The organism is Thauera aromatica, assembly GCF_023093595.1.
Taxonomy (GTDB): domain Bacteria; phylum Pseudomonadota; class Gammaproteobacteria; order Burkholderiales; family Rhodocyclaceae; genus Thauera; species Thauera aromatica_A.
On record NZ_JALLIK010000101.1, the window covers coordinates 1 to 56,692 of the forward strand.

A 56,692-nucleotide genomic window follows, 5' to 3' on the forward strand; every position below is an offset into this window, starting at 1 on the left:
GCTGCGCGAAGGCCTCGTGCTCGACGAGGCGCTCGTCGAGCGCATCCGGCGCACCATCCGCGAGCACACCACGCCGCGCCACGTGCCGGCGAAAGTGCTGCAGGTGGCGGATATTCCGCGCACCAAGAGCGGCAAGATCGTCGAACTGGCGGTGCGCAACGTGGTGCACGGCCGTCCGGTGAAGAACCAGGAAGCGCTCGCCAACCCCGAGGCGCTGGCGCACTTCCGCAATCGTCCAGAACTCGATGCCTGAAAATACCTCTTCCCTGTCGGTTGCAGCCGACCCTGACGGGCGCCGCGCCGTGGCCGCCGATGTTGCGATGGGCGCCAATCTGGTCGTGCTCGCGCTGTCGCTGCTGCTCGGCATCCAGCCGGTCGCCACCGACCTCTACCTGCCCGCGCTGCCGGCGATCACCGCCGAGTTCGGGGCGTCGCTGGCGCAGGCCCAGCTCACCCTGTCGGGGATGCTGCTCGCGTTCGGCCTGTCCCAGCTCGTGTGGGGGCCGGTTTCCGACCGTTTCGGTCGCCGCCCGGTGCTGCTCGTCGGGCTCGCCGGTTACACCGTCGCCGCTGCCGCCAGCGCGCTCGCCCAGTCGATGGAAGCGCTCGTCGTCTGGCGCATCATCCAGGGGGCGGCGATGGGCGCGTCGGTGATGTGCGCGCGAGCCCTGGTCCGCGATCTCTATACGCCCGAACTCGGCGCGCGGGTGATCAGCAAGGGGCTCACCGGCCTCGGCGTGATCGCCTGCCTGAACCTGCCCCTCGGCGGCTTCCTGGCCGAAGTGTTCGGCTGGCGCGTCACCTTGCTGGCGCCGGCGCTGTTCGCCGCCGCTGCGCTCGGTCTGGTCGCGCTGCGCTTCAGGGAGACGCTGGCCAGACCGAATCCGCGTGCCCTGATGCCGTCCGTCCTGTTGCGGACGTGGGGGCAGATCCTCGCCCATCCGACCTTCTGGGCGTTCACCCTGCTGTCGGCGGCGTCTTACGGCGGGCTGTTCACGATCCTGGCGATGTCGTCCTTCGTCTTCATCACCCTGATGGGAATGACGAAATTCGGCTATGGCCTGCTGATGGTGTCGATGACGTCATCCTACCTGTTCGGCACCGTGTACTGCCGCTACCTGCTGATGCGTGTCGGGGTGCGCCGTGCGGTGACGATCGGCGGCGGTTTTTCCGCGCTCGGCGGCACCTTGCTCGGCGTGCTGGCGCTGGCCGGGGTGGATACGCCGTGGGGGTTGATGCCGGCGGTGTGGCTGTTCGCCGTCGGCCATGGCATCCACCAGGCCTGCGGGCAGGCCGGTGCAGTCGGTCCTTTCCCGCAGGCGGCGGGTGCGGCATCGGCCTTGAGCGGCTTCCTGATGATGCTGGTGGCGTTTGGCATGGGCAGCTGGCTGGGACGGACGGTCGACGGCAGCGTGTTCCCGATGAGCAGCGGAGTGTGGTTCTGGGGCGTGGTGACGGCGCTGGTGGCGTGGGGGATGGTGCGGCGCGTGCGCCTCTGAGCACATCCGGGGAATGCCCCCGGGCAGCGGGCGCCACGTCGTTCACACTCCCCAGACGACCGGCTCCTTCTCGCGCAGCGCGGCTTCGAGCATGTTGAGCAGCGGCCAGGCGCGCTGGGCTAGGCCGACCGGGGCGGCCATCGCGCTGCGGCCGGCTTCGTGCCCTTCGGCGTCCTCGTCGCGCGGACGTTCGGCCTGGCGGGCGCGGTCTTCCTCGATCGCCCTCTTCAGGCGGGTGATGGCTTCGGGTAGCTGGGCCACGGTGACGATGCCGCTGCCCTCGTCTGAAGTCTTGCCCAGAATGTCGATGAGCGTCTGTGCGACGGCGCCGAACATGATGACGTCGGCGCTGGCGGCGGATTTGAACGTGACCAGCATCGGATATGTTCCTTTTTTTATAAACCCTTGACGGCGTAGATCCCGGGCGCGTTGCGCCAGTAGCCCTTGTAGTCCATGCCGCAGCCGAACAGGAAGCGGTCGGCGATGTCCAGGCCGCTGAAGTCGGCACGCATGCCGGGGTAGGCCTTGCGCTCGTGGAGCTTGTGCACCAGCACCGCGGAGAGGACTTCGCCCGCACCTTCTTCCTTCAGGTGGCCGATGATCGCGTTCAGGGTATGGCCTTCGTCGAGGATGTCGTCGAGGACCAGCACGGTGCGCCCGCGCAAGTCCTGGGTCGGGCGCACGCGCCAGTCGAGCAGGGTGCCTTGCAGCGCATGACCGTAGCGGGTGGCGTGCAGGTAGGCCACTTCGAGCGGGAAAGGCAGGCGCGGGAGGATGCGTCCGGCGAGGATCAGGCCACCGTTCATCACTACGTACACCAGCGGGTTGCTGTTGGCCAGGCGGGCAGTGATCTCCGCTGCCATGCGCTCGAGCGCGGCCTCCACTGCGGCGGCGTCGGCGAGGCAGTCGGCCTGTTCGCGGGCGCGCTTGATTTCTTCGAGATCGGGGGACATGGCAGGAGACTGCGCGGGACGGAACGCGCATTTTACTGTGAAACGGCGCCGCCGCCCTGCGCCTCGTTTCGGGTGCTTTTCAGCCTTGCCTGGCCTGGAGCAGGTGGAGCGAGGCGGCGCTGCGCAGGCGGCTGGCAAACGCGTCGCGGATGTGCGCGCGCAGCTCGCGGTCGTCCCAGGGCTTGGGGATGAACTTGTAGAGGGTTCCTTCGTTGATCGCGCGGATCAGGGTGGTGGCGTCTACGTAGTCGGAGAGCATGATGCGGGCGGTTTCCGGGTAGAGGTTCTTGACCCGGGCGAAGAACTCGATGCCGTTCATGTCGGGCATGTGCTCGTCGGAGAGGATGACCTGGACCGGGTGGCAGGCGAGCAGCTCGAGCGCGGCGCGCGCACTGCGGGCGGTGAGGATCTGGTAGCCGTTGTCTTCCAGCGCGCGGGCCAGCGCGGCGTGGATCGCCGGCTCGTCATCGACGATCAGCAAGCTGCGGGTGGCGCCCTGATCCGGGCGGACGAGGCGCGGGTCGGAACCGAGCAGGGACGCCAGCGCGTCGGCCGGCAGGGGCTTGCTGTAGTAATAGCCCTGCATTTCGTCGCACCCCTGGCGGAGCAGGAAGGCGAGCTGAGCCTCGGTTTCCACCCCTTCGGCGACCACTTTCAGCCCCATCTGGTGGGCAAGGCCGACGACCGAGCTGGCGATCGCCGCTGCGGCCGGGTTGCTCAGCGAGTCCTGGACGAAACTGCGGTCGATCTTCAACTGATCGACAGGGAACTTGCTGAGGTAGGCGAGGCTCGAGTAACCGGTGCCGAAATCGTCGATCGCCAGGTGCAGGCCGAGCCGTTTGAGCCGGGCCAGGGTGTCGTTGGCCTGGTCGGGATCCTCCATCAGCGCGCTTTCGGTCAGCTCCAGTTCGAGCAGGTCCGGGGACAGGCCGCTGCCTTCGAGTGCCGCGGCGACGGTTTCGACGAGGTCGGGCTGGCGCAGCTGGGCGGCCGACAGGTTGACGGCGACGACGATCGGGCGCATGCCGGCCTCCTGCCAGGCCTTGTTCTGGCGACAGGCTTCGCTGAGCGCCCAGGCGCCGAGTTGCTGGATCAGCCCGCTTTCCTCGGCGATCGGGATGAAGCGTGCCGGCGAGACGTATTCGTGGGTCACCGGATGGCGCCAGCGGGCCAGCGCCTCGACGGCGATCATGCGCCCGCTGCCCAGGTCGACCTTGGGCTGGTAGTGCAGCTCGAGCTCGTCGCGTGACAGCGACAGGCGCAAGGCGTTTTCCATCGACAGCCGTTCCTGGCTGTCGCGGTTGAGCGCGTCGGTGTAGATGCAGTGGGGGATGCCCTCGGCTTCGGCGTGATGCAGCGCGATCGCAGCCTTGTGCAGCAGCGTTTCGAAGTCGTTGCCGTCGGCCGGCAGCAGGCTGACGCCGGCGGCCACCGAAGGCTGCAGCTTTTCGCCCTTGACGATCACCGGCACGTGGAGGATGTCGACGATATGCTCCAGGATCGGTTGGATGTCTTCGGTCCGGCCGAGCCCGCTGAACATCAGCATGAACTCGGCGCCGCCGTGGCGGGCGACGACATCGCGTTCGGTGGCGCACTGGCTCAGGCGGCGGGAAAGCTTTTCCAGCAGTTCGTCGCCGGCGCTGCGCCCCAGACTGTCGTTGATCTGCTTGAAGCGGCCCAGGCCGAGCGATATCAGCGCGATACAGGTGCCGCTGCGCTGCGCTTCGGCGCTGGCCTGCTCGAATTTTTCCTTCAGCAGGTTGCGGTTGGGAAGGCCGGTGAGCTCGTCGTAGCTGGCAAGGAAGGCGAGGCGGTCCTCGATCCGGCGGCGGGCGCTGATGTCGTGCTGGACGCCGATGAAATGGGTGATTTCGCCTTTCTCGTCGATCACCGGCGTGATCTGCACCGAGGCCCAGTAGAGCGAGCCGTTCTTGTGGCGGTTGATCAGCTCGCCCTGCCAGACCTGGCCTTTCTGGATCGTCTCCCACATTTCGTGGTACTGGGCCTGGGCGTTCAGCCCCGAGGTCCAGAAACCCGCCTTGCGGCCGAGTGCATCGCCGTTTTCGTGCCCGGTGATGTCGACGAAACAGGTGTTGGTGTACTGGATGATCCCCTGGGGGTCGGTGATGCAGACGGCGCTGGCGCTGTGCTTGATGACGGTGTTGAGCTTGCGCAGCTCGAGCGCGTCGGCCTCGCGCCGCTCGATGTCGGCAAGCAGGGTCTGGCGCATGTGCTCGAACGCCTGCGAGAGACGGCCGAGTTCGTCTGCGCCGCCCGTTTCCATGGGCTGGGTGAGGTCGCCGGCGGAGATCCGGGTGGTGGCCTGTTCGAGCGACTGCAGCGGCTGCAGTACGCGCTTCCTGAGGGTGAACACCGCCTGCCAGAACAGCAAGGTCAGGGCACAGACGGTGAAGGCGAGCAGGCTCAGGGTGCGCTCGGCCTGCTGGTGCAGATCATTGACGTCGCGGCCGAAGTGAGCGCCCATCGCCGAGGACAGCTCGGCGATGGCGTCGATGGCCCGGGTCGCCTCTGCGTACCAGGTCTCGGCGCTGACCGGGTAAGGACGCTCGGCCACGCCCTGCTCATAGACCTCGGCGCGGATTTCGCTGTAACGCTTCAGGTTGTCCCAGTAGGCGGTTTGTGCCGCAGCCAGCCGGGGACTGTCGGGGAGGTATTGGAGCATCGCTTCGATCCGCCGGCGGGCGTGATTGGTCACGATCCTGTATTCCATAAGCATATACTGGGTGGCGCTGTCGAGCGCCACGCCCCGGGCGATCGCGGTGCTGATCAGGGCGCGCTCGCGCCCCAGCTGTTCGGCGAGAGTGAACAGCACATCGGTGATCACCGGGGCGGGGGCATAGGTGTAGATGTTGCCGGACAGGGGCAGTGTGCCGACCACGATCAGCTCCTGCAGCTCTTCGATCTGGCGCGTCATCAGTGCGATCCACTGGTCGGTACCGAGGCTGTTGGAGATGCCGCGCAGCTGGGCGTCGGTCAGGGCACGGAAATGGGCCATTTCCTCCCGGGTCTTGTCGACCCGGGCGAGCGCCGAGAACAACGGATGCTCGGGCGCGAGCAGGGCGAGCTCGGTGGTGATGGTGGTGAGCCGTTGATGGCGGATGTCGACGAGACTGCGCACGCGTTCGAGTTCGGCGAGCATCGATTGCGTGGCTTTTTCGGGGCGGGCGAGGATCGCTGCGGTGAGCCCGCGCTCCATTGCGGCGTGAGTGCTGATCTGCTGGGCCGTCACGGCCATCTGCGAGGTCAAGTGGATCCACTCGGCGGCCGCGGTCTTGCTGCGGTTGTCGTACAGCTGCCACAGGCCGGCGGCGGCGGACACCAGCGCGAAGGCGCCGAGCAGCATCAAGAACCTGCGTCTGAGAGTCATATCATCGGCTTGTCACGATAGATGGGATACCGCATTCATGCGAACGGCCCCGCTGATACTGCCTCCGATTATGCCAAAAGTATTTATCACGGAGGCATCGTGGATGCCGGAAAAGCTGTTTCGCTATGCTAACAGAAAGTAATTTGGATCGTGTCCACACTTCGGTAAAAAGTACGTTCGGCGCGCCGTCGCATCCCGTGTGCTTGCCGCGACAGGATGCCGGGTCTGGGTCCTCCTTTCAGGTCGATACGGAAACCCGGTCGCGGCCGGCGCTTTTGGCTGCGTACAAGGCCTGGTCGGCGCGGCTCAGCAGCTGTGTGGCGTCGTCACCGGTGAGTGCGGTGACGCCGATGCTGATGCGCACGGTGATGTCGCCGGCTGCCGTCCGTACCGGGTTGTCGGCCAGCGCCCGGCGCAGGCGCTCGGCGAGCGCCTCGCCGTCCTTCAGCCCGATCGCCGGCAGCACGGCGGCGAATTCCTCGCCGCCGAGGCGGCCGGCGGTGTCGCTCTGGCGCAGGCCGCTGCGGATCACCCGGGCGGCGTGTTGCAGCACGGTATCGCCGACGGGGTGGCCGTAGCTGTCGTTGATGCGCTTGAAGTGGTCGATGTCCATCATCAGCAGCACGCCGCTGCGTTCCGGGTGGCTGCGGGCGTCGTCGATCGCCGCATCCAGGCTGGCCATGAAGCTGCGCCGGTTGGGCAGGCCGGTGAGGGTGTCGGTGGTCGCGAGGCGGGCAAGCTCGGCTTCGCGCTTTTTGCGCTCGCTGATGTCGCGCACCAGCCAGACACGGCCGAGCGCGTGGGCGTCGCGCGCGATCGGAACCCATTCGATCGCCAGCGTGCGCTCGGGGCCGTCGCTGACTTCGATGGTATGGCGTTTTTCGGTGCCCTGTGCGGCGTCCGGAAGGTGGAGCCAGCGCATGTGGACCTCGCCGAGCTGGCGGCATAGCTGTGCGTGGGAGATGCCTTCGAGGCGCTCGGCCTGGACATCGAGCGCGAGCAGTTCGCACAGCTTCTGGTTGACCATCACCACCGTGCCGGCGCTGTCTTCCATCAGGACGCCGCCGGGGTAACGCTCGAGCAGGGTGACCATGCGCAGGCGCTCGGTCGCGAGCGCGGTTTCGGCTTCGCGGCGCTCGGTGATGTCGATCAGGGTCCAGACGACGTCGCTGTCGGGGTCTTCCGGGTCGCTCGGCGTGCCGTGCATGTCGAACCAGCGCACCCGGCCGCTGGCGTCGCGCAGCGGATATTCACAGCGCACCTGGCCCCCTGCGCGCAGGGTCGCGTAGTGCCGGTTCATCGTCTGCAGATCGGCCCATTCCACGTGCAGTCCGAGCTCCCTGACGTTTCGGCCCACCGGGTCGATGCCGCCGGAACCGAAGATTTCGCGGGCGCGGGCATTGACCTGGCGGATCTCCCGCGTGCTCGTAAATAAGGCGATCGCGGCCGCACTCTGGTCGAGCAGGGCGGTGCGCAGACGGGCTTCGGCGACGCGGGCGCTGACGTTTTGCAGCGTGCCCGCGACCTGTACGGGGCGGCCGTCGCGGGTGCGCGCGGCGATCCGGCAGCGGCCATGGACCCAGATCCAGTGGCCGTCGCGGTGACGCAGACGGTATTCCCCCTCGGCGCTGCCGGATGCCCCCTGCAGCAGCGCGTCGAGCGCCTGGCGGGTGTGCTGCAGGTCGGCCGGGTGGATGCGCGACTCCCAGGTGGAAATCTGGCGGGGAAGCTCATCCTCGGCGTAGCCCAGCATGGCCGCCCAGCGTTCGTCGAACTGGATTTCCCCGGTGTCGGGCTCCCAGCTCCAGGTTCCGAGGCCACCGGCCTCGAGCGACAGCTCGAGTTGATCGGCCATGGTGGCGAGACGGGCCGCTTGGCGGTGGCCGTACAGGAACATGGCGCTCACCGCCACTGCGACAAGGATCAGCAGTGCGGTGCCGAAGGCGTTTTGCGTACTGTTCTCGCGCAGCACGGCGAGCACCGGGCGGAGGGCTTCGTGCTTGTCGAGGCCGTGGATGACCGTGACCGGGTAAGTCGGGGCGCGCTGCCAGGCGAAATGGCGCAGTACGCCGTCCAGCGGGGGGCGCCATGCGAAGCTGCCGGAGCGGCTGTTGCGCTCGGTCCGGATCGGGCTCGATTCGGGAAGGGACTTTCCCAGTGCTTCATCCATCTGCTGGGAGTGGGCGAGGTAGCGCCCGTCGTCGTCGACCAGCGCGGCGACGTCCGCGGGGCCGGGAAAGATGCGACGCAGGGCGAGGGACAGGGACTCGGCGGTGATCGACACCGCGATCACTCCGGCAAACTGTCCGTCGCGCAGCAGGGGGCGGGAAAGCTGGATCGTCCATTGCCGGGTGAAACGGTCGAACAGCGGTTCGCTGATGAAGGCCCGCGTGCGATGTTCGGGGCCGTGGGCCTGGAAATAGGCGCGCCCGGCGACCGAAGGCGTCGCCGCCGCTTCGTCGGCGCCGGCGCTGGAAAACAGGACCTTGCCGCGGGGGTCGGCGATCAGCACGTGGGCCAGAGTGCCTTCGGGGAGCGCGCTGCGGGCCAGGGCCAGGTCGCCGAGGAAAGTGCGTCCGCCCGGCCCCGCCCACTGCTCGGCGAGGTGGCGGGCGATGTAGTCGGCATTGCCGATGAGGGCGTCGAACTGTACCGCCAGCGCATGGGCGGTTTCGGCGGCGCGCAGCTGGATCTGCTTTTCGGCGGCCTGCAACTGGCTGCGATGGGACGCCTGCAACTGGCTCCAGTGGATCGCCAGCGCGAGCGCCAGCGCCAGCCAGCCGAGGGCGACGATGAGGACCGCGTTTCGTGGCGTTTCGTGGCTACGGCCGGGAATGGATGCAGGGAGGAAGGGCACGGGACGCGGGGCGGGAGGGCACGGCAGGGAAGGGGCTCAGCGCTGGAAATCGTAATCGATCGTCAGCGGTGCATGGTCCGAGAAGCGCTGGTGTTTGTAGACGCTGCCGCTGCGGGCCGTGGCGGCCAGTGCCGGGGTGGCGATCTGGTAGTCCAGGCGCCAGCCGACATTTTTCGCCCAGGCCTGGCCGCGATTGGACCACCAAGTGTAGCAGGCGTCGGTGGCGTCGGGGTGGAGGCGGCGATAGACGTCCACCCAGCCCTGTTCGTCGAACAGGCGGCCGAGCCAGGCGCGCTCCTCGGGCAGGAAGCCGGAGTTCTTCTGGTTCGATTTCCAGTTCTTCAGGTCGATTTCGCGGTGGGCGATGTTCCAGTCGCCGCACACCACGACTTCGCGCCCGCTGGCGTAGAGCTTGGCCATGTGGGGCAGGAAGCGTTCCATGAAGCGGAACTTGATCTGCAGGCGCTCCTCCGAACTGGAACCCGAAGGCAGGTACAGCGACACCACCGACAGCCTGCCGAAGTCGAGCTGCAGGAAGCGGCCTTCGGCATCGATGTCGGCGATGCCCAGTCCTTCGGTCACGCGTTCCGGTTCGTGCCGGCTGTAGATCCCGACCCCGCTGTAGCCTTTCTTCTCGGCATGATGGAACCAGCCTTGCATCCCGGCCGGCGCCCGCATCGCGGCGCTGAGGTCGCCGGCCTGCGCTTTGAGCTCCTGCACGCAGACCACATCGGCCTGCTGCTGCGGCAGCCAGTCGAGAAAGCCCTTGCCGACCGCCGAGCGGATGCCGTTGAGGTTGAGGGAGATGATGCGTAACATGAGCGCTTCCGAAATGATGCTGCACTGCGGCAGACAAACCATGGATTTTAGCCGGGATTTCATCGCCCTCGCCTGTCGCAAAGGGGTGCTGCGCTTCGGCGCCTTCGTCACCAAGGCCGGGCGTGACTCGCCTTATTTCTTCAACGCCGGACTGTTCGACGACGGCGCTTCGTTCCGCGAACTGTGCGGCTACTACGCGCGCGCGATCCGCGACTCGGGGGTCGCCTGCGACATGCTGTTCGGGCCGGCCTACAAGGGCATTCCGCTGGTCGCCGGCACCGCGATCCGGCTCGCCGAGGACGGCATCGGCCTGCCCTTCGCCTTCAACCGCAAGGAAGCCAAGGACCACGGCGAGGGCGGCACCCTGATCGGCGCGCCGCTGGCGGGCCGCGTCCTGATTCTGGACGACGTGATCTCGGCCGGTACTTCGGTGCGCGAATCGGTCGAGCTGATCCGTGCCGCCGGAGCGGTGCCGGCGGGTGTGGTGATCGCGCTCGATCGCATGGAACGAGGGCAAAGTTCCTTGTCCGCGGTCGAAGAGGTGAAGCAGAATTTCGGCATTCCGGTGATCGCGGTCGCCACTCTCGAGGATCTCGTGGCCTACCTCGGGGAGGCGCCCGAGCTTGCCGCCAACCTCGAGGCTGTCATGGCGTATCGGCAACAGTATGGGATCTCCTCGCGTTGAGTCCTTTCCCGGCCGGCCCGGCGCCGGCCTGCTCCTGGTTGCCGTGTTGCTGGCGGGCGAAGCCGTGGCGCAACCGCCCGCCGCCCGCACCATCTACTGCTGCGACGTCGGCGGCCAGCCGGTATGCGGCGATATCCTGCCTGCGGCCTGCTACGGCCGCGCGTACCGGGAGTTGAACCCTTCGGGCGTCGTGCGCCGCACCGTGCCTGCACCGCTCACCGCCGACGAGCTTTCCCGTCGCGCCGAACTCGAACGCCAGCGTCGCGCCGACGAGGCCGAGCGTCAGCGCCAGCAGCGCCTGGACCAGGCGCTGCTCGAAACCTACCGCAGCCTGGACGATCTCGACCGCCGGCGCGACCGCGAACTGCGCGATGTCGAGCGCACGCTGGACGAGCTGCGCGAGCGCGAGGCGGCATTGGTCGAGCGCCAGCGCGCCCTGATCCAGGACGCGACCCGGACCGACAAGAGCGATGTCGCCGCCAGCCTGGAGCGCGACATCCGCACCCTCGACAGCGAGATCATCGCCCAGCGTGGCGTTCTCGAGGCGAAGACCAGGGAGCGCGCTGCCGTGCTCGAGCGCTTCGCCGAGGATCGCCGGCGTTATCTTGAACTCACTGCGGAAGACGGCGGGATGCCGCCGTCGCGCTGATTCGGGTACGCCGGGCACATGACGGCCGCAACCAGAGCCCGCCCGCCCTGCGGTGCCGGCGCGGCCGGCGCGCCGCAGCCATGAGCGCGGCGCTCGCACTCGACGCCGTGGCTGCCTGCATGGCCCGCGCCGAGCGCTTGCTGTTCATCACCGGCGCCGGGATCTCGGCCGATTCCGGGTTGCCGACCTACCGTGGCATCGGCGGGCTCTACCACGACCGCCTCACCGCCGATGGCCTTTGCATCGAAGAGGCCTTGTCGGGGGCGACGATGGCGGCACGCCCGGAATTGGCATGGAAATACATCGCAGAGATCGAAGCCCGCTGCCGCGGCGCGCAGCCCAACGCCGCGCACCGCCTGATCGCCGCCCTCGAACAGGAAAAATCCATGGTCTGCGTGCTGACGCAGAACGTCGATGGGTTGCACCGCGCCGCCGGTTCGCGCAACGTCATCGAGCTGCATGGCACGCTCCACCGCCTGTGCTGCACGGCCTGCCACCACCGGCGCGAGGTCGCCGATTACGCCGGCCTGCGGATTCCGCCCGAGTGTCCGCTGTGCGGCGCGACGATGCGCCCGGACGTGGTGCTGTTCGGCGAGGCCTTGCCGGTGCGGGCCCTCGCGCGCCTCGATGCCGTGCTCGGCGAAGGGGTGGAGATGGTGCTGGCGGTCGGCACTTCGGGCGCCTTTCCGTACATTGCCGCCCCGGTGCACTGGGCGCTGCAGCGCGGTCTGCCCACGGTCGAGATCAACCCCGGCGAGACCGCCCTCAGCGCCGTCGTCACCCACCGCCTGCGCCTGCGCGCGGCCGAGGCCTTGCCCGAACTCTGGCGCCGCATGCACCCGTCCGAACCGGCGGAGGATTGAGCGGGGACGGCCGCGCGGGGGACGCGCGCGCCGCTCCGGTCCGCTTTACAGCAGCACGCGCTCGATGCCGCCGCGGTTGGCCTTGGCGACGTAGTCGGGCAGCCAGTTCTCGCCCAGCAGGTGGCGTGCCAGTTCGATGACGATGTAGTCGGGTTCGATGCCCCCGGCGTCGTCGGCGAAGCGGTGCATGCCCTGCAGGCAGCTCGGGCAGGAGGTGAGGATCTTCACTTTCGCACCCGGAGCGTCCTCGCGCAGCTTCGCCGCGCCTTTCTCGATTTCCTCCTGCTTGCGGAAGCGCACCTGGGTCGAGATGTCGGGGCGGGCCACCGCCAGGGTGCCCGACTCGCCGCAGCAGCGGTCGGACAGATCGACGCGGGTGCCCATCAGCGCGTTGGCGACCTTGATCCCCGCATGCACTTTCATCGGCGTGTGGCAGGGCTCGTGGTACATGTACCTGACGCCCTGCACGCCGTCGAGCCTGACCCCCTTCTCCATCAGGTATTCGTGGATGTCGAGCAGGCGGCAGCCGGGGAAGATCTTGTCGAATTCGTACTTCTGCAGCTGGTCCATGCAGGTGCCGCAGGACACGATCACGGTCTTGATGTCGAGGTAGTTCAGGGTGTTGGCGACGCGGTGGAAGAGCACGCGGTTGTCGGTGGTGATCTTCTGCCCCTTGTCGTCCTCGCCGGCGGAGGTCTGCGGGTAGCCGCAGCACAGGTAGCCGGGCGGCAGCACGGTCTGCGCGCCGACGTGGTAGAGCATCGCCTGGGTGGCGAGCCCGACCTGGCTGAACAGACGCTCGGAGCCGCAGCCGGGGAAGTAGAACACCGCTTCCGAATCGCCGTTGGCCTTGTGCGGGTCGCGGATCACCGGGATGACCTTGTCGTCCTCGATGTCGAGCAGGGCGCGGCTGGTCTTCTTCGGCAGGTTGCCCGGCATCGGCTTGTTGATGAAGTGGATGACCTGGGCACGGATCGTCGGTGCGACCAGTGGTGGTTTGCCGAGCGTGGCCGGCGGCGCCGCGAGCTGGGGCTGGATGAGGCCGAACTTCTTGCCCAGACCGTGTGCCCAGCGTTGCGCCTTGTAGCCCCACTCGATCATGCCGGTGCGGATGGCCTTGATCGTGGCCGGGTCCTTCACCGTGAGGAAGGCCATCGCCGCGGCCTTGCCCGGGTTGAACGATTTCTTGCCTTCCTTGCGCAGCAGGTTGCGCATCTTGATCGAGACGTCGCCGAAGTCGATGTCCACCGGGCAGGGCTTCTCGCACTTGTGACAGATCGTGCAGTGGTCGGCGACATCCTCGAACTCGGCCCAGTGCGCCAGCGACACGCCGCGCCGGGTCTGTTCCTCGTAGAGGAAGGCCTCGATCAGCAGCGAGGTCGACAGGATCTTGTTGCGCGGCGAGTACAGCAGGTTGGCGCGCGGCACATGGGTCGAGCACACCGGCTTGCACTTGCCGCAGCGCAGGCAGTCCTTGATGTCGTGCGCGATCTCGCCGACCGCAGTCTGCTCCATGATCAGCGACTCGTGGCCCATCAGGTTGAAGCTGGGGGTGTAGGCGTTGGCGAGATTGCCGCCTTTCATCAGCTTGCCGCGGTTGAAGCGGCCTTCCGGGTCGACCTTTTCCTTGTAGGCCCAGAACGCGGCCATCTGCTCGTCGCTCAGGTAGTCGAGCTTGGTGATGCCGATGCCGTGCTCGCCGGAAATCACCCCGTCGAGGCTCTTGGCCAGCGCCATGATGCGATCGACGGCACGGTTGGCGCGCTGCAGCATCTCGTAATGGTCGGAGTTGACCGGAAGGTTGGTGTGCACGTTGCCGTCGCCGGCGTGCATGTGGAGGGCGACGAAGACGCGGCCGCGCAGGACTTCCTGGTGGATTTCGCCGATACGGGCGAGGATGCGGGCGAACAGCGCGCCGTCGAAAATGTGTTCGAGCCGCGGGCGGAGTTCGCCCTTCCACGACACACGGATCGAGTAGTCCTGCAGGCGGTGGAACAGCAGGGGATGTTCGGTGCGGTTGGAGAGCTCGCCGGCGTCGATGCCGTATTCGGCAAAGTGGCGTTCGGCTTCGGCGAGGGGGATGTCGAGATTGTCCAGCAGCCATTGCCAGCGCCGGCGTACCTGGGCGATCTGCTCGAGGGCCTGGGCGCGGTGGTCGGCGATCAGGGTGTCGCGATCGACGATCTCGTCCTTGAGTTCGAGCGGCAGTTCGCCCTGCAGGAAGGCGGCCAGGGTGTCGCACAGTTCGAGCTTGTTGTGGATCGACAGCTCGATGTTGATCCGCTCGATGCCGTCGCAGTATTCGCCCATGCGCGGCAGCGGGATCACGACGTCCTCGTTGATCTTGAACGCATTGGTGTGGCGCGAGATCGCCGCGGTGCGGCTGCGCTCGAGCCAGAAGCGCTTGCGCTGCTCGGGGCTGACGGCGATGAAGCCTTCCGCACCGCGGGTATTGGTCATGCGCACGACGGCGGAGGCGGCGGCCATCACCGCGTCCTCGTCGTGGCCGACGATGTCGCCGATCAGCACCATCTTCGGGCGGCCGTGGCGCTTGGCCTTGGTGGCGTAGCCGACGGCCTTGACGTAGCGTTCGTCGAGGTGCTCGAGGCCTGCGAGCTGCACCCCCGCGGCATGGCCGGCGCCGCCGGGCTTGAACCAGTCGGTGATCTCGACGATCGCCGGCACCGCCTCGCGCACCTGACCGAAGAACTCCAGGCACACGGTGCGCGCGACCGGCGGCATCTTGTGCAGCACCCAGCGCGCGGCGACGATCAACCCGTCGGTGCCTTCCTTCTGCACGCCGGGGACGCCGCCGAGGAACTTGTCGGTGACGTCCTTGCCGAGGCCGGCCTTGCGGCAGCTCGCCCCCGGCAGGGCGAGGATCTCTTCGCCGAGCGGGCGGTAGCTGAGGCCGTCGAAGCGGCGCAGGCGGAAGCGCACCGTCTCCTGCTCGTGGATCTTGCCGAAGTTGTGGTCGAGGCGCTCGACTTCGAGCCAGTCGCCGTCGGGCGTGACCATCTTCCACCACGCCAGGTTGTCGAGCGCGGTGCCCCACAGCACCGCCTTCTTGCCGCCGGCGTTCATCGCGATGTTGCCGCCGATGCACGATGCGCTGGCCGAGGTCGGGTCGACCGCGAACACGCGCCCGGCCGCGGCCGCGGCCTCGGCGACGCGCTCGGTGACGACCCCGGCGCCGGTGCGGATGGTGGCGTAGGGTGCGGGCAGCGGACCGTCGAGCCCGGGCAGGACGGTGTCTTCGACTGCGCTCATGGCGAGCAGCTTCTCGGTGTTGATCACCACCGAGTTCGCATCGAGCGGCACGGCGCCGCCGGTGTAGCCGGTGCCGCCGCCGCGCGGGATGATGGTCAGGCCGAGCGTGATGCACTCCCGCACCAGCGGCGCCATCTCCTCTTCGGTGTCGGGGTAGAGCACGGCGAAGGGGTATTCGACGCGCCAGTCGGTGGCGTCGGTGACGTGGGAGACGCGGGCGTGGCCGTCGAAGCAGATGTTGTCGCGGCGGGTGTGCTTCGCCAGGGCCTTCAGGACCGCCTTGCGCCGCCGCGCAGTGTCGTCGAACCAGCGCTCGAAGTCGGACACCGCCTCGCGCGCGTGGGCCACCAGCAAAGCGACGCGGTCGTTGCCCTGACGGCGCTTGTCGATCTCGTTGAGACGATGGTTGAGCGCGCCGATCAGCGCGTTGCGGCGCTCGTGGCTGGTGAGCAGATCGTCTTCGAGATAGGGGTTGCGGCGGACCACCCAGATGTCGCCGAGCACTTCGTAGAGCATGCGCGCGGAGCGCCCGGTGACGCGCTCGGCGCGCAGCTCGTCCAGCGCCGACCAGGTTTCGGCGCCGAGCAGGCGGATGATGATCTCGCGGTCCGAGAACGAAGTGTAGTTGTACGGGATTTCGCGCAGGCGTTGGGTCATTGGCGTGCCGGGGAAATTGCTGCTGGGGAACGAACCATTCTAGCGAACCGCAGTGCACCATGCAGCAAAAACAAAGACCTTGCGCATGCTGCGGTTTTGCCTGGAGCGGCGGGCGGGAGCGGGCGGGCTGTGCGGCCCGTTCCCGCTGAGAACCGGGATTGACGCTGGCCGGGGGCGTTCAGGATGCTGCCCACACCACGACAGCGTAGCGCAGACCCTTGCCGACCGCCATCCACAACAGGCAGGTCAGCCCGTTCAGGCGCAGCACGCCGGCCGCGACGCACAGCGCGTCGCCGATCAGCGGCACCCACGACAGCAGCAGGCTGAGGCTGCCCCAGCGCTGGACGGCGGCGAGCTGCGGCGGTATTTCCTTGCGCGGCACGATGCGGCCGAGGAGGTAGGTGCTCATCCCGCCGGCGGTGTTGGCCACCGTGGCGACAAGCAGCGCCTGGAGCGTGAGTTCGGGGCGGAGGGCGACGAGCCCGGCGAGCACCACCTCCGATCCGCCGGGCAGCAGGGTGGCGGCGAGAAAGGCCGCCAGCGCCAGCCCGCCGAGCGCGGCCAGCTCAGTGCCGTGCATGGCGAGGACCGCAGCTGGCGGGCGCAGCGCTAGCGGCAGGGGGCGAGGCGTCCCGCTCGCCTGCAGACGAATCCGGAATTGACATGCAGATATGACGATAGCAAAATAAATTTACGCATTTTGCGTAAATTGGATATCGAGGAGGCTGTCTCATGAAAACCATTCTGTCCGCTGTCGCCGCAAGTCTTGCGTTGTCCGCGCTGCTGCCCGCGCAGGCCTGGGCCAATCCCCAGCACGAGCGCATGAAGCGTTGCAATGCGGAGGCGAAAACACAGGCACTGAAGGGCGAGGAGCGCAAGGCGTTCATGAGCACCTGCCTGAAAGGAAAACATGAGGGAGGCGCGGTGCAGGCCGCAGCCGGTGCGGCCCAGCCGGCGCCCGCCGGGCAAGCGCCGGACGCGGCGAAAACCGCTGGCGCTGCGGCCTCGGCGGCGCCGGTGGCTGCCGCCGCTGCGGAGAAGGCAAAGGCGGCCGATGACCAGGCCAGGGCGACGGCGTGCAACCAGTCGGCAACCGAGCAATCGCTCAAGGGCGCCAAGCGCAAGGCTTTCGTCAGCGAGTGCCTGAAAGGCTGACGCCCCGCGCTCTGCACCGGTGCCCGCGGCAGGGCCGCGGCGCCGGCACGGTGTTCAGCGCGCGTCGCCGGGGCCCTGCAGGCGGACCACGCTGGCGCGCGCCTGCGGCAGCTCGGGCGGATCGAAGACGGTGTCGCCTTCGGCCACCGCCGTCTGCTGGGTCAGGCTGACGAAATCGAACAGGCGCGAGTCGGCCAGGTGCGAGGGCACGACGTTCTGCAGCGCGGTGGCGAGCGACTCGATGCGGCCCGGGAATTCGCGCGCCCAGCCCTGCAGCATGGCCTTGATCTGCTTGCGCTGGGCGTGTTCCAGTGAACCGCACAGGTTGCACGGGATGATCGGGTAATCCATCGCCCGGGCGAAACGGGCGATGTCGGCCTCGGTGCAGTAGGCGAGCGGACGGATCACGACGTGGTTGCCGTCGTCGCTGACCAGCTTCGGTGGCATGGCCTTGATCTTGCCGCCGAAGAACAGGTTCAGGAACAGGGTTTCGAGCATGTCGTCGCGGTGATGGCCGAGGGCGATGCGGGTGGCGCCGATCTCCTTCGCGGTGCGGTAGATGATGCCGCGGCGCAGGCGCGAGCACAGCGAGCAGGTGGTCTTGCCCTCGGGGATCTTGTCCTTGACGATCGAGTAGGTGTCCTCGGTGACGATGCGGTAGTCGACGCCGATGGATTGGAAGTACTGCGGCAGGACGTGGTCGGGAAAGCCGGGCTGCTTCTGGTCGAGGTTCATCGCCACGATGCGGAAGTCGACCGGCGCGCGCTCGCGCAGTGCGAGCAGGCACGACAGCAGGGTGTAGGAGTCCTTGCCACCGGAGATGCACACCATCACGGTGTCGCCGTCGCCGATCATGTTGTAGTCGCCGATCGCTTCGCCGACGCTGCGCTCGAGCTTCTTCTTGAGGCGCAGGAACGTGTTCGAATGGCGGGCTTCGACTCCGCTTGCGGCGGAATGCGATTCGGCAGGAGCGGTGGCAGCGGTCACGATGGGGTTCCGATCGACGGGAAAAGGCGCGGAATTATACCCTCGGGGCGAAATTCAGGTCCCCTGCTGCGCAAGCTGCGACTCGGGCGGAGGTTCCTTCAAAGATGGGCGCTGCGCCCGCCATCGACGGCGATGATCTGTCCGGTGATGTAGGGCGCGTCGAAAAGCAGGAAGCGCACCGTGCGCGCGATGTCGGTGGCGCTGCCGATGCGCTTGAGCAAGGTGTGGTCGACGATGTACTGGCGTTCGGTGGTCGAGAACTGGCCGTCTTCGGGCCACTCGATCGGCCCCGGAGAAACGCCGTTGACCCGCACCGCGGGCGCCAACTCGACGGCCAGGGCGCGGGTGAGTCCGGCCAGCCCGGCCTTGGCCGCGCTGTACAGGGGGTACTGCGGCAGCGGACGCTCGGCGTGGATGTCGACGAGGTTGACGATGGCGCCGGCGCTGGCCTGCAGTGCCGGGGCCAGGGCCTGCGACAGGAACAGCGGGCCCATCAGGTTGGAGCCGATGAGCTCGTCCCAGGCGGCGCGGTCGATGCTGCCGACGGGGGTGGGGAAGAAACTCGACGCGTTGTTGACCAGGCCATCGAGGCGGCCGCCGAGGGCCAGCACGCGGGAGGCCAGTTCCTCGGCGGCGCCGAAGCGGGCGAGGTCGGCGCCGACGGTGAAGGCGGAGTCCGGGCGCCGGGCGTTGAAGTCGGCGGCGAGGGCGGCGGCGGCATCGGCGCTGTGGCGGTAGTGGAGAGCGACACGGGCACCTGCGGCATGGAGCTCGCGGGCGATGCCGGCGCCGACGCGGCGCGCTGCGCCGGTGACGAGAATGGTCGGGGTGGAGGAAGGAGAAGGAGGCGTCATCGTGTGCGGTGTCCTGGGGAGGCGAAGCGTAGCGCGGCGGACAAGAGAGGGGGGCGGGCGCTGCCGCGGACGGCTGCATGGGTGGGGCCCGGCGCCAGGGCGGGGCGGGAAGTGGCCGCAGCGAAATCGCCAGCATGGACGATCGGGCCTGCCCTTACAATCGCGGCTTCGTGTCGCACCGGACCCTTCTCCTCATGTCTTCCCTGCCCGAACCGTCTGCCGATGCGCTCGCCCAGAGCGCCCGCCTGCTCGAATCCGTCGCTGCCGAAATCGAGGCCGCGGGCGGCTGGATTCCGTTCTCGCGCTACATGGAGCTGGCCCTGTATGCGCCGGGCCTGGGTTATTACAGCGGCGGCGCGCGAAAGTTCGGCCCCGGCGGGGATTTCATTACCGCGCCCGAGCTGACGCCGCTGTTCGGTCAGGCGCTGGCGGCGCAACTCGAGCAGGTGATGCGGGCGAGCGCGGCGCAGGTGATCGAAGTCGGCGCCGGCACCGGCCTGCTCGCCGCCGACCTGCTGCTCGAACTCGAGCGCCGCGGCTGCCTGCCGGAACAGTACGGCATCCTCGAGCTGTCGGGCGAGTTGCGCGCCCGCCAGGCCGACACCCTGGCGCAGAAGGCGCCGCGGCTGGCGGCCCGGGTGCATTGGCTGGATGCGCTGCCGGAGCGCTTTTCCGGTGCGGTGGTGGCGAATGAGGTGCTCGACGTGATGCCGGTGCACCTGCTGGTGTCGCGCGCCGACGGGCTGTTCGAGCGCGGAGTCGCTCTCGCCGCGGAGGGCGCGGGCGCTTCCCGGCTGTGCTGGGCCGACGTGCCCGCCGCCGGTGCGGTGCGCGCGGCCGCACTGGCGCTGGCGCTGCCGGCACCGGCGGGCGGCGAATACGTCACCGAGCTCAACCTCGCCGGCCGCGCCTGGGTCGCGGCGTGGGCCGAGCGCCTGCAGGCGGGCGCGATGTTGCTGATCGACTATGGCTATCCGCGCGCCGAGTATTACCTGCCGTCGCGCGCCAGCGGCACCCTGCTGTGCTACTACCGTCACCATGCGCACGGCGATCCTTTTCTGTGGCCGGGGCTCAACGACATCACCGCCTTCGTCGATTTCACCGCGGTGGCCGAGGCCGGGTTCGAGGCCGGCCTCGACGTGCAGGGCTACACCACCCAGGCCCGGTTCCTGTTCAACTGCGGCGTGCTGCAGTGCCTGGAGCGTCGCGGGCCGCGCGAAGGGGCGGATTACATCCGCGCCGCGCGCGCGGTGCAGCGCCTGACCGCGCCGCAGGAAATGGGCGAGCTGTTCAAGGTACTGGCGCTGGGCCGTGGTCTGGACGGCCCCCTGCTGGGGTTCGCGAGCGGGGACCGGATGCATGCGCTGTAAGGCCTTGCCGGCTGCCGGCCGCCGCCGCCGGCAGCCTCCGCCGCCGGGGACGCATTTTCTCCGACCGGGAAGATTCAGGCGTTGAGCAGCGCCATGGCGGGCCGCCGAACAGGGGCGCTGCTCGAATGGCCCTCCGGCAGCGCCTGCTCTTCGAGCCGGGCCTGGTCGAAGCGGAATACGCTCATCGAGCGCACCAGTTCCTGCGCCTGCTCGTTGAGGCTCGACGCCGCCGCGGCCATTTCTTCGACCAGCGCGGCATTCTGCTGGGTGGATTGATCCATCTGGGTGATGGCCTGCCCGACATGGGTCACGCCGATGCTTTGCTCGGCGCTGGCGGAGCTGATCTCGCCCATGATGTCGGTGACGCGGTGGATACTGGCAACGACCTCCTTCATCGTGTCGCCGGCGCGGTCGACCAGCGCGCTGCCCTGTTCGGTGCGCGCGACGCTGGACGTGATCAGCTGCTTGATTTCCTTGGCGGCTTCGGCGCTGCGCTGGGCGAGGCTGCGCACTTCGCTGGCCACTACGGCGAAGCCCCGCCCCTGCTCACCCGCGCGTGCGGCCTCGACCGCGGCATTCAGCGCCAGGATGTTGGTCTGGAATGCGATGCCGTCGATGACGCCGATGATGTCGGCGATGCGGCGCGCGCTGTCGCTGATGTCCTTCATGGTGGCGACCACTTCGAAGACGAGTTCCCCGCCGCGGGCGGCGACGGTGGAAGCGTTCTGCGCGAGGGTATTGGCCTCGCCGGCATTGTCCGCGTTCTGGCGGACGGTGGTGCTGAGCTGCTCCATCGCCGCCGCGGTCTTTTCCAGCGCGCCGGCCTGCCTTTCGGTGCGCGCGGCGAGGTCGCCGTTGCCCTGAGCGATCTGTTCCGAGGCGATGGCGATGGCTTCGGCGCTGTGGCGTACGGTATGGACGATCCCGTGCAATGCGGACTGCATTCTCGCCATCGCCGCCATGATGCTGTGCGGATTGTGGCGGGAGGCCGGAATGTCGCTGCCGAGATCGCCCTCGGCGACGGCGCTGGCAATGTCCACGACGACGCCGGGCTCGCCCCCGAGCTGGCGGGTGATGGAGCGCGCAGCCAGCACGCCGACGACTCCGGCCGCGGCCGCCAGCGCCAGGAGGAATGCGATCAGCAGGTAGAGCTGGGTGCTCAGGCTCGAGGCTCGGGTTTCGAGCAGGGCTTCGAGCACGCCCATGGCTTCGTTGTTGAGCGCGACGAGGGCGTCGATCGCCTGGGTGAAGTGCGCGAAATAGGGTGCGGGAGGAGCGGTGAGTTGCGCTGCCCCGATGATGTCCGTGCCGGCCAGCTTCAATACCTGGCGGGTCAGCTCGGATGCTTCGCGGACCCGGGTGCCGAGGCGGTTCTTGATCAGGGGGTTCGCATGCGAGGCCTTGTCGAGGGCGAGCGTCATGCGCTCGAGTTCGCCGCGGGCGCGCGCCACATACACCGCCAGCTGCTGAAGGTCTGCGGTGCTGGCCGTCCCCGTCGTCAGCAGTGCGGCACCGGTGGCGCGTGCCTTGCCCAGCTCTTCGGTGAGGGTGGGCAGGGCGTACATCATCGCCAGGATCAGTTGCGAGCTGTCGATTTCGGGGTCGCGCGACAGGCCGTAGGCATCGGACAACAGGTCCGTGGTCTGGAACAGCTCGTCGATCAGGGCGGTGTGCGCGGTGAAGCTTTGTGCCGGGTCGATGTCGCCGCCGGCAATCCGGGTGGTCAGGCTTTTCCAGCTTTGCCGGGCCCGGGCCCAGGTGGCCTCGATCGCCGGGTTGCCGAGATCCGCGCTGATCAAGGGAGACAGGGCATCGATGGCCCGAGCGACCTCGATCTGTTTGGCTCCGCGCTGGGCTTGGGCCTCGGCATTGCCGTTGAGCGCCATCGACGTCAGGCCGCGGTGCTGCTGGGTGAGCTGGATCAGCGTCAGGGCCGCTTTCGAGGGGGCGGCGCCGCTCGCTTCGAGGCGCGCCGAGCGCATGCCGTCGGCCGCAGCCTGGACGAACAACAGGGTTGGCGCCAGCGTCAGCACGAGGGCCATCGCCCCGATCAGGCCGAACCGATGGCTGACTTTCAGTCTTTCGATGAAATCCATGGTTTCCTCGTCATATGGGAAGCGTTCCATCGGGAAGAGTGGCTGTATTCGCCGCGGATCCCGGGCTTTGAACCTGAATGCTATCTGAATGGCAGAGGTGAATGATTACCCGTCGGGGATGTTAAAACAAATCTAATTTGTTCGTCCATAAATGGATTGATTTGCCAGGCCGCCGGGAAGGCGGCCGCGAATGTAGCCGCTGTGTGTGACCATGTCATGAATCGATGGGGGCTTCCCGGCCCCAACCTCCGCCAGGAGGCGAGCTTGCGGGATCTCGCCGTCCGTCCCGGGGCGGCCTGCACGGAGGTTTCCGGGGCGGGCTTACAGCCGGCGCTCGTCGAGCCAGCGGTCGATGTGGATGGCGACCTTTTCCCAGCCGCGCTCGAGCATCAGGCCGTGGCCCAGATCGGGGAAGATTTCGGCTTGGCGGCCATAGGTGACGGCGGTCATGCGCACCTGGTCGGGTGGGATCAGCGCGTCGTGGGCGGCGCCCAGGATCAGCATCGGCACCTGGTGCATGCGCATCGGATGGGGCAGGTTGAACAGCGACATGTCCCAGATCGCGCGGTGCGATTCGGGCTGGCTGAGGCGGTAGTAGCGCCGCAGGTCGGCCGGAGCCACCGGCTGGTGGAAGAGGGCTTCGCGCAGGCGGTCGAGGTCGATCTCGCTGCCCGTCATGATGCGGTTGAGGTCGGCGAGCAGGGCGGGGCGCTTGAGCATCAGGCCGAAGGCCGAGCCCATCAGGCCCTGGGGCGGCACCGAAGACATTAGCACCGCAGCGGGGGCGTCGTACTGTTCGAGGTACTTCTGCACCACCATGCCGCCCATCGAGTGCCCCACGAGGACCGGCGGTGCCGGCAGGCGGGCGGCGACTTCGGCGACGTCGCGCACGTAGTCGTCGATCGAGTAGGTGTCGAGGTGGTCGCGGCGGCGGCTGCCGCCGTGGCCGGACAGCGACAGCGCGTAGCTGGTCCAGCCGCGCGCGGCGAACCAGGGCAGGAAGTGTTCGTCCCAGCACCAGGCGGAAACGTAGGCGCCGTGCACGAACAGCAGCGGGCTGGCGTGGGTCGGCTGTTGCGGTGCCCGGCACAGCACTTCCAGCTCGCCGAAGCGGGTCGAGTTCATCGCGGGACTTCCAGGCCGCGCTGCACCGCGGGGCGCGCGGCGACGGTGTCGAACCAGCGCTTCACGTTGGGATGGCGGGCGAGGTCGATGCCCTGCCACTCGTGGCGCCGGATCCAGGGGAAAGTGGCGATGTCGGCGATCGAGTATTCGGCACCGGCGAGCCAGTCGCGCTCGGCCAGGCGGGTGTCGAGGACCTTGTACAGGCGCGCGGCCTCCTTCGAATAGCGTTCGATGGCGTAGGGCACGATGTCGGGGGCGAAGCGCAGGAAGTGGTGGGCCTGGCCCAGCATCGGTCCGATGCTGGCCATCTGGAACATCAGCCACTGCAGGGTTTCGTAGCGCGGCCGCGGTTCGGCCGGCAGCAGGCGTCCGCTCTTCTCGGCGAGATAGATCAGGATTGCGCCCGACTCGAACAGGGCGATCGGGGTACCGTCCGGGCCGTCCTCGTCGACGATCGCGGGAATCTTGTTGTTCGGGCTGATGGCGAGAAAATCGGGCGCGAATTGCTCCTCGCGGCGCAGGTCGACCTTTCGCACCGCGTACTCGAGGCCGAGCTCTTCGAGCGCGATCGAGATCTTGTAGCCGTTGGGGGTGCCCCAGGTGTGCAGAGTGATCATGTACGTATCATGTTCTGGAAGTGTCGGCGGCGGCCTGCAGCGCTGTTTTCCGGGCCGGGAGCGAAAATGTCCGGCAATCGCCGTCGCGTTCGAGGATACCACCTCGGTGCGATCATGCCGCGGGGCCGGTTTTGCCGCCGAACGGCGGGCTTGCGGGGGAGGGCGGCGCCTCGCCGCGATCCGGGGCGGAGGTGGCGTTGAGGGCGCGCACCGCGGTGACCCGGGCGGCATGGATGGCGTCGGCGATGCGGCTCTTGTCGGGACAACTGCGGGCGATCGCGCCAGCGTCGAGTGCGCGCACCGCCTGTGCGGCTGCGCGCCAGTGCGCCAGCGGCGGCCAGCTCGCGGCCCGCTCCGCGGCGGCGGCGCCGCGGCCGGCATGGTCGCAGGCGGCGGCCTGGAGCATCCGCTCAAAGCGCTCCGGACGGCGCAGGACGTCGCAGCGCTCGAGCAGCTCCACCACCGTCTGCGGGCGCAGCACGGCCACCTGGCCGAGGATGCCGTGTTCGCGCGCGACCATCTCGGCGAGTTCGCGGCACTCGGCCGGCGCCTTCAGGCGGATCGAGACTTCACGTGCGCGCCGCGCGCTGGCGGCTTCGTGGCCGTAGTGGTGCGGCAGGACGTGGGCGGGAGTGTCGCCCTTGCCGAGGTCGTGCAGCAGGCAGGCCCAGCGCACCGCCAGCGGCAGGGCGCAGGCGGCGGCCTGGTCGAGGACCTGCAACACATGCTCGCCGGTGTCGATCTCGGGGTGGTAGCGCTCCGGCTGGGGAATGCCGAACAGGCGGTCGAGCTCGGGCAGCAGGCGGGCGAGCGCGCCGCAGTCGCGCAGGCTGCGGATCATGCGCGAAGGCCGCGCTTCCATCAGGCCGCGGGCGAATTCCTGCCAGACGCGCTCGGCGACGAGGTGGTCGACTTCGCCGCGATCGACCATCCGGCGCATCAGCGCCAGCGTTTCGGGGGCCACGGTGAATGCGGTGAAGCGCGCGGCGAAGCGCGCCACGCGCAGGATGCGCAGTGGATCCTCGGCGAAGGCCGGGGAGACGTGGCGGAACACGCGCGCTTCGAGGTCGCGCACGCCGCCGTAGGGGTCGATCAGGCGGCCTTCCCCGTCGCGTGCGATGGCGTTGATGGTGAGGTCGCGGCGCAGCAGGTCTTGTTCGAGGGTGACGTCCGGTGAAGCGTGGCAGACGAAGCCGGTGTAGCCGTGGCCGGATTTGCGTTCGGTGCGGGCGAGCGCGTACTCCTCATTGGTTTCAGGATGGAGAAAAACCGGGAAATCCCGCCCCACCGGGCGGAAGCCTTGCGCGAGCATGGCCTCCGGGGTGCTGCCGACCACCACCCAGTCGCGGTCCTGGACCGGCAGCCCGAGCAGGGCGTCGCGCACGGCGCCGCCGACGACGTAAGTCTGCATCAGCCGTACAAGTCCTCTTCCGCAATCGACTCGGTTTCGGCGCGGGCCGCCGCGGCCCAGTCCTGCATGTGGGGGTTGGCGAGCAGGGTGGCGAGATAGTCGCCGGCGGCGCCCGCAGGCTTCACGCCGAAGGTCCGGAAGCGGAACGCGACCGGGGCGAAGGCAGCGTCGGCGAGGCTGAAGGCGCCGAACAGGTAAGGTCCGCCCGCGCCGAAGCGGCTGCGGCAGTCGTTCCAGATCGCGCCGACGCGGGCGATGTCGGCGTCCACCTCGGGGCTGCGGCCGAAGCCGGTGTAGTCCTTGCGGATGTTCATCGGCATGCGCCCGCGCAGATTCTGGAAGCCGGAGTGCATCTCGGCGGTGACGGCGCGGGCGACGGCGCGCGCCGTGCCGTCGGCGGGCAGCAGCGCGGGGTTCTTTTCGGCGAGGTATTCGCCGATCGCCAGCGAATCCCAGACCGCGAGGCCGTGATCGATCAGGCAGGGCACCTTGCCCGAAGGCGAATGCGACAGGATGCGCTCGCGGCTGCCGGGGATGAACAGCGGGATGCGGATCTCCTCGAAAGTGAAGCCGCCCTCGCGCGCCGCCAGCCAGGCGCGCAGGGACCAGGACGAGTAGTTCTTGTTGCCGATGATCAGCTTCATCGCAGACTCCGGGTCACGGGGGAAAAGCGGGAAGGATTCGGGGGGTTCAGCGCCGTGCATGGCCGCGGAACGGAGTGTAGTGGGCGCGCGCCGCCTTCGGGCCGAGCCAGCCCGGCACCGCCGCCTCGATCGCGGTGGGCTGCAGGCCGAAGGGCAGCGGCACGCCGTGGGCGACGTTGTCGACTTTCATCGAACGCACGTTGTCGCGGCTCATCAGCGGTTGCGGCGCAAGCTCCATCAGGCGTGCCTGCAGCATCGCCAGTCCTTCGGGCAGGGGCAGCACGAGGCGCGGCCTGGCGGTCAGCGCGGCGACGTAGTCGACGAGCTGGCGCAGGGTGTAGACGGTGGGGCCGGCGAGCTCATAGGTCTGGCCGGCGGCTTCGGGGCGGACCAGGCACTGGTACATGACTTCGGCCACGTCCTCCACGTGCACCGGCTGGAAGCGCGTGCCGGCGCCGGCCAGGGGCAGGACCGGGAAGCGGGCGACGAGCCCGGCGAACAGGTTGAGGAAGTGGTCGCCGCGGCCGAACACCACCGAGGGCCGCAGGATCGTCCAGGCGAGGTCCGCGCCGGCGGCGCGGATCGCCGTTTCTCCGGCCGCTTTCGAGCGCTGGTACTCGGAGGGGCCGTCGCTGCTGGCGCCCAGCGCGCTGATGTGCACCAGCCGCGGCACGGCAGCGGCGCGACAGGCGGTGATGATCTTCTGCGGCAGCTCGACATGGGCACGGGCGAAATCCGGGCCGTAGGGGGTGCCTGGGCGCGAGTGGAGGATGCCGACCATGCTGACCACCGCGTCGGCGCCGTCGACCAGATCGGCGAGGGTCGCGGGGTCATGGACGTCGGCCTCGACCACTTCCACCGTGGGCAGCAGCAGCAGGGCACCGGCGCGGCTGCGGCGGCGGGTCGGAACGAGCAGGTTCATTCCTGCGGCCGACAGGCGGTTGGCGATGGCGCTACCGATAAAGCCGGAACCGCCGATGAGGACGACGCGTTGGGGAATCATGGCCTGGCTCGCTCGATGAGGTTGATCGGTGGGGCCGCTGCGCGAAGCCGGCGGCGGTGGCAAGGATGCGATGTGCGTTTTCCGAAAGCTTACTCGCTGGCGAGGCCGGGGGCGACCGTGCCGAGCCGTGCCTGCAGTGACTGCGGCCTTTTTTCCAGCATCGCCGAATACACCACGGCGTTGGACAGCACTTTCTTGACGTAGTCGCGGGTTTCGTCGAAGGGGATGGTTTCGACGTAGATTGCGCCTTCGAGCGGCACGGCATCGCGCCAGCGCCGGGCGCGGCCGGGGCCGGCGTTGTAGCCGGCGCTGGCCAGCACCGGGTGGTGGTCGAGTCCTTCCATGATCAGGCGCATGTAGCCGGTGCCGAGCAGGACGTTGGTGTGCGGCTCGCTCAAGCGGCGCGGGTGGTAGTCGCGCAGGCCGATCTTGCCGGCGACCCACTTGGCGGTGGCGGGCATCACCTGCATCAGCCCCTGGGCGCCGGCACTGGAGCGGGCCGGTGCGGCAAAGCGGCTTTCCTGGCGCATCAGCCCATACACCCAGCCCAGATCGAGCCCCTGGGCGCGGACCTGGGGCTCGATCAGGTCGCGGTACGGAGTCAGGAAGCGCAGTTCGAAGTTGCTGCGCGAGTTGGCCAGTTCGGCGGTATTGATCGCGCGGTCGTAGAGCTCGTGGCGCAACGCCAGGTGGGCGGCGGCGAGGCGGAAGGCCTCGTCGCGGTCGCGCACGCCCCAGATCCATTCGCGCAGGGCTTCGGTGCGCAGATCGAGCCGGTAGAGCGCCAGCGCGCGGCGCAGGCTGGGGTCGCGTTCGGCTTCTTCCAGGCGTGCGCGCGGCAGCGGTGCGGTGGCCGGCGGCGGGGCGAAGGCGTGGCCGAGGGCTTCGCCCGCCAGCATGCCGTAGAAGTGGGCTTCGCCGGCGATGCGGCGGAACAAGGCCTCGGCCTGCCCGGCCTCGCCGGAAGCGGCGTAGGCCCGGCCGAGCCAGTAGGTCCAGTCGGCGCTGTCGCGCTCGTCGACGGGCATCTGCTCGATGGCGTCGCGCACCGCCTGCCAGTCCTGCGTGCGCAGCGCCGTCCGCACTCGCCAGGCGCGCTGCAACGGAGTGCTGTCGATAGTGCCGGCGGCGGCGAAGAGGGCGCCGGCCTCGGGTAACTGGTCGATCGCGGCATGGGTGGCGATGACCAGGTGGGCGTAGCTGCGCTCGTCGGCGCCGAGGCGGTCCTGGATGCGCAGCAGACGGGCGTGCGCCGCGCGTGCATCCTCGCGCGCCAGGCGTGCCAGTGCGGCCAGTGCCAGTTCGCGCCCGGCGCGGGTGACGGCGAAATTGGCCGGCAGGCGGTCGAGCCAGGGGGCAGGTGAGCGGATGGCCTGCTCCAGGCTGGCCGCGGCCGGTGCCGCGGCGGGAGGCAGCAGGGACAGGCTGGCGAGTGCGGTGTTCGGCGTGCGGCTGTCGATCTGGCGACGGATCCGCCACCAGACGCGCTCTTCGTCCACCTGGCCGCTTGCTGCAGCGTTGCGGAGCGGCAGTTCGCAGGCGGCGGGGGCGTCGCGCAGCGTATCCCAGCGGGCGGCGACTTCACGGGCGGCGTTGGCGTCACCGGTCAGCAGGCGCGCCGTCCACGCGGTGCAGCGCAGCTCGGCATCGGGCTGGCGGAGTTGCGGATAAAGCTGCAGGAACGCGGCCCAGTCGCTGTCGTTGGCGAGGCGGCGCAGCCAGTCGGCGCGCAGGCGTTCGGCGAGGTTGCTGTCTGGCGCGGCGGCGAGGAAGGCCTCCAATTCGGCTGTGGGCGGCGGCTCGCTGCGGGCGAGCTTGTTGACCAGCAGCCAGTAGCGCGGGTACAGATCGAGCGGGTGGGGGGTGGATACGGCGGCGAGCCGCTCCAGGGTTTCGCGGTCGCCGCTGCGTAGCGCCTCGCGGGCAGCGAGGATGCGTTGTCCGGCGTCGGCGTCGGGGGATTGTGCGTGGAGCAGGCCCGGAAACAGGGCGGCCGTGGCAAACAGGCTTGCCCAGAACGTTTTTTTCATGCCTAGTGATGCTTCTGATCGGGTACTCAACATAGCACAGCGATGACCTCCGTTCCCCTCTCCGGAATCGACAACGACGCGCGTCGCAAGCGGATGCGCGAGCATGCCCTGAAGTTGCGCCACGCCTTGCCCGCGGAGACCCGCGCCGTGCTCACCCTGCGCCTTGGCCGCCACCTCGACCGGCTGTTGGCGGATTTGCAGCCGGCCTCGCTGGGGTTTTGCTGGCCCTACCGCGCCGAGCCCGACCTGCGCGACTGGGTCCGGCGCTGGCTGGCGGCGGCCCCGGGGCGGGTGGCGGCTCTGCCGGTGGTGGTGGAACGCCACGCGCCGATGCTGTTCCGCCCGTGGACGCCGGGCGTGCCGATGCCGCTCGACCGCCATGGCATTCCCCATCCGGCCGCGGGCGAGAGCCTGGTGCCCGACGTGCTGCTGGTGCCGCTCAATGCCTTCGACGACCGCGGCTACCGCCTCGGTTACGGCGGCGGTTATTTCGACCGCACCTTGGCGGTCATATCGACCGTCGCGGTCGGTGTCGGCTTCGAACTCGGGCGGGTTCCGGACACCCTGCCGCAGGCGCACGACCGGCCGATGGACTGGCTCGCGACCGAAGCCGGGGTGATGAGGGCACGGCGTACGCCGCAGTCGTGCCGACCTTCCCTTTGAGCCGCCGGTGCGCTCAGCCGCCGGTACCGGAGAGAAACAGGCGGTAGGCCGGGTTGTCGCTTTCGGCGACGTATTCGTAGCCCAGGCGCTGGAGGAAGTCGGCGAACGCCGGCTTGTCCGCGGGGGGGACCTGCATGCCGACGAGGACGCGGCCGAAGTCCGAGCCGTGGTTGCGGTAGTGGAACAGCGAGATGTTCCAGTCCGAGCGCAGGTTGGCGAGGAACTTCATCAGCGCGCCGGGGCGTTCCGGGAAGGTGAAGCGGTACACGACTTCGTGGTCGGCCTGCGGCGAGCGTCCGCCGACCATGTAGCGCACATGGGTCTTCGCCATCTCGTCGTCGGTGAGGTCGAGCGCAGGCAGTTCGTGGCGTGCGAGCATCTCGACCAGGCGGCCGATTTCACTGCGGTTGTGTACGGTGACGCCGACGAAGATGTGGGCGAGCGCGGTGTCGGCGTAGCGATAGTTGAATTCGGTGATGTTGCGGTTGCCGATCACGCTGATGAATTTCCGGAACGAGCCCGGTTTTTCGGGAATCGTCACCGCCAGCACCGCCTCGCGCTGTTCGCCGAGCTCGGCGCGTTCGGCGATGAAGCGCAGGCGGTCGAAATTCATGTTCGCCCCCGAGGCCACCGCGACCAGGCTCTTGTCGCGCAGCTTGTGGCGGCGGGCGTATTCCTTGGCGCCGGCCACGGCGAGTGCGCCGGAAGGTTCGAGGATGGAGCGGGTGTCCTCGAAGACGTCCTTGATCGCGGCGCAGATGGCATCGTTGTCGACCAGGATCATCTCGTCCACGTATTGCTGGCAGAGGCGGAAAGTCTCGTCGCCGACGCGCTTGACCGCGGTGCCGTCGGCGAAGATGCCGACCTGCTCGAGCTCCACCGGACGCCCTTCGGCGAACGACAGCGTCATCGCGTTGGCGTCGACGGTCTCGACCCCGATGACCTTCGTCTCCGGGCGCAGGCGCTTGATGTAGGCGGCCACGCCGGCGAGCAGGCCGCCGCCGCCGACCGCGCAGAACACCGCATGGATCGGTTTCGGGTGGGCGCGCAGGATCTCCATGCCGATGGTGCCCTGGCCGGCGATCACGTCGGGGTCGTCGAAGGGGTGGACGAACGTCAGCTTCTCGTTCTTTTCCAGCTCTCTGGCATGGGCGTAGGCGTCGGAGTAGGACTCGCCGGCGAGCACCACTTCACCGCCGCGGGCCTTGACAGCGTCGATCTTGATCTGCGGTGTGGTGTCCGGCATCACGATCACCGCGCGCGCGCCCAGCTTCGCCGCCGACAGCGCCACGCCCTGGGCGTGGTTGCCGGCCGAGGCGCAGATCACTCCCCGGCGCAACGCCTGCGGCGACAGCCGGGCCATTTTGTTGTAGGCGCCACGGATCTTGAAGCTGAACACCGGCTGCATGTCCTCACGCTTGAGATAGATACGGTTGTGCGTGCGCGCCGACAGGTTGGCGGCGAGGTCAAGCGGGGTTTCGACGGCGACGTCGTACACCTGCGCGGTGAGGATGCGTTCCAGGTAGTCCGTGGGGGTGCTCATGGCCGGCTCGTGCTCTGCTGCAAAGCGTTCGAGCGTAACAGTCGATCCTCCTTCGCTGCAAGCCCGGGGGACGAGCCGGTTCCGGGGGCATGCCGCGCCGGCATGCCCGGTGGCCGCTGTGTCCCGCGCCGTTGCGCTCAGGTGTCGCTGGCGCCCGGAATGCCCCGCATGGCCCGGGCCTGGCGGTCGATGAATTCCTGGGTGGAGTCGATGCCGCGCAGCTGGAGGATGGTCGAGCGTACCGCGGCTTCGAGCAGGACCGCGAGGTTGCGGCCGGCGGCGACCGGCAGCACCACGCGCGCGACGCGCACGCCGAGGATGTCCTGCTGTTCCTGCTGCAGCGGCAGGCGGCTGGGATCGCCGGCGCCGGGCTGGCGGCGCTGGAGATGGCACACCAGGCGCAGGCGCATCTTCCGCCGGCAGGCCGTCTCGCCGAAGATGGTGCGGATGTTGAGGATGCCCAGGCCGCGCACTTCGATGAAGTCCTGCAACATTTCGGGCGCGCGCCCTTCCAGCACCGCGGGGGCGATGCGCGACAGCTCGACGATGTCGTCGGCGACCAGTCCGTGTCCGCGGGAAATCAGCTCGAGGGCGAGTTCGGACTTGCCCGCCCCCGAGTCGCCGGTGATGAGCACGCCGAGGCCGAGCACGTCCATGAACACCCCGTGCAGGGAGGTCTTCTCGGCGAGCTCGCGCGACAAGTGCAGGCGCAGCAGATCGATGACGCTGGCCGACGGCTGCGGGGTGGTAAACAGCGCTACATCGTAGGTCTGGCAGGCGCCCAGGAGGACGGTCGACGCTTCGCAGCCATCGGCGACGATGATCGCCGGCGGGCGCGCCGCGAGGATTTCCTTGATGTGGTGCGAAACCTTGTCGTAGGACTGGCGGATCGACCAGGCCAGTTCGGCGGCGCCGAGGACCTGGAGGCGGGAAGGGTGGATCAGGTTGAGGTGGCCGACCAGATCGGCCGGCCAGATGCGTTCGTCGGCGACGGAAATGCGGACGTCCAGCCGGCCGCTCACATGGGTGAGCTGCAGGCTGTGGCGGTGGACTTCATACAGCCGCGCGACGCTGGTCTGACGCATCGGCGCCCCAGTTCAGGAACATCCGGTGGATGGTGGCCGCGTCCGGGGCGCTCTGCAGGGTGTCGCGGAAATCGCGGTCGCTGAACATCTGGGCGAGCTCGGAGAGCAACTGCAGGTGGGTCTCGTTGGCCTGCTCGGGAACCAGCAGGACGAACAGCATGTTCACCGGGCGGCCGTCGGGGGCATCGAACTGCACGGGGGCGGCCAGGCGCAGGAAGGCGCCGGCGGCCTCCTTGAGCCCCTTGATGCGGCCGTGGGGAATGGCGATTCCCTGGCCCAGGCCGGTGGAGCCGAGACGTTCGCGGGTAAACAGACTGTCGAACACCGTGCTGCGGGCGATGCCCTGGTTGTTCTCGAAAAGAAGGCCAGCCTGTTCGAAGACGCGTTTCTTGCTGCTGGCTTCGAGGTCGACCACCACGTTGGACAGTGGCAGGAGTTGGGGTATGAGGCTCATTCGCAGGGAAGTTTGTGCAGTGCCCGTGCCGCGGGTGCCTGGTGAGGCAGGGGAACGGCCCGGTCCGCATGTAAACGGCGACGTGAAAACGCGCGCATTATAAACGCAGCCCGGACCTTGAACTGCAAAGAAAGCGTCAGGCTTCGGGAACCTGGTGCTTCAGCGCATCGTGGTTGTGCTCGGCCTGCTTCTGCTTGTATTTCTGCACCTGGCGGTCGAGCTTGTCGGCCATCGCGTCGATCGCCGCGTACAGGTCGGAATCGTCGCTTTCGACGAAGATGTCCTTGCCGCGCACATGCAGGGTGACTTCGGCTTTCTGCCTGAGCTTTTCCACCGAGAGGATCACCGCAACGCTGGTGACGTTGTCGAAATGGCGGATCACGCGATCCAGCTTCGAGCTCACGTAGTCACGGATGGCCGGGGTGACTTCGATATGGTGCCCGGTGATGTTGAGGTTCATGCTAGCTCCTGTTGATGTCAGATGGACTTGCGCAGACTGACCGGCGGAATATTCAGTGATTCGCGGTACTTGGCGATCGTGCGCCGTGCGACCACGATACCCTGCTGGCCTAAAACTTCTGCAATCCTGGCGTCGGATAGCGGTTTCTTGCTGTCTTCGGCATCGACCAGCTGGCGAATCAGCGCACGAATCGCCGTTGATGATGCCGCCCCACCGGTGTCGGTGGCGACGTGGCTGCCGAAGAAATACTTGAGTTCGAATACGCCGCGCGGGGTCGCCATGAATTTCTGCGTGGTGACGCGCGATACGGTGGATTCGTGCAGCTCGAGCTGGTCCGCGATCTCCCGGAGAGTGAGTGGCCGCATCGCCACGTCTCCATGATCGAAGAACTGCCGCTGCTGGTCAACGATGGCCTGGGAAACGCGCAGGATGGTGTCGAAACGCTGCTGTACGTTCTTGATCAGCCAGCGCGCTTCCTGTAACTGGGCGCCGAGTCCGCCGCCCTGGGTGCGGTTCTGCTGCAGCAGGCTGGCGTACAGGCGGTTGATGCGCAGGCGCGGCATGGCCTCCTGGTTGAGGCGCACCGTCCATTGCCCGCGAACCTTGCGCACGACGACGTCGGGCAGTATGTAGCGGGTCTCGTGTATGCCGTAGCGTGTGCCCGGATGCGGATCGAGACTGCAGATCAGGGCTTGGGCGGCGCGCAGGCCGTCGTCGTCGCAGCCGGTGAGCTTCTTCAGCCGGGCGAAATTGCGTTCGGCGAGCAGCGCCAGGTGCTTGTCGACGATCTCCAGCGCCAGTGCCCGGGTGTCGTCCTCGGGCAGGGTGCGCAGCTGCAGCGACAAGCATTCCTGCGGTGTGCGCGCGGCGATGCCGGCCGGATCGAGGTGCTGGACGTGATGCAGCGCGATCGCCAGGTCGTCGAATGCGACACCGGACTCGGGGGCGAGCAGTTCGAGGAGTTCTTCCAGCGGCTGGTGCAGGTAGCCGTCGTCGTCCAGAGCCTCGATGATCAGCCGCGCCAGCGCCCGGTCGCGGTCCGACAACGGGGACAGGGCGATCTGCTGGTCGAGGTGCTCGCGCAGCGAGATGCCGGCGGCCTGGAGATCCTGGTAGTCGGAGTCGTCGTCTTCGCTGCGGCTGTCGGCGCCCTGGCCGACGTTCGACCAGTCGATGCCTTCGTCCTCGGTGCCGTCGTGCGTGCGTGCGTCGGCCTCGCCCTCGGCGGCGGGGGACAGGGTGTCGCGCTCGGCTCCGGGTGAAGGCGGGGAGGCGTCCCCGCCTTCGTCGTCCTCGCGTTCGAGCATCGGGTTCTCGAGCAGGAAACGCTCGATTTCCTGGTTCAGCTCGATCGTCGACAGCTGCAGCAGCTTGATCGACTGCTGCAGCTGCGGGGTCAGCGTGAGGTGTTGGGAGAGCTTGAGCTGGAGGCTGGTTTTCATCGGCGGGAAGGCGCCCGGTGGGTCACAGGCGGAAATGCTCGCCGAGGTAGACCTGGCGCACCCGTTCGTTGTCGATGATGTCCGAAGGCCGGCCGCGGGCGAGGACCCGGCCTTCGCTGATGATGTAGGCGTGGTCGCAGATGCCGAGCGTCTCGCGCACGTTGTGATCGGTGATCAGCACCCCGATGCCGCGCTCCTTGAGGAAGCGGATGATTTTCTGGATGTCGATGACGGCGATCGGGTCGACCCCGGCGAAAGGCTCGTCGAGCAGGATCAGGCGCGGGTCGGTGGCCAGCGCGCGGGCGATCTCGCAGCGCCGGCGCTCGCCCCCGGACAGCGAGATCGCGGTGTTGTTGCGCAGGTGGCTGATCCCCAGCTCGTGCAGCAACTCGTCGAGGCGGGCGTCGATCTGGCGGCTGTCGCGTTCGCCCTGGAGTTCGAGCACGGCGCGGATGTTGTCGGCCACGCTGAGCTTGCGGAACACGCTCATTTCCTGCGGCAGGTAGGACAGGCCGAGGCGGGCGCGGGCATGGATCGGCAGATGGGTGAGGTCGGCGTTGTCCAGTTCGATCTGGCCGCCGTCGGCGCGTACCAGGCCGACGATCATGTAGAAGCAGGTGGTCTTGCCGGCACCGTTGGGGCCGAGCAGGCCGACGACTTCGCCGGCCCCGACTTCGAAGCCGACGTCATGGACGACGGTGCGCGCCTTGTAGCGCTTTTGCAGGCCGGTGACCTTAAGCAGACTCATCGTGGGGCTCTTTCAGCAGTTTGCGGATCAGCTCGGGCGCAAACCCGCGGGCTTGCAGGAAGCGCGCCTGGCGCGCCCAGGCGCGGGGATCCGCGGGCGCGGCGGCGAAGCGGGCGTGGAGCACGGTGCGCGCGCGCTCGATGTCCGCCGCCGGACATTCGCTTGCGAGGGCCGCGTCGATCAGTTCGCGGGCGATGCCGCGCCGGCTCAGCTCCAGGCGCAGGCGGGCATTGCCGAAACGGCTGGCCTTGCCGCGCACGAAGGCTTCGGCATAGCGGGTGTCGGATTGCAGGCCGAGCTCGCCCATGCGGGCGATGACGGCCTCGATCTCGTCGTCGCTGCCGTAGGCGGCGAGCTTCTTTGCCAGTTCGGCGCGCGAGTGGTCGCGCCGGGCCAGATGGCGAAGCGCGCGCTCACGCAGGCTCGGCTCGGCCATCGCGTTCCCGGCGCGGTCAGGCCGCGGCCGGCTGCGCGCCTGCCGCGGCCAGCTCGGGCAGGCCGACTGCGGCGCGCACCTTGTTTTCGATTTCGCGCGCGAGCGCCGGGTTGTTGCGCAGGAACTCGCGCGAGTTGTCCTTGCCCTGGCCGATCTTGTCGCCCTGGTAGGCGTACCAGGCCCCGGACTTGTCGACGATCTTGTGGTCGACGCCGAGGTCGATGATCTCGCCCTCGCGCGAGATGCCCTCGCCGTACAGGATGTCGAAGTGCGCTTCCTTGAAGGGGGGGGCGACTTTGTTCTTGACCACCTTGACGCGGGTTTCGGAGCCGACGACCTCGTCGCCCTTCTTGATCGTGCCGGTGCGGCGGATGTCCATCCGCACCGAAGCGTAGAACTTGAGCGCGTTGCCGCCGGTGGTGGTTTCCGGGCTGCCGAACATGACGCCGATCTTCATCCGGATCTGGTTGATGAAGATCACCAGGGTGTTGGTGCGCTTGATGTTGGCGGTGAGCTTTCTGAGCGCCTGGCTCATCAGGCGCGCCTGCAGGCCGGGCAGCTGGTCGCCCATCTCGCCTTCGATTTCGGCCTTCGGCGTGAGTGCGGCGACCGAGTCGACGACGACGATGTCCACGCCGCCCGAGCGCACCAGCATGTCGGCGATCTCGAGCGCCTGCTCGCCGGTGTCGGGCTGCGAGATCAGCAGGTCCTCGATGTTGACGCCGAGCTTTTCGGCGTAGCCGACGTCGAGCGCGTGCTCGGCGTCGATGAAGGCCGCGGTGCCGCCGAGCTTCTGCATCTCGGCGATGACCTGCAGCGTCAGCGTGGTCTTGCCCGAGGACTCGGGGCCGTAGATTTCGACCACGCGGCCGCGCGGCAGGCCGCCGAGGCCGAGCGCGATGTCGAGCCCGAGCGAGCCGGTGGACACGGTCTGGATGTCGCGTTCGACGTTGCCGTCGCCCATGCGCATGATCGAGCCCTTGCCGAACTGTTTTTCGATCTGCGAAAGCGCGGCGGCGAGGGCCTTGGCCTTGTTGTCGTCCATGGAAGTTGTTCCTGTGTGGTTGGCGGATTATGGCACAAAGGTTGCAGGCGTGCGGTGGAGCAGGCTGCTGGCGACAGTGTATTGACTGTATGTAAATACAGCAAACAGAGCTGCGGCCGGCTGCCCTCTTGCTGGCCGCAGCCGCCTCCGGCAAAGCGGCGCGCAGGAGTGTCCCGGGGTTTGCCCAGTATATGCCATTGGGTTTGAGCGGGGCGCCGTGCCGCTGCGGCGGCCGGGGCCCGGGAGCGTTCAGGCGGTGAGCTCGACGAGGACGTGCAGGGCGCGCAGGACGGTCTGGCGGCGGATGGACTGGCGGTCGCCGGTGAAGTGCAGGGTTTCGCTCCGGAGGGGGCGGCCTTTGATCGCCCAGGCCAGGCAGACCATGCCTACCGGCTTGGCGGCACTGCCGCCGGTGGGGCCGGCGATGCCCGACACGGCGACGCTGAGTTCGGCCCGGCTGCGTGCGAGCGCGCCTGCGGCCATTTCCCGCACGGTGGTTTCGCTGACCGCGCCGTGGGTGGCGAGCGTGTGCGGCGTTACGCCGAGCATGTCGGTTTTCGCTTCGTTCGAGTAGGTGACGAAGCCGCGGTCGAACCAGGCGGAGCTGCCGCCGATCGCGGTCACTGCGGCGGCGATCCAGCCTCCGGTGCAGGATTCGGCGGTGGCGAGGCGCCAGCCGCGGGCGGCGAGCGTGTCACCCAGGCGGTGGGCGAGGGCGTCGAGTTCGGGGTCGGTCATCGCAGGCCAAGCTCCATTCCGGTTTCCGCGCGGCGACGGGGCCGGGCGGGGTTCAGGCGCCGATGAGGGCAACGAGGACGGCCAGCACCAGCAGGGTGTAGCCGGCGGCGAAAAGGTCGTCGAGCATCACGCCGAAGCCGCCCTTGAACGCGCGATCCGCCCAGCGCACCGGCGGCGGCTTGACGATGTCGAAGAAGCGGAACAGCGCGACCGCGGCGGCCTGCCAGAGCAAGGTCTGCGGCGTAAACAACAGCACCAGCCAGGTGGCGACCATCTCGTCCCAGACGATGCCGCCATGGTCGGGAACGCCCAGCGCGCGCCCGGTACGCTCGGCGGCGAGAATGCCGGTGACGAACAGGCTGGTGAGGAGGGCGAGAAAAACGAGCTCCGAGAGCGGCGCGCGGATCACCGGATACAGCGCCCACGCCAGCAGCGTACCTGCCGTGCCCGGTGCCCAGGGGGACAGCCCGGCACCGAAGCCGAGGGAAATGAAGTGGGCGGGATGGCTCATCAGCAGGCGGGGAGTCGGGCGCATGGCGGATCGGGGGCGGGTTGGAAAACGGAGGCGGAGACCGGCGTCGGTACACGCCGGATGGGGCGCGACCGGAAATCGAGGGGCCGCCCTCGTTCATGCCCGGCACCCGGCTCAGCGGAAGTGATCGTAGCCGGTGTGTGCCGCCGCGGCCAGTGTGCCGTCCGCTTCGCGCAGCTGCAGCTCGCCCGCGGCCGCGGTCAGGGTGCCGATGCGGTGCAGCGCCAGGGCGAGGCGGTGGCCGAGGTCTTCGATCCGGGAGCGGGCGGCGGCAGGGGCGGTGAACAACAGTTCGTAGTCGTCGCCGCCCGACAGCAGGCTGCGGCGGCAGCGGTCGGCGTCGGCGCCGGTGCGGCGCAGCGCGGCCAGCGGCAGGGCGGCGATGTCGATCACGGCGCCGCTGGCGGAACGTTCGAGGATGTGGCCGAGATCGCCGAGGAGGCCGTCGGAGACGTCGAGCATCGCGCTCGCCAGCCCGCGCAGGGCGAGGCCGAGCGCGATGCGCGGCTGCGGGCGCTGGAGGGCGGCGATGCAGTCGGCGCGCGCCGCCGGGTGCAGTTCGACTTCGCCGCGCAGCGCCGCCAGCCCGAGCGCTGCGCGGCCGGGCTGGCCGGAGATCCACAGCTCGTCCCCGGGGCGGGCGCCGGCACGGGTGATGGCCTGTCCCCGCGGGACCTCGCCGATGATGGTGACAGACAACGTCAGCGGGCCGCGGGTGGTGTCGCCGCCGGCCAGGTCGACCGCGAAGGCTTCGGCGCAGGCGAACAGGCCGCGTGCGAAGGCGGCGATCCAGGCTTCGTCGGCTGCCGGCAGGGCGGCGGCGAGCAGGGCCCAGCGCGGCTCGGCGCCCATCGCGGCGAGATCGGAGAGATTGACGGCGAGCGTCTTCCAGCCCAGATCCTCGGGATCGGTATCGGGCAGGAAGTGGGTGCCGGCGACCAGCATGTCGGTGGACACGGCGAGCTGCATGCCGGGGCGGGCGCGGAAGAGCGCCGCATCGTCGCCGACGGCGAGGTCGGTGTGGTGCGCGGCGCGGTCGAAGTGGCGCCGGATGAGGTCGAACTCCGATACCGGGGCGGCCGCAGCGGAGGCTGCAGGGGGGGGCGCGAGGGGCATGGGGAAGCGGACTTGCGGTACGCGGAGCGCGGGGAAGGGGGGCGCAAGCTTACTGCAGGCGCCGCGGCGTGTGGACCCCGCCTTCGGCTGCAGGGAGCGTTCGCGCTGCAGCCGGGGACGGGCCCTCAGCCGGCGCGGCGGCCGACCAGCTTTGCCTTCAGCGCGTCCCAGTCCACCGCGTCGAGCGTGTTCTTGACCAGCAGGCCGAGCTCGGTGTCGCCTTCCATGCGCAGGCGGCGGCTGAAGAACAGGGTGTCGGGGTCTTCTTCGCGCAGCGCGAGGGCGAGGAAGTCGCGGGTCGTGGCGGAGAGGACCAGGTCGGGTTTGGCGGTCGCGGCGGCACGGCGGAAGCCGTTGGCGGTGAGGGTGAAATCGAGCCGCAGGCCGGCATCGAGCACGCGCATCTGCAGATGGCGGCCGGTCAGCGGCGCGAGCGTGTCGCGCGGCAGGATGCGGCCGAGGGCGAGGTTCAGCGCCAGGGTCAGGGCGTGGGTGGGCGGCTGCTGCGGCAGGCGGGCGACGATCCGGGCGATCGGCGCCGGCACGGTGAAGCTCGGCACACGGAAGTCGTTCAGGCGCGCGCCGATGCGCTGGCGCAGGCTGCCGGGCAGCAGTGCGGACAGCATCGACGGGCGGGGCAGGGCGGGGAGCGCGGGCATCGTCATTCTCCGGCGGGATGGACTTGAAGCGGGGATGAATCGATCGGGGGATCTGGGCCGGGGCGGCGGCGCTTACGCCGCCACGTACTGTTCGACGCCGGCGCGGCCGTGCCAGAAACCGTTGCAGGGCTCGGCGACCATCCACGCGCGGCTGGCGGCGAGGGCCTCGGCCGGGGTCGTGGCGCCGTCGAGCGCGGCGCGGAACAGCGCCAGCACTTCGGCGGTGTGCGCGCCCTGTGGGCTGATGCGCAGCACTTCGCCATGCTGGCGCACCGCGGCCAGGTCGCCGAGCAGGTTGTGCACCCGCGCCGACTGTGTCTGCACGCCGTTCAGGGTCAGGAAAGGCTCGCCTTCGCGGGTGCGCAGGGTGATGCCGTCCAGGATCGACAGGCAGCGGAACTCGCAGGTGTCCTTCTGCAGGTTGAAGTGGCGGGCGGTGAAGCAGCGCGCCGAGTGCGCCAGCGGCAGGCGGCCGTAGGCGAAGATTTCGGTTTCGATCGGCGCGGCGAGGCCGGCGCGCAGCTCGGCGAGGGTCGTGGCGGACAGCTCGGGGGCCACCGCCCAGCGGGTGGCGCCGGTGTCGGCCAAGAGCTGCAGGGTGTGCGGGTTGAAAACGTTCAGGGTCGGGCCGGCGACCCAGTTTCCCACTCCGGCTTCGGCGAGCAGGCGTACCGCGCCCATGTCGTTGGCTTCGACGCGGAAATCGGTCTGACGCACGATGCGGCGCAGCGCCTTGAGGTCGGATTCGGATTCGATCAGGCCCTGGGTGCTGAGCACCACTTCCTTGCCCGCGGCGGCGAGCATGTGGCCGACTTCGAACCAGTCGTCGAGGCGCAGCTCATGGCGGCGCGAGCATACGGTTTCGCCCAGATAGACACTGTCGACCGGGCTGTCGGCGAGGCCGGCGTAGAAATCGAGCACGCTCTGGCGCGGCCAGTAGTAGAGCAGGGGGCCGAGGGCGAGTTTCATCGTTGGGGTCTCGTTCGATCGGGGTTGTACGGCAGGTGGGCGGCGTGTGCCGGCGCCCCGCGCCGTCGGGCGCGGCGCGGGCTCACTTCCAGGGGCGGTAATAGGCGCCCAGGGTGTGGGCCTGGCCTTCCGAGACCTTGTTCAGTTCGGCCATCCACGCCGGCAGCACGGAGAACGATTCGGGCGCCGCGCGCAGCTTGTCGAGCGCGGCGCGCCAGACCTTGGTGACCTGGGTGACGTAGGCCGGGCTGCGCTGGCGGCCTTCGATCTTGATCGCGCGGATGCCGATGCGGGCCAGTTCGGGGAGTAGCTCCAGTGTGTTGAGGCTGGTCGGCTCCTCGAGCGCGTAGTAGGTCTCGTCGTTGACTTCGAAGCGGCCCTTGCACAGCGTCGGGTAGCCGGCGCGTTCGCCCTCGGCGAAGCGGTCGATGAGGATGCCGTTGAGGCGCGTTTCCATGCCCTGCGGGGTGTCTTCCCAGCGCACGTGCTTGCCCGGCGAGCAGGCGCCGTTGCAGTTGGGCGATTCGCCGGTGGCGTAGGCCGACAGCGCGCAGCGGCCTTCGACCATCACGCACAGGCCGCCGAAGCCGAACACTTCGATTTCCACCGGCGAGTGGGCGATGACGTTCTCGACCTGGGCGAGCGAGAGCACCCGCGGCAGCACCGCGCGCTGGATGCCGAAGCGCTCGTGGTAGAAGTTGATTGCCTCGTAGCTGGTGGCCGAGCCCTGCACCGACAGGTGCAGGCGCAGATCCGGGTGGGTCTTGGCAGCGTAGGCCATCAGCCCGGGATCGGCGAGGATCAGCGCGTCGAGGCCGAATTCCGCGGCACGGTCGATGGCGGCGGTCCAGCTCGACCAGTTGCCGGCCTGCGGGTAGGTATTGAGCGCGAGCAGCACTTTGCGGCCGCGGGCGTGGGCGTAGGCGATGCCTTCGCGCATCTGCGCCGGATCGAAGTTCAGGCCGGTGAAGTTGCGTGCGTTGGTGGCGTCCTTGAAGCCGAGATAGACGCAATCGGCGCCGTGGTCGATGGCGGCCTTGAGGGCCGGCAGGCTGCCGGCGGGGCAGACGAGCTCGATCGGGGGACGGACGGTCATGGTGTGCAGGAGCCGGGGAGAAAAACTCCGCAACCATAGTCCACCGCCGCCCGCCCCGCGTTGATCGCCATCAAACGCTGCTGCGGTTGTCCCGCCGCCTGGGGCGGGGCGGCTGCTCAGCGCGGCTGGTGATAGGTGCCGGCCGCGGCGTGGTGGCCGCCGATGTGTGGGCGATGGTGGGGGCGGGCGCCGAGGTAGCCGCCGATCAGCATCCCGAGGGCGCTCGCGGCGAGGCCGTAGAGCTGGGGCTCGACATCGCCTTCGGCGACGAAATTCTCCAGCAGCAGCCAGGTCGCCAGGCCGAGCACGATCGCCAGCGCCGCCCCCAGGTTGTTTGCGCGCCGCCAGAACAGGCCTGCGGCGAGCGGCACGAAGGCGCCGGCCAGGGTCACGCGATAGGCGTTCTCGACCATCTCGTGGATGCTCGATTCGGTGGCGGTGGCGTACAAGGTGACCAGCGCGGTGAAGAGCACGACGGTGAGGCGTGTACTCCACAGGAACTGGCGGTCGCTCATGCCCGGCAGGAATCCGCGCAGCACGTTCTCGGAGAAGGTCACCGCGGGGGCGAGCAAGGTCCCCGAGGCGGTGCTCATGATCACCGACAGTAGCGCACCGAAGAAGATCACCTGGGCGGTGAACGGCATGTATTGCAGGATCAGCGTCGGCAGGATCAGCTGCGAGTCCTGTGCCATCAGGCGCTCGACCATGGCGGGATCGATGATGCTGGCGGTGTACGCGAGGAACAGCGGCACTGCGGCGAAAAAGAAGTAGCTCGCACCGCCGAGCGCCGTGCCCCACACCGCGACGGTCTCGTTCTTCGATGAATTGACGCGCTGGAACACGTCCTGCTGCGGAATCGAGCCAAGCGCCATGGTGGCGAAGGCGGCGATCCAGGCGACCATATCGACGAGATCGAGGGTGGGCAGAAAGTCGAACTTGCCTTCGGCCGCGGCCTTGGAAATCACCGTCTCGAAGCCGCCGGCCATGTCGCCGGCGAGGAAGGTGACGTAGAGCAGGCCGAGCACGATGACGATCATCTGGACGAAGGTGGTCATCGCCACCGACCACATGCCGCCGAACAGGGTGTAGATCAGCACCACCCCGGCGCCGATCAGCATGCCTTCGTTCATCGACACGACGTCGGCCGACAGCACGTTGAACACCAGGCCGAGCGCGGTGACCTGCGCCGCGACCCACCCCAGGTAGGACAGCACGATGCAGATCGACAGCACCAACTCGGTGCTGCGGTTGTAGCGCATGCGGAAGAAGTCGCCCAGGGTGAGCAGGTTCAGGCGGTACAGCGGGCGGGCGAAGACGAGGCCGAACAGCACCAGGCATACCGAGGCGCCGAGCGGATCGGAGATCAGGCCGCGAAAGCCCTCTTCGAGGAAGGTGGCGGAGATGCCGAGCACCGTTTCGGCGCCGAACCAGGTTGCGAACACCATCGCCAGCACCACCGCCATCGGCAGGTTGCGGCCGGCGGTGATGTAGTCGCGGGCGTTATGCACCCGGGTGGCGGCATACAGGCCGATGCCGATGGAGACGATCAGATAGGCGACGACAAGCCAGAGCAGCATGGTGGGAGCCCTTCGTGATGGTGCATCTGCGCGGGGAGGCAGGAGTGTCGAGCGGAAAAAGTGCGCGCGAGTTTAGCAACAGAATGCCTTTCGGGGGGGGCGTCGACGCAGCGCTGCCCCGGGCGTGGTGCTACCGGGGGGCGGGGTAGGTGCGCAGGACGGTGATGATGGTCTGTGCGGCGGCGTCGAGTACGTCCTCATCGATCACCAGGGGCGGGGCGAGGCGGACCACGTTGCCATTGGTGTCGCGGGTGGCGATGCCGGCGCTGAGCAGGCGTCCGGCGACTTCGCCGGCCTCGGCGAATGCCGGGTCGAGGGCGACGCCGACAAGCAGGCCGCGGCCCCGGATCTCGCGCACACCGGGAAGCTTCGCCTGGCGCAGTTGCGCGACCAGCTTCGTCCCGAGGTGCTCGGCGTGTTCCCAGGGGCGGGTCTCGGCGAGCAGGGCCAGGACTTCGGTGCCGACCGCGGCGGCCAGCGGGTTGCCGCCGAAGGTGGAGCCGTGGTCGCCGGGGCGGAACACGTCCATCACCGCGCGATCGGCGAGGAAGGCGGAAACCGGCAGCAGGCCGCCGCCGAGCGCCTTGCCCAGGATCAGGCCGTCCGGGCGCACGCCTTCATGCTCGCAGGCGAGCAGGCGGCCGGTGCGGCCGAGCCCGGTCTGCACTTCGTCGGCGATCAGCAGCACGCGGTGGCGGCGGCAGATCTCCGCGCAGTGCGACAGGTAGCCCGGAGGCGGAACGATGATGCCGCCTTCGCCCTGGATCGGCTCGACCAGGAAGGCCGCGGTTTCGGGCGTGATCGCGGCTTCGAGGGCGTCGGCATCGCCGAAGGGCACGCGCTCGAGCCCGGCGGGGAAGGGGCCGAAGCCGGCACGGTAACGGGCGTTGGAGGACAGGCCGACGATCGCGATCGAGCGCCCGTGGAAGTTGCCCTCGCAGGCGATGATCCGCGCGCGTTCGGGGGCGATGCCCTTCACTTCATGGCCCCATTTGCGCGCCGCCTTGAGCGCGGTTTCCACCGCTTCCAGTCCGGTATTGACCGGCAGCGCACGCTCGAAGCCGAAGGTGGTGCACAGGCGCTCGAGAAAGACCGGCAGGCGGTCGCTGAAAAAAGCGCGCGAGGTCAGCGCCAGGCGCTGTGCCTGGCTGACGAGCGCGCCCACCAGGCGCGGGTGGCTGTGGCCGAAGCTCACTGCCGAATAGGCACTCATCATGTCGAGGTAGCGCCGACCGTCGACGTCCCACAGCCAGACGCCCTCGCCGCGCTGGAACACCGCCGGCAGCGGGGCGTAGTTGGCCGCGCCGTAGCAGCTTTCCCTCGCCTGCAGGCTGGCGCTGTCGGGGCCGAGGGCGGCCGCGGCGAGTTCCGCGACCCACTGCGCGCCGTGTCGCCCGGGATCGAGGTCGGGGCGGTATTCGACGATTTCCAGCCCGACCAGGTCGGGACAGCTGCGCAGGCGCATCAACGCTTCGGCGAGGACGTGCGGGTCGAGGCCGCCGGCCTCCGGGCAGGTCACTGCGGGGAAGGCCTGCGGATCGAGGGCGTCGAGGTCGAGGCTGAGCCCGAAGCCGGCTTCGGTATCGGCGCGGGCGATCGCCATCGCCTCGACGAATACCGCGGCGAGGCCGCGGCGTTCGATCTCGCTCATCTCGAACACGCGCACGCCCAGGCGGGCCAGCAGGGCCTGCTCTTCCGGCTCCCAGGCGCGCGCGCCGATGATGCAGGTGCGCGCCGGGTCGAGCGCCGGTCCGGGGATCGCGGTGAGGGCGGGGTGGCCGGTGCCGAGCAGGGCGGCCAGGGGCATGCCGTGGATGTTGCCCGAATGGGTGCTGTGTTCGGTGTGGCTGTCGAGATGGGCATCGATCCAGATCAGTCCGGGGGCGCGCCCGCATCGCCGCCCGAGTCCGCGCCAGGTGCCGGTGGCGATCGCATGGTCGCCGCCGAGCACGAGCGGGAAACGGCCGGCGGGCAAGGCGACGAGGCAGTCGGCGAGGCGGCGCGCGAACTCGGCGCAGGCCTCGATCCGGGCGTTCATGCCGGCCGCTGGCGAGGACGGCGGCAGCGGATGCAGGGGCTCGAGCCATTCGGTGGCGATCCCGATCGCATTGAGGCGCTGGGCCACGGCAGCGTGGCGCAGCGCTTCCGGCCCGCCCGCAGGGCCGGCATGTGGCGCGCCGAGCGCCGAGGCGGCGCCAAGAATCGCTACGGTTGAATGCGGAGAGCGTAGTTCGGCTGGGTCGTTCCGGGCTGTCGTCATCGCACACCTCCCAATTCGATACAGGTGTCGTCGGGGATGGCCGAAGCTTTAGTCGATTGGATTGAGGCGGGCGGGAATCGTTCAGCCGCCGCGGGCCGGGTTCAGCCGCGGGGTCAGCCGAACAGGCGATAGAGCTCGAGGGCGAGCACGGCGGTGGCGGCGGCGCCAACGAGGGCGAGCAGCCAGCCCTGCTGGCGCTGGCCGGCGGCGAGCTGGTCGAGGCGCTGCTGCTGGGCGGCCTGCTGGCGGGGGGCGTCGGCCAGAGCCTGGTGCACCAGGCGCGGCAGCTGCGGCAGGGTGCCGGCCCAGGCCGGCGCTTCCTCCTTGACGCCACGCAGCAGTGCGCGCCAGCCGATCTGCTCGTCCATCCAGCGCTCGAGGAAGGGCTTGGCCGTCTTCCACAGGTCGAGCTCGGGGTCGAGCTGGCGGCCCAGGCCCTCGATGTTGAGCAAGGTCTTCTGCAACAGCACGAGCTGGGGCTGCACTTCCATCTCGAAGCGGCGGGCGGTCTGGAACAGGCGCAGCAGGGTCTTGCCGAAGGAGATGTCCTTCAGCGGCTTGTCGAAGATCGGCTCGCACACGGTGCGGATCGCGGCCTCGAACTCGTCGACGCGGGTCTTCGCCGGCACCCAGCCGGCCTCGATGTGGGCGAGCGCGACGCGGCGGTAGTCGCGCTGGAAGAAGGCGAGGAAGTTCTGCGCGAGGTAGCTCTTGTCCACCTCGTTGAGCGTGCCCATGATGCCGAAGTCGAGCGCGATATAACGCCCGTCCTGGTGCACGAAGATGTTGCCCGGATGCATGTCGGCGTGGAAGAAGCCGTCGCGGAACACCTGGGTGAAGAAGATCTCCACTCCCGCACGCGACAGCGCTTTCAGATCGGTACCCTGGGCGAGCAGGGCCGGAGTCTGCGAGATCGGCACGCCGTGCATGCGCTCCATCACCATGACCTTGCGCCCGCACCAGTCCCAATACACTTCGGGCACGATCAGCAGCGCGGAGTCCTTGAAGTTGCGCCGCAGCTGCGAGCAGTTGGCGGCCTCGCGCATCAGGTCGAGTTCGTCGTGCAGGTACTTGCTGAATTCGGCGACCACTTCGCGCGGCTTCAGCCGCCGCCCTTCGGGCCAGATCTTCTCCAGCAGCAGGGCGGCGGCGTCGAGCAGGGCGAGGTCGTGCTCGATGACGCGCTCGATGCCCGGGCGCAGCACTTTCACCGCGACTTCGGTGCCGTCGGGCAGGCGGGCAAAGTGCACCTGGGCGACCGAGGCCGAAGCCACCGGAGTGCGCTCGAAATCGTCGAAGACCGCGTCGATCGGCTTGCCGTAGAAGCCTTCGAGCACGGCGAGCGCCTGCTCGGAGGGGAAGGGCGGCACCCGGTCCTGGAGCAGCGCCAGTTCGTCGGCGAGGTCGGTCGGCAGCAGGTCGCGCCGGGTCGACAGCATCTGGCCGAACTTGACGAAGATCGGTCCGAGCGACTCCAGCGCGCGGCGCAGGCGCACCGCGCGCGGCTCCGAAAAGCCGCGCCAGAAATAGACCAGGTGCCAGATGCGCGCCAGCCGGCCGCTGGCGTCGGCATCGAGCACCATGCGGTCGAGGCCGAAACGCAGACTGACGGAAACGATCTTGGCGAGGCGGAAGAGGCGCACGGTGCGATGCCGGACGGGGAAAGGGCGGACTTTAGCCGGAAGGCGGACGCGAGGAAAGATCGTGACCGCCTTTGCGCCGCGGCGAGGGCGGGGCGATCCGTTATAATTGCCCGTTTAGATTCCATGCCGAGTGCCATGAGCGCCGATCCGAAAGTCCATCTCGCCGACCTGTTGCGTACCGCGCTCAGAAGCGTCGCCCCCGACCACGCCGATATCAGCATCCTGCTGGAACGCCCGAAACAGGCGGGCCATGGCGATTTTGCCGCCAACCTCGCGCTGCAACTGGCGAAGCCGCTCAAGCGCAGCCCGCGTGAACTCGCCGCACTGCTGCTGGCGGAGCTGCCCGCCTCGAAGCTGGTGGCGAAGGTGGACGTGGCCGGTGCCGGCTTCATCAACTTCACTCTTGCGGCCGACGCCAAGACGGCGGTGATCCGGGAGGTGCTGGCCAAGGGCGCCGATTTCGGCCGCGGCGCGAGCAAGAACGTGAAGGTGCAGGTCGAATTCGTCTCCGCCAACCCGACCGGTCCGCTGCACGTCGGCCACGGCCGCGGCGCGGCCTACGGCGCCTCGCTCGCCGACGTGCTCGCCTTCGCCGGGTACGACGTCACCCGCGAGTACTACGTGAACGACGCCGGCCGCCAGATGGACATCCTGGCGTTGTCGACCTGGCTGCGCTACCTCGCCTTTTTCGGCGCCGAGATTCCCTTCCCGCCCAACGCCTACCAGGGCGACTACGTCATCGACATGGGGCGCGAGATGCGCGACGCGCACCAGGATCGCTTCGCCCGGGTCACCCGCGAGCAGGTGCTGGCCGGCACGCCGGGCTTGCCGGCGGCCGAGCGCAGGGACGACGAGGCCAAGGCACAGCGCGAGGAACACCTCGACGCCCTCATCGCCAACGCCAAGCGCCTGCTCGGCGAGGACTATCCCTTCGTGCACGGCTTCGCCCTCAACGAGCAGCTCGGCGACGGTCGCGACGACCTGCAGGAATTCGGCGTGCGCTTCGACAAGTGGTTCTCGGAGCAGAGCCTGTTCGACACCGGGCTGGTCGAGCGCGCGGTGACCCAGCTCGAGAAGGCCGGCCACATCTACCTGCAGGACGGGGCGAAGTGGTTCCGATCGACGGCCTTCGGCGACGAGAAGGACCGCGTCGTGCAGCGCGAGAACGGCCTCTACACCTACTTCGCCTCCGATATCGCCTACCACCTCAACAAGTACGAGCGCGGCTTCGACCGCATCATCGACATCTGGGGCGCCGACCACCACGGCTACATCCCGCGGGTGAAGGGGGCGATCGCCGCGCTCGGTCTGGCGCCGGAAAAACTCGAGGTGGCGCTGGTGCAGTTCGCCGTGCTGTACCGCAACGGGCAGAAGACTTCGATGTCGACGCGCTCGGGCGAGTTCGTCACCCTGCGCGAGCTGCGCCGCGAAGTCGGCAACGACGCCTGCCGTTTCTTCTACGTCCTGCGCAAGTCCGACCAGCACCTCGACTTCGACCTCGACCTGGCCAAGAGCCAGAGCAACGAAAACCCGGTGTACTACGTGCAGTACGCTCATGCCCGGGTGTGCTCGGTGCTCGCCCAGTGGGGCGGCGAAGCGGCCGGACTCGCCGCCGCCGACCTGGGCCTGCTGCAGCACGAGCGCGAGCTGGCGCTGTGCGCCCGCCTGGCGAGCTTCCCCGAGTTGGTGCAGAACGCCGCCGCCGACTACGCGCCGCACCAGATCGCGTTCTACCTGAAAGATCTCGCCGCCGATTTCCATGGCTGGTACAACGCCGAGCGCATGCTGGTCGAGGACGAGGCGCTCAAGTGCGCCCGTCTCGCTCTTGCCGCCGCGGTGCGCCGGGTGCTGGCGACGGGGTTGATGCTGCTCGGCGTGTCGGCGCCGGAGGCGATGTGAGCGACGGAGGTCGGCCGTGAGTCGAGAGCGCAAACCGGTCCGCAGGCCCGCCCGCAAGCCGTCGGGCAGTGCGGGCAGCACCCTGGTCGGGATCTTCATCGGGCTGGTGTTCGGCGCCCTGATCGCGGCCGGTGCCGCGTGGTATTTCACCCGCTCCAACCCCTTCCAGCCGGCCCCGGCGGTGCCGCGTGTGCAGGCTCCGGCCGAGGGGCCGGCGGATCTGCCGGGCAAACCGGGCGATCAGCCGGTGGTGAAGCAGGATTTCGAGTTCTACCGCATCCTGCCCCAGGGCGAGAACGTACCGCCATCGACTCCGGGCGCTCAGCCTCCGGCCAAGGCCGGGACTCCGGTCGCGCCGGTGGAGGAGGCGGTGCCGCAGCCGGTCGAGCGTCTGTACCTGCAGGTCGGCGCCTTCGAGAACCCGAGCGAGGCCGACAATCTCAAGGCGCGCCTGGCCCTGTCGGGCATCCAGGCCAGTGCCCAGCGCACGCAACTGGCCGATGGCCGGGTCGTGCACCGGGTGCGGATCGGCCCGTTCGCCCGTCCCGAGGACATGAATCCGATGCGCGCGCGCCTGGCCGAGGCCGGGTTCACCGCTTCGGTCAGCCGCGGCGCGCCCTGAGCCGGCCTGCGCGGGGAACGCTTCGCGCTGCGACGCATCTCATCCAGTCCATTCCCAACGGAGTCTTACATGAACCGCCGTGATGCCCTCAAGCTGGCCACGCTGGCCCTGATCCTGCCGTCCGCATCGGTAGCCTGGGCGAAGGATGCGTTTACGGTATTGAACCCGCCGCAAAAGAGCGACGATCCGTCGAAGATCGAGATCATCGAGTTCTTCCACTACGGCTGCCCGCATTGCCGCGACTTCGACCCCCTGGTCGCCGTCTGGAAAAAGAAGCTGCCGGCCGACGTCGCTTTCCGCCATGTTCCGGCGATCTGGAACAACGCCCAGCTGAGCGGGCTCGCCCGCCTGTATTACGCCGCCGAAGTGTCGGGGACGCTCGATGCCTTGCATGCCGGCATCTTCGGCGCGGTGCAAGATGACAAGCGCCCGCTGTATACCGAGGAGCAGGTGCGTGAATGGGTCGAGGGCAAGGTCGCCGATCCGGCGAAGTTCATCGAAACCTACAAGTCCTTCGGTGTCGGCTCGATGGTGCAGCGCGCCGACCAGCTCGCACGGGCGATGAAGATCCAGGGCGTGCCGACGATCGTCGTCGACGGCAAGTACGTCACCTCCGCATCGCTGACCGGCAGCCATGAAAGCACCCTGAAAGTCACCGACGAGCTGATCGCCCGGGTGCGCGCCGAGCGCGGCGCGAAATAAGCCGAAACAGCCGAAACCCGCGGTTCGCGCCGCACCGGCGGCCGGAGGACTGCGGCCGTAGGCGCCCGAGCCTGCTTGAAACCGCCGCACCGGCAAGGGCGGCTTTTTTCCGCGCCGTGCCGTCCCGGTTCAGACGGCGGGCGGCGGTGCCACCGGCTGCTTGCGGCGAGTCCGCGGCTTCTGCATCGCCCACACCAGCGCGAGCAAGGCGAAGGCGGGGACGAACATCCACTCCTTGGCCGGGCGTTCGCCCGAAGGCAGCTCGATCGCGGTGACCGCGAAGCCCTGCTCGAGACCCAGCTTTTCGGCCTGGCTGCCGAAGCGCACGGCCGCGACCTGGACTTCGTCGCCGAGCGTCATCACCGTCAGCCCCATTCGTGCGAGCCGGGCGCTGGCGCTGTCCGCCTTGTCTCCGAGCGGCAGCAGAACGCCCTTGGACACGTCGTCGCCTTCCAGGCTCAGCCCTTCCACCCACACCCTCAGGTTGGCGTTGCGCGGCGCTTCCTCGACCAGGCGGGTCAGTTCGGTGGGGGGAATTTCCTCGTAAGGAGGGTAGAGCATGTCCATCCAGAAGCCGGGGCGGAACAGGGTGAACGTCACCAGCAGCAGCAATGCGCTCTCGTGGATGCGGCTGCGGGCGATGAAGAAGCCCTGGGTGGCGGCGGCGAACATCATGCTCGCCACCGTCGCGGTGACGATCGTCAGTCCGAGCTGGAACACGTTGCCGATGCCGATCAGCAGCAGCTGGGTGTTGAAGATGAACATGAACGGCAGGATCGCGGTTCGTGCGCTGTAGCCGAACGCGGTGAGGCCGGTCTTGATCGGGTCGCTCTTGGCGATGCCGGCGGCGGCGTAGGAGGCGAGCCCCACCGGCGGGGTGACGTCGGCCATCAGGCCGAAGTAGAACACGAACATGTGCACCGCGATCAGCGGCACGAGCAGGCCACTTTGCGCGCCGAGATCGACGATTACCGGGGCCATCAGCGTCGATACCACGATGTAGTTCGCCGTCGTCGGCAGACCCATGCCCAGCACCAGGCAGATCACGGCGACCAGCCCCAGCATGACCATCAGGTTGCCGCCGGAAAGAAGTTCCACCAGCTCGGTCATCGCCAGGCCGATGCCGGTCAGCGTCACCGTGCCGACGATGATGCCGGCGGTAGCCGTGGCGATGGCGATGCCGATCATGTTGCGCGCGCCGGTGACCAGGCCGCTGAGGAGGTCGGAGAATCCCTCCCGCGCGGCGGCGCCCAGCCCGCCTGTGCCACGGAAGAGGGCGAACAGCGGCCGCTGGGTAACGAGAATGAACATCAGGAACAGCGTGGCCCAAAACGCCGACAGCGCCGGCGAGAGCTGCTCGACCATCAGGTTCCAGATCAGCGCCGCCACCGGCAGCAGGAAGTGCAGGCCGGATTTCAGCGTGGGGCCGATCTCGGGCAGGTACTCCATCGTTTCGCCGGGCTTTTCCATGTGCAGCTCGGGAAATTTCGCCCCGTAGCGCACGATTGCGATGTAGGCGCCCAGCATCAGCAGGCCGACTACCAGGAAAGCGGCGTCACCAAACAGATCCTTGATCCAGCCGAAGCCCCAGTAGACGGCGGCGGACAGGACCACCAGCCCGGAGAAGGTCATCAGCGTGGTGATCACGGCCTGCTGCCAAGGCAGCGGTTCGCGCCGCGGCAGACCCTTCAGGTCCATCTTCAGCGCCTCCAGGTGCACGATGTAGAACAGCGCGATGTAGGAGATCAGCGCCGGCAGGATGGCGTGCTTCATGACCTGGATGTAGGTGATGCCGACGTACTCGACCATGAGGAAGGCCGCCGCCCCCATCACCGGCGGCATGATCTGGCCGTTGACCGAGGAGGCGACTTCGACCGAGGCGGCCTTGTCGCTGCGGTAGCCGACGCTCTTCATCAGCGGGATGGTGAAGGTGCCGGTGGTCACCACGTTGGCGATCGATGAGCCCGAGATCAGACCAGTGCTGGCCGAGGCCACGACCGCGGCCTTGGCCGGGCCGCCGCGCATGTGGCCGAGGAGCGCAATCGCCGACTTGATGAAGTAGGCCCCGGCGCCCGCGGTCTCGAGCAGGGCGCCGAACAGCACGAACAGGAAGATGAAGCTGGTCGATACGCCGACCGCGACGCCGAACACGCCTTCGGTGGTGAGCCACATGTGGCTCATGCCCTTGGACAGCGAGGCGCCGCGGTGGGAAATGACCTCCGGCATGTAGGGGCCGAAGAAGATGTAGATCAGGAAGACGACCGCCAGGATCACCATCGGCAGGCCGAGGGCACGCCGTGCGGCTTCGAGCAACAGGAGCAGGCCGACGACGGCTGCGGCCATGTCGGCGTCGGTCGGCAGGCCGGGCCGGGTCGCCAGTTCGGCGTAGAACAGGAACAGGTAGGCGGCGCAGAAGGCGCCGGCCGCAGCCAGGGCCCAGTCGTGGAGTGGAACGTAGTCGCGCGGCGAGCGCTTCAGCGCGGGATAGGCGGCGAAGGCCAGGAACACTGCGAAGGCGAGGTGGATGGCGCGGGCCTCGGTGTCGTTGAACACGAAGACGCCGAGCGAGAACGGCAGCGGCGATGCGATCCAGAGCTGGAACAGCGACCACGCCAGTGCCGTCAGCATCAGCAGGCGGGCGGTGAGGCCGGTGGGCCGGCGCCCGCCGGTATCGGCTTCGGCGACGATTTTTTTCAGCTCCTCGTCGGAGAGCTCGAAGCTGTCTTGCTTTCGATCATCCGGGCGGGTCATGGGCAACGCCTCTCAAGGGGAAACGAAGACGAAAACGGCGGGGGCTGGTGGCCGCCGCCGTTCATGCAGGGAGGTCCGGCGCCCTGCGAAGGGAAGCCGGGCGGCGGATTACATCCAGCCCTTTTCCTTGTAGTACTTCACCGCGCCCTCGTGCAGCGGCGCGGACAGCCCGTCCTTGATCATGTTCTTGGGGTCGAGATTGGCGAATGCCGGATGCAGTTTCTTGAAGTCCTCGAAGTTTTCAAACACCGCCTTGACCAAGGTATAGACCGTGTCCGCCGGCACTTTTGACGAACTCACGAAGCTGGCCACGACGCCGAAGGTCTTGGTCGGGTCCGGGTTGTTCGCGTACAGGCCGCCGGGGATGGTGACATGGGCGAAATAGGGGTGCTCGGCGACCAGCTTGTCGACCCCGGCGCCGGTGACCGACACCAGCTTGGCACCGCAGGTCGTGGTCGGGTCCTGGATGTTGGCCGCGGGGTGGCCGACGACATAGGCGAAGCCGTCGATCTTGTTGTCGCACAGGGCGGCGCTGTGCTCGTCTGGCTTGAGCTCGGAAACGAGCGAGAAGTCGGCGGTCGACATGCCCAGTGCGGGCAGCAGCATGTCCATCGTCGCGCGCTGGCCCGAGCCCGGGTTGCCGATGTTGAAGCGCTTGCCCTTGAAGTCCTCGAACTTGGTGATGCGGGCTTCCTTGCGCGACAGGATGGTCAGCGGCTCGGGGTGGATCGAGAACACCGCGCGCAGTTCGGTGACCGGGCCGCCGTCGGCGAACTGCGCGAGGCCCTTGATGGCGTTGAACTGCACGTCGGACTGGGCGACGCCGAAATCGAGCTCGCCGCCCTTGATCGTATTGACGTTGTACACCGAGCCGCCGGTGCTCTCGACCGAACAGCGCAGGCCGTGCTGGGCGCGGTCCTTGTTGATCAGGCGGCAGATCGCGCCGCCGGCGGCATAGTAGACGCCGGTGACGCCGCCGGTACCGATGGTGATGAACTTCTGCTGGGCGTGGGCGGGGAGTGCGCCGAACGTGCCGGAGAGGGCGAGCACGGCAGCCAGAGCGGTGGTTTTTTTCACGGAGACCTCCTGGGGCGAGTCGATGGAACCGTCGATACGAACACGACCTGGGCGAAACCGGCGGTGCGCTGCGCCCATTCGCTGCGCGGACGCGTCCGCCATCATCTTGATGTCATCGGAAGCGAAGCTTTGCACAAAAAGCGTGCAGGCCGCTACTCGGGTTTCCCCGCAACGCCGGGATGAAGCGGAGGGGATGCCGCATCGATGAAGCGCTCCGGGGTCAGGATCGAGAAATGCGGACGGATCGCACGGTGGCGTGCCAGCGCGAGCAGGGCGCGGTCGCGGGTCAGGAGGTGGGTGGCGGCGCGATGCAGTGCGATCTCGAGGAATTTCTGGTCGTCGGCGTCGCGGCAGTTCGGCAGGGCCGCCGGCGCTTCCGCTGCGGGGGCGAAGTCCGCCGGTTCGAGGCGGGCGAGGTAGCCGTGCCACAGTGCGGCCTGTTCGTCCGGTTCCAGTCCGAACTGGCGGTAGGCGAGGACGCGGCGCAGTTCTTCGCTGGCGTCCTCGCGTCCGAACAGGCGGTAGCGGCCCTGCTCGATGGCGCTTCGCAGCGCCAGCAGGCGGGGGTCGCGAAACATCCACAGCGCGAGCACGGTGTTGGTGTCGAGCACCAGGCGGATCGTTCCGGGAGCCGGGGCGGAGGAGGGCGTCTGCATCGGAGCGGCGGGGCGGTCGTGGAAGCGTGGACGAAAAACGGGGAGGTCGCCCTCCCCGTCCTTGCGCGCGGTGGGATCAGTCCGGTTTTTTTGCGTCGATGCGGATCTTGACGAATGAGCCGGGGGCGTCTTCGAGCGGCTTCAGCTTGCCTGCGGCGGGGTCGCGCGGCGCCGTCCGCTCGTCGTCCTGGGCGGTGATCCAGGCGTTCCAGTCGGTCCACCACGAGCCCGGGTGCTGCTCTGCGCCCTTGAACCAGGCGTCGGCGGTTTCCGGCAGTTTCGCCGCCGGATTGACCCAGTAGCCGTACTTGTTGGCCGACGGCGGATTGACGATGCCGGCGATGTGGCCGGAGCCGCCGAGCACGAAGCGCACCGGGCCGTTCAAGTGCTGTGCGCCCATGTAGGTGCTCTTCCACGGCGCGATGTGGTCCTCGATCGTGGAGATGAAGTAGCTCGGCAGCTTGATCTTGCCGAGATCGATCGGCACGCCGTCGATCTCGATGCCGCCGGGCTCGATCAGGCGGTTTTCCATGTACATGTTGCGCAGGTAGTAGCTGTGCATCTTCGCCGGCATGCGGGTGGAGTCGGAGTTCCAGTACAGCAGGTCGAAGGGGAAGGGGTCCTTGCCGAGCAGATAGTTGTTCACCACGAAGGACCAGATCAGGTCGTTGGCGCGCAGCATGTTGAAGGTGCCCGCCATTTCGGAACCTTCGAGGTAGCCGCGTTCGGCCATCTTTTTCTCGAGGCTGGAGACCTGGCCTTCGTCGATGAACACGCCGAGTTCGCCCGGTTCGGTGAAGTCGGTCATCGCGGTGAAGAAGGTCGCCGTGGCGATGCGCTGCTGGCGCTTGGCGGCGAGGTAGGCGAGGGCGGTGGCGAGCAGGGTGCCCCCCAGGCAGTAGCCGATCGCATTGACTTGTTTCTCGCCGGTCTGCGCTTCGATGGCGTCGAGCGCGGCCAGGATGCCCTCCTCGAGGTAGGCGTCGAAGCTCTTTTCGGCGAGCTTTTCGTCGGGGTTGACCCAGGAGATCACGAACACGGTGTGGCCCTGGTCGACGCACCACTTGATGTAGGAATTCTTTTCGCGCAGATCGAGGATGTAGAACTTGTTGATCCACGGCGGCACGATCAGCAGCGGCTTCTTCAGCACGGTGTCGGTGCTCGGCGTGTATTGCAGCAGCTGCATCATGTCGGTCTGGAACACGACCTTGCCCGGCGTGGTGGCGACGTTCTTGCCAAGCTCGAAGGCCGAGGTGTCGGTCATCTTCACGCGCAGGTTGCCGTTGCCGTCCTCGACGTCGCGCAGCAGGTTGTTCAGGCCCTTGAGTAGGTTCTGGCCATGGCTCTTGACCGTCTCGCGGAAGACTTCCGGGTTGGTGACGGCGAAGTTCGACGGCGACAGCGCATCGATGTACTGGCCTGTGTAGAAGTTCACCTTCTTCTGCGTCTGCTCGTCGAGCCCGTCGACACAGCACACGGTGTCGTGGATGTGGCGCGCGGCGATGAGGTAGGACTGCTTGATGAAGTCGAACAGGAAGTGCTGCTCCCATTCCTCGTCCTTGAAGCGGCGGTCGGATTTTTCCGGCG

General features: G+C 68.4%; 47 protein-coding genes and 1 pseudogene (1 of these 48 cut by a window edge). 11 read left to right on the top strand and 37 right to left on the bottom strand.

Annotation, left to right across the window (positions count from 1 at the left end):
• Together MXC99_RS09150 and MXC99_RS09155 are read left to right on the top strand one after the other, a co-directional pair.
• A pseudogene (locus MXC99_RS09150) lies at positions 1-253 on the top strand (acetoacetate--CoA ligase); the annotation flags it as partial.
• A 67-nt stretch (positions 254-320) separates the two neighbouring features.
• Positions 321-1,499 (top strand): MFS transporter, encoded by a 1,179-nt coding sequence (locus MXC99_RS09155; RefSeq protein ID WP_247725237.1) that lies wholly within the window; start codon positions 321-323, stop codon positions 1,497-1,499.
• Between the two features lie 42 nt (positions 1,500-1,541).
• Here MXC99_RS09155 and MXC99_RS09160 read toward each other — a convergent pair whose 3' ends face one another.
• The 5 genes from MXC99_RS09160 to MXC99_RS09180 form a co-directional block, all read right to left on the bottom strand.
• Positions 1,542-1,877: a DUF1840 domain-containing protein gene (locus tag MXC99_RS09160; protein WP_247725154.1), complete on the bottom strand. Its 336-nt coding sequence runs from the start codon at positions 1,875-1,877 to the stop codon at positions 1,542-1,544.
• A gap of 17 nt (positions 1,878-1,894) precedes the next feature.
• Positions 1,895-2,452: a hypoxanthine-guanine phosphoribosyltransferase gene (locus MXC99_RS09165; RefSeq protein WP_247725155.1), complete on the bottom strand. Its 558-nt coding sequence runs from the start codon at positions 2,450-2,452 to the stop codon at positions 1,895-1,897.
• A 79-nt stretch (positions 2,453-2,531) separates the two neighbouring features.
• The gene (locus MXC99_RS09170) at positions 2,532-5,840 is read right to left on the bottom strand and encodes an EAL domain-containing protein (RefSeq protein ID WP_247725156.1); all 3,309 of its coding nucleotides are present in this window, start codon (positions 5,838-5,840) and stop codon (positions 2,532-2,534) included.
• A 238-nt stretch (positions 5,841-6,078) separates the two neighbouring features.
• Complete coding sequence (locus tag MXC99_RS09175) at positions 6,079-8,697, bottom strand: sensor domain-containing diguanylate cyclase (RefSeq protein WP_247725157.1); 2,619 nt, start codon at positions 8,695-8,697, stop codon at positions 6,079-6,081.
• A 36-nt stretch (positions 8,698-8,733) separates the two neighbouring features.
• Positions 8,734-9,516 (bottom strand): exodeoxyribonuclease III, encoded by a 783-nt coding sequence (locus MXC99_RS09180; RefSeq protein WP_247725158.1) that lies wholly within the window; start codon positions 9,514-9,516, stop codon positions 8,734-8,736.
• Between the two features lie 40 nt (positions 9,517-9,556).
• Here MXC99_RS09180 and pyrE point away from each other — a divergent pair, with 40 nt between their 5' ends.
• From pyrE to MXC99_RS09195, 3 genes are all read left to right on the top strand, one after another.
• Entirely contained in the window at positions 9,557-10,201 is a 645-nt protein-coding gene (gene pyrE / locus MXC99_RS09185; protein ID WP_247725238.1) for an orotate phosphoribosyltransferase, read from the top strand.
• Positions 10,182-10,850 carry an FUSC family protein gene (locus tag MXC99_RS09190; protein WP_247725159.1) on the top strand — a complete coding sequence of 223 codons (669 nt, stop codon included), beginning with the start codon at positions 10,182-10,184 and terminating at the stop codon, positions 10,848-10,850. Before pyrE ends, MXC99_RS09190 begins: the two co-directional genes overlap by 20 nt.
• Before the next feature lie 80 nt (positions 10,851-10,930).
• A complete protein-coding gene (locus tag MXC99_RS09195; RefSeq protein ID WP_247725160.1) occupies positions 10,931-11,713 on the top strand; it encodes an NAD-dependent deacylase in 783 nt (260 codons plus the stop codon).
• A gap of 45 nt (positions 11,714-11,758) precedes the next feature.
• On the opposite strand, the gene MXC99_RS09200 is transcribed toward MXC99_RS09195, so the two are convergent.
• The gene (locus tag MXC99_RS09200) at positions 11,759-15,640 is read right to left on the bottom strand and encodes a DUF3683 domain-containing protein (RefSeq protein WP_247725161.1); all 3,882 of its coding nucleotides are present in this window, start codon (positions 15,638-15,640) and stop codon (positions 11,759-11,761) included.
• 178 nt (positions 15,641-15,818) lie between these two features.
• On the bottom strand, positions 15,819-16,220 hold the full coding sequence (locus MXC99_RS09205; protein ID WP_247725162.1) for a YqaA family protein: 402 nt from the start codon (positions 16,218-16,220) through the stop codon (positions 15,819-15,821).
• Between the two features lie 191 nt (positions 16,221-16,411).
• On the opposite strand from MXC99_RS09205, the gene MXC99_RS09210 reads away from it, so the two are divergent.
• A complete protein-coding gene (locus MXC99_RS09210) occupies positions 16,412-16,795 on the top strand; it encodes a PsiF family protein (RefSeq protein ID WP_247725163.1) in 384 nt (127 codons plus the stop codon).
• A gap of 54 nt (positions 16,796-16,849) precedes the next feature.
• Here MXC99_RS09210 and ttcA read toward each other — a convergent pair whose 3' ends face one another.
• Positions 16,850-17,782 (bottom strand): tRNA 2-thiocytidine(32) synthetase TtcA, encoded by a 933-nt coding sequence (gene ttcA, locus MXC99_RS09215; protein ID WP_247725164.1) that lies wholly within the window; start codon positions 17,780-17,782, stop codon positions 16,850-16,852.
• Positions 17,783-17,880: 98 nt separating this feature from the next.
• Positions 17,881-18,636, bottom strand: coding sequence for a pteridine reductase (locus MXC99_RS09220; RefSeq protein WP_247725165.1), 756 nt, complete (start codon positions 18,634-18,636; stop codon positions 17,881-17,883).
• Positions 18,637-18,830: 194 nt separating this feature from the next.
• Here MXC99_RS09220 and MXC99_RS09225 point away from each other — a divergent pair, with 194 nt between their 5' ends.
• Complete coding sequence (locus MXC99_RS09225; RefSeq protein ID WP_247725166.1) at positions 18,831-20,006, top strand: class I SAM-dependent methyltransferase; 1,176 nt, start codon at positions 18,831-18,833, stop codon at positions 20,004-20,006.
• Between the two features lie 74 nt (positions 20,007-20,080).
• On the opposite strand, the gene MXC99_RS16940 is transcribed toward MXC99_RS09225, so the two are convergent.
• The 7 genes from MXC99_RS16940 to MXC99_RS09265 form a co-directional block, all read right to left on the bottom strand.
• Positions 20,081-22,102: a methyl-accepting chemotaxis protein gene (locus MXC99_RS16940; RefSeq protein WP_282100144.1), complete on the bottom strand. Its 2,022-nt coding sequence runs from the start codon at positions 22,100-22,102 to the stop codon at positions 20,081-20,083.
• A gap of 321 nt (positions 22,103-22,423) precedes the next feature.
• Positions 22,424-23,227, bottom strand: coding sequence for an alpha/beta hydrolase (locus MXC99_RS09240; protein ID WP_247725167.1), 804 nt, complete (start codon positions 23,225-23,227; stop codon positions 22,424-22,426).
• Positions 23,224-23,844: a glutathione S-transferase family protein gene (locus MXC99_RS09245; RefSeq protein ID WP_247725168.1), complete on the bottom strand. Its 621-nt coding sequence runs from the start codon at positions 23,842-23,844 to the stop codon at positions 23,224-23,226. The genes MXC99_RS09240 and MXC99_RS09245 overlap by 4 nt, the downstream gene beginning before the upstream one ends.
• Positions 23,845-23,956: 112 nt before the next feature.
• Entirely contained in the window at positions 23,957-25,255 is a 1,299-nt protein-coding gene (locus MXC99_RS09250; protein WP_247725169.1) for a multifunctional CCA addition/repair protein, read from the bottom strand.
• A complete protein-coding gene (locus MXC99_RS09255) occupies positions 25,255-25,899 on the bottom strand; it encodes a glutathione S-transferase family protein (protein WP_247725170.1) in 645 nt (214 codons plus the stop codon). The genes MXC99_RS09250 and MXC99_RS09255 overlap by 1 nt, the downstream gene beginning before the upstream one ends.
• A gap of 46 nt (positions 25,900-25,945) precedes the next feature.
• On the bottom strand, positions 25,946-26,902 hold the full coding sequence (locus tag MXC99_RS09260) for a complex I NDUFA9 subunit family protein (RefSeq protein WP_247725171.1): 957 nt from the start codon (positions 26,900-26,902) through the stop codon (positions 25,946-25,948).
• An 89-nt stretch (positions 26,903-26,991) separates the two neighbouring features.
• The gene (locus tag MXC99_RS09265; protein ID WP_247725172.1) at positions 26,992-28,932 is read right to left on the bottom strand and encodes a lytic transglycosylase domain-containing protein; all 1,941 of its coding nucleotides are present in this window, start codon (positions 28,930-28,932) and stop codon (positions 26,992-26,994) included.
• Between the two features lie 42 nt (positions 28,933-28,974).
• Between MXC99_RS09265 and MXC99_RS09270 the strand changes: the two genes are divergently transcribed.
• Positions 28,975-29,595 carry a 5-formyltetrahydrofolate cyclo-ligase gene (locus MXC99_RS09270; protein ID WP_247725173.1) on the top strand — a complete coding sequence of 207 codons (621 nt, stop codon included), beginning with the start codon at positions 28,975-28,977 and terminating at the stop codon, positions 29,593-29,595.
• A 13-nt stretch (positions 29,596-29,608) separates the two neighbouring features.
• Here MXC99_RS09270 and ilvA read toward each other — a convergent pair whose 3' ends face one another.
• From ilvA to ubiB, 17 genes are all read right to left on the bottom strand, one after another.
• Complete coding sequence (ilvA, locus tag MXC99_RS09275; protein ID WP_282100146.1) at positions 29,609-31,333, bottom strand: threonine ammonia-lyase, biosynthetic; 1,725 nt, start codon at positions 31,331-31,333, stop codon at positions 29,609-29,611.
• Positions 31,276-32,223: an HPr(Ser) kinase/phosphatase gene (hprK, locus tag MXC99_RS09280; RefSeq protein ID WP_247725175.1), complete on the bottom strand. Its 948-nt coding sequence runs from the start codon at positions 32,221-32,223 to the stop codon at positions 31,276-31,278. The genes ilvA and hprK overlap by 58 nt, the downstream gene beginning before the upstream one ends.
• Positions 32,192-32,677, bottom strand: a complete 486-nt coding sequence (gene ptsN / locus MXC99_RS09285; RefSeq protein WP_247725176.1) for a PTS IIA-like nitrogen regulatory protein PtsN — start codon at positions 32,675-32,677, stop codon at positions 32,192-32,194. Before ptsN ends, hprK begins: the two co-directional genes overlap by 32 nt.
• Before the next feature lie 136 nt (positions 32,678-32,813).
• The gene (gene hpf, locus MXC99_RS09290) at positions 32,814-33,137 is read right to left on the bottom strand and encodes a ribosome hibernation-promoting factor, HPF/YfiA family (protein WP_247725177.1); all 324 of its coding nucleotides are present in this window, start codon (positions 33,135-33,137) and stop codon (positions 32,814-32,816) included.
• Between the two features lie 17 nt (positions 33,138-33,154).
• Positions 33,155-34,579, bottom strand: a complete 1,425-nt coding sequence (locus MXC99_RS09295; protein ID WP_247725178.1) for an RNA polymerase factor sigma-54 — start codon at positions 34,577-34,579, stop codon at positions 33,155-33,157.
• Positions 34,580-34,601: 22 nt separating this feature from the next.
• Positions 34,602-35,327 (bottom strand): LPS export ABC transporter ATP-binding protein, encoded by a 726-nt coding sequence (gene lptB, locus MXC99_RS09300; RefSeq protein ID WP_107221902.1) that lies wholly within the window; start codon positions 35,325-35,327, stop codon positions 34,602-34,604.
• Positions 35,314-35,763 (bottom strand): regulatory protein RecX, encoded by a 450-nt coding sequence (locus tag MXC99_RS09305; protein ID WP_247725179.1) that lies wholly within the window; start codon positions 35,761-35,763, stop codon positions 35,314-35,316. The genes lptB and MXC99_RS09305 overlap by 14 nt, the downstream gene beginning before the upstream one ends.
• Positions 35,764-35,779: 16 nt before the next feature.
• Positions 35,780-36,808, bottom strand: a complete 1,029-nt coding sequence (gene recA, locus MXC99_RS09310; protein ID WP_247725180.1) for a recombinase RecA — start codon at positions 36,806-36,808, stop codon at positions 35,780-35,782.
• 249 nt (positions 36,809-37,057) lie between these two features.
• A complete protein-coding gene (locus MXC99_RS09315) occupies positions 37,058-37,546 on the bottom strand; it encodes a CinA family protein (RefSeq protein WP_247725181.1) in 489 nt (162 codons plus the stop codon).
• A 52-nt stretch (positions 37,547-37,598) separates the two neighbouring features.
• Positions 37,599-38,081 carry a phosphatidylglycerophosphatase A family protein gene (locus MXC99_RS09320; protein WP_247725182.1) on the bottom strand — a complete coding sequence of 161 codons (483 nt, stop codon included), beginning with the start codon at positions 38,079-38,081 and terminating at the stop codon, positions 37,599-37,601.
• A gap of 111 nt (positions 38,082-38,192) precedes the next feature.
• Positions 38,193-39,194 (bottom strand): thiamine-phosphate kinase, encoded by a 1,002-nt coding sequence (thiL, locus tag MXC99_RS09325; RefSeq protein WP_247725183.1) that lies wholly within the window; start codon positions 39,192-39,194, stop codon positions 38,193-38,195.
• Between the two features lie 125 nt (positions 39,195-39,319).
• The gene (gene ubiT, locus MXC99_RS09330; RefSeq protein WP_247725184.1) at positions 39,320-39,853 is read right to left on the bottom strand and encodes a ubiquinone anaerobic biosynthesis accessory factor UbiT; all 534 of its coding nucleotides are present in this window, start codon (positions 39,851-39,853) and stop codon (positions 39,320-39,322) included.
• A gap of 72 nt (positions 39,854-39,925) precedes the next feature.
• Positions 39,926-40,822 carry a U32 family peptidase gene (locus MXC99_RS09335; protein ID WP_247725185.1) on the bottom strand — a complete coding sequence of 299 codons (897 nt, stop codon included), beginning with the start codon at positions 40,820-40,822 and terminating at the stop codon, positions 39,926-39,928.
• Positions 40,823-40,904: 82 nt separating this feature from the next.
• The gene (gene ubiU / locus MXC99_RS09340) at positions 40,905-41,918 is read right to left on the bottom strand and encodes a ubiquinone anaerobic biosynthesis protein UbiU (protein ID WP_247725186.1); all 1,014 of its coding nucleotides are present in this window, start codon (positions 41,916-41,918) and stop codon (positions 40,905-40,907) included.
• Between the two features lie 116 nt (positions 41,919-42,034).
• A complete protein-coding gene (locus MXC99_RS09345) occupies positions 42,035-43,495 on the bottom strand; it encodes a sodium:solute symporter family protein (protein ID WP_247725187.1) in 1,461 nt (486 codons plus the stop codon).
• Positions 43,496-43,625: 130 nt separating this feature from the next.
• Positions 43,626-45,755 (bottom strand): ornithine--oxo-acid transaminase, encoded by a 2,130-nt coding sequence (rocD, locus tag MXC99_RS16945; protein ID WP_282100145.1) that lies wholly within the window; start codon positions 45,753-45,755, stop codon positions 43,626-43,628.
• A gap of 113 nt (positions 45,756-45,868) precedes the next feature.
• A complete protein-coding gene (ubiB, locus tag MXC99_RS09360) occupies positions 45,869-47,398 on the bottom strand; it encodes a ubiquinone biosynthesis regulatory protein kinase UbiB (RefSeq protein ID WP_247725188.1) in 1,530 nt (509 codons plus the stop codon).
• Between the two features lie 135 nt (positions 47,399-47,533).
• On the opposite strand from ubiB, the gene argS reads away from it, so the two are divergent.
• From argS to MXC99_RS09375, 3 genes are all read left to right on the top strand, one after another.
• Positions 47,534-49,297: an arginine--tRNA ligase gene (gene argS, locus MXC99_RS09365; protein WP_247725189.1), complete on the top strand. Its 1,764-nt coding sequence runs from the start codon at positions 47,534-47,536 to the stop codon at positions 49,295-49,297.
• Between the two features lie 16 nt (positions 49,298-49,313).
• On the top strand, positions 49,314-49,919 hold the full coding sequence (locus MXC99_RS09370) for an SPOR domain-containing protein (protein ID WP_247725190.1): 606 nt from the start codon (positions 49,314-49,316) through the stop codon (positions 49,917-49,919).
• Positions 49,920-49,988: 69 nt separating this feature from the next.
• The gene (locus MXC99_RS09375; protein ID WP_247725191.1) at positions 49,989-50,621 is read left to right on the top strand and encodes a thiol:disulfide interchange protein DsbA/DsbL; all 633 of its coding nucleotides are present in this window, start codon (positions 49,989-49,991) and stop codon (positions 50,619-50,621) included.
• 129 nt (positions 50,622-50,750) lie between these two features.
• Here MXC99_RS09375 and MXC99_RS09380 read toward each other — a convergent pair whose 3' ends face one another.
• The 4 genes from MXC99_RS09380 to MXC99_RS09395 form a co-directional block, all read right to left on the bottom strand.
• Complete coding sequence (locus MXC99_RS09380) at positions 50,751-53,372, bottom strand: TRAP transporter permease (RefSeq protein WP_247725192.1); 2,622 nt, start codon at positions 53,370-53,372, stop codon at positions 50,751-50,753.
• A gap of 108 nt (positions 53,373-53,480) precedes the next feature.
• On the bottom strand, positions 53,481-54,449 hold the full coding sequence (locus tag MXC99_RS09385; RefSeq protein WP_247725193.1) for a TAXI family TRAP transporter solute-binding subunit: 969 nt from the start codon (positions 54,447-54,449) through the stop codon (positions 53,481-53,483).
• Between the two features lie 152 nt (positions 54,450-54,601).
• The gene (locus MXC99_RS09390; RefSeq protein ID WP_247725194.1) at positions 54,602-55,105 is read right to left on the bottom strand and encodes a PIN domain-containing protein; all 504 of its coding nucleotides are present in this window, start codon (positions 55,103-55,105) and stop codon (positions 54,602-54,604) included.
• A 76-nt stretch (positions 55,106-55,181) separates the two neighbouring features.
• On the bottom strand, positions 55,182-56,692 hold the 3' portion of the coding sequence (locus tag MXC99_RS09395; RefSeq protein WP_247725195.1) for a PHA/PHB synthase family protein. Its footprint extends 313 nt past the window's final position; 1,511 of the gene's 1,824 nt are visible here — the last part of the coding sequence; its start codon lies off the right edge, out of view; the stop codon is at positions 55,182-55,184.

Coding starts and splice junctions, on each gene's coding strand:
- MXC99_RS09320 (WP_247725182.1), bottom strand. CDS start 38,081: ATGCGCCCGACTCCCCGCCTGCTGATGAGCCATCCCGCCCACTTCATT.
- hprK (WP_247725175.1), bottom strand. CDS start 32,223: ATGCGTCAGACCAGCGTCGCGCGGCTGTATGAAGTCCACCGCCACAGC.
- MXC99_RS09165 (WP_247725155.1), bottom strand. CDS start 2,452: ATGTCCCCCGATCTCGAAGAAATCAAGCGCGCCCGCGAACAGGCCGAC.
- pyrE (WP_247725238.1), top strand. CDS start 9,557: ATGGATTTTAGCCGGGATTTCATCGCCCTCGCCTGTCGCAAAGGGGTG.
- MXC99_RS09375 (WP_247725191.1), top strand. CDS start 49,989: ATGAACCGCCGTGATGCCCTCAAGCTGGCCACGCTGGCCCTGATCCTG.
- rocD (WP_282100145.1), bottom strand. CDS start 45,755: ATGACGACAGCCCGGAACGACCCAGCCGAACTACGCTCTCCGCATTCA.
- MXC99_RS09270 (WP_247725173.1), top strand. CDS start 28,975: ATGACCTCCGTTCCCCTCTCCGGAATCGACAACGACGCGCGTCGCAAG.
- MXC99_RS09155 (WP_247725237.1), top strand. CDS start 321: ATGGGCGCCAATCTGGTCGTGCTCGCGCTGTCGCTGCTGCTCGGCATC.
- MXC99_RS09305 (WP_247725179.1), bottom strand. CDS start 35,763: ATGGCCGAGCCGAGCCTGCGTGAGCGCGCGCTTCGCCATCTGGCCCGG.
- MXC99_RS09260 (WP_247725171.1), bottom strand. CDS start 26,902: ATGATTCCCCAACGCGTCGTCCTCATCGGCGGTTCCGGCTTTATCGGT.
- MXC99_RS09380 (WP_247725192.1), bottom strand. CDS start 53,372: ATGACCCGCCCGGATGATCGAAAGCAAGACAGCTTCGAGCTCTCCGAC.
- MXC99_RS09250 (WP_247725169.1), bottom strand. CDS start 25,255: ATGCAGACTTACGTCGTCGGCGGCGCCGTGCGCGACGCCCTGCTCGGG.
- thiL (WP_247725183.1), bottom strand. CDS start 39,194: ATGCCCCTCGCGCCCCCCCCTGCAGCCTCCGCTGCGGCCGCCCCGGTA.
- MXC99_RS09220 (WP_247725165.1), bottom strand. CDS start 18,636: ATGACGCCTCCTTCTCCTTCCTCCACCCCGACCATTCTCGTCACCGGC.
- MXC99_RS09315 (WP_247725181.1), bottom strand. CDS start 37,546: ATGACCGACCCCGAACTCGACGCCCTCGCCCACCGCCTGGGTGACACG.
- MXC99_RS09335 (WP_247725185.1), bottom strand. CDS start 40,822: ATGAAACTCGCCCTCGGCCCCCTGCTCTACTACTGGCCGCGCCAGAGC.
- MXC99_RS09390 (WP_247725194.1), bottom strand. CDS start 55,105: ATGCAGACGCCCTCCTCCGCCCCGGCTCCCGGAACGATCCGCCTGGTG.
- MXC99_RS09265 (WP_247725172.1), bottom strand. CDS start 28,932: ATGAAAAAAACGTTCTGGGCAAGCCTGTTTGCCACGGCCGCCCTGTTT.
- lptB (WP_107221902.1), bottom strand. CDS start 35,327: ATGAGTCTGCTTAAGGTCACCGGCCTGCAAAAGCGCTACAAGGCGCGC.
- hpf (WP_247725177.1), bottom strand. CDS start 33,137: ATGAACCTCAACATCACCGGGCACCATATCGAAGTCACCCCGGCCATC.
- MXC99_RS09160 (WP_247725154.1), bottom strand. CDS start 1,877: ATGCTGGTCACGTTCAAATCCGCCGCCAGCGCCGACGTCATCATGTTC.
- MXC99_RS09200 (WP_247725161.1), bottom strand. CDS start 15,640: ATGACCCAACGCCTGCGCGAAATCCCGTACAACTACACTTCGTTCTCG.
- ubiT (WP_247725184.1), bottom strand. CDS start 39,853: ATGCCCGCGCTCCCCGCCCTGCCCCGCCCGTCGATGCTGTCCGCACTG.
- MXC99_RS09295 (WP_247725178.1), bottom strand. CDS start 34,579: ATGAAAACCAGCCTCCAGCTCAAGCTCTCCCAACACCTCACGCTGACC.
- MXC99_RS09345 (WP_247725187.1), bottom strand. CDS start 43,495: ATGCTGCTCTGGCTTGTCGTCGCCTATCTGATCGTCTCCATCGGCATC.
- MXC99_RS09245 (WP_247725168.1), bottom strand. CDS start 23,844: ATGATCACTCTGCACACCTGGGGCACCCCCAACGGCTACAAGATCTCG.
- MXC99_RS09190 (WP_247725159.1), top strand. CDS start 10,182: ATGGGATCTCCTCGCGTTGAGTCCTTTCCCGGCCGGCCCGGCGCCGGC.
- MXC99_RS09255 (WP_247725170.1), bottom strand. CDS start 25,899: ATGAAGCTGATCATCGGCAACAAGAACTACTCGTCCTGGTCCCTGCGC.
- ubiU (WP_247725186.1), bottom strand. CDS start 41,918: ATGACCGTCCGTCCCCCGATCGAGCTCGTCTGCCCCGCCGGCAGCCTG.
- MXC99_RS09205 (WP_247725162.1), bottom strand. CDS start 16,220: ATGCACGGCACTGAGCTGGCCGCGCTCGGCGGGCTGGCGCTGGCGGCC.
- MXC99_RS09195 (WP_247725160.1), top strand. CDS start 10,931: ATGAGCGCGGCGCTCGCACTCGACGCCGTGGCTGCCTGCATGGCCCGC.
- recA (WP_247725180.1), bottom strand. CDS start 36,808: ATGGACGACAACAAGGCCAAGGCCCTCGCCGCCGCGCTTTCGCAGATC.
- MXC99_RS09170 (WP_247725156.1), bottom strand. CDS start 5,840: ATGACTCTCAGACGCAGGTTCTTGATGCTGCTCGGCGCCTTCGCGCTG.
- MXC99_RS09225 (WP_247725166.1), top strand. CDS start 18,831: ATGTCTTCCCTGCCCGAACCGTCTGCCGATGCGCTCGCCCAGAGCGCC.
- argS (WP_247725189.1), top strand. CDS start 47,534: ATGAGCGCCGATCCGAAAGTCCATCTCGCCGACCTGTTGCGTACCGCG.
- MXC99_RS09180 (WP_247725158.1), bottom strand. CDS start 9,516: ATGTTACGCATCATCTCCCTCAACCTCAACGGCATCCGCTCGGCGGTC.
- ptsN (WP_247725176.1), bottom strand. CDS start 32,677: ATGAGCCTCATACCCCAACTCCTGCCACTGTCCAACGTGGTGGTCGAC.
- MXC99_RS09240 (WP_247725167.1), bottom strand. CDS start 23,227: ATGAACTCGACCCGCTTCGGCGAGCTGGAAGTGCTGTGCCGGGCACCG.
- MXC99_RS16940 (WP_282100144.1), bottom strand. CDS start 22,102: ATGGATTTCATCGAAAGACTGAAAGTCAGCCATCGGTTCGGCCTGATC.